At 38.3% G+C, this 43,872-nt stretch carries 33 protein-coding genes and 1 pseudogene; 18 read left to right on the forward strand and 16 right to left on the reverse strand.

Annotated elements, in window-relative coordinates; translation table 11 throughout:
* Positions 1-272: 272 nt before the first annotated feature.
* From fdxA to dnaQ, 3 genes are all read right to left on the reverse strand, one after another.
* A complete protein-coding gene (gene fdxA / locus ACEYX7_RS03375) occupies positions 273-596 on the reverse strand; it encodes a ferredoxin FdxA (RefSeq protein WP_374804799.1) in 324 nt (107 codons plus the stop codon).
* A gap of 248 nt (positions 597-844) precedes the next feature.
* A complete protein-coding gene (locus tag ACEYX7_RS03380) occupies positions 845-2,503 on the reverse strand; it encodes a hypothetical protein (RefSeq protein WP_374804798.1) in 1,659 nt (552 codons plus the stop codon).
* Between the two features lie 143 nt (positions 2,504-2,646).
* Positions 2,647-4,143, reverse strand: a complete 1,497-nt coding sequence (gene dnaQ / locus ACEYX7_RS03385; RefSeq protein WP_374804797.1) for a DNA polymerase III subunit epsilon — start codon at positions 4,141-4,143, stop codon at positions 2,647-2,649.
* A gap of 364 nt (positions 4,144-4,507) precedes the next feature.
* Here dnaQ and ACEYX7_RS10945 point away from each other — a divergent pair.
* The 5 genes and pseudogenes from ACEYX7_RS10945 to ACEYX7_RS03410 all read left to right on the forward strand — a co-directional run.
* Positions 4,508-5,570 (forward strand): annotated as a pseudogene (locus tag ACEYX7_RS10945) (transglycosylase SLT domain-containing protein); the annotation flags it as partial.
* A 1,776-nt stretch (positions 5,571-7,346) separates the two neighbouring features.
* Positions 7,347-9,212, forward strand: a complete 1,866-nt coding sequence (locus tag ACEYX7_RS03395) for an extracellular solute-binding protein (RefSeq protein ID WP_374804795.1) — start codon at positions 7,347-7,349, stop codon at positions 9,210-9,212.
* Between the two features lie 4 nt (positions 9,213-9,216).
* Complete coding sequence (locus tag ACEYX7_RS03400; protein WP_374806870.1) at positions 9,217-10,278, forward strand: ABC transporter permease subunit; 1,062 nt, start codon at positions 9,217-9,219, stop codon at positions 10,276-10,278.
* An 11-nt stretch (positions 10,279-10,289) separates the two neighbouring features.
* Positions 10,290-11,357, forward strand: a complete 1,068-nt coding sequence (locus ACEYX7_RS03405) for an ABC transporter permease (RefSeq protein WP_374804793.1) — start codon at positions 10,290-10,292, stop codon at positions 11,355-11,357.
* A complete protein-coding gene (locus ACEYX7_RS03410) occupies positions 11,357-12,958 on the forward strand; it encodes an ATP-binding cassette domain-containing protein (protein WP_374900203.1) in 1,602 nt (533 codons plus the stop codon). Before ACEYX7_RS03405 ends, ACEYX7_RS03410 begins: the two co-directional genes overlap by 1 nt.
* 13 nt (positions 12,959-12,971) lie before the next feature.
* On the opposite strand, the gene ACEYX7_RS03415 is transcribed toward ACEYX7_RS03410, so the two are convergent.
* The 5 genes from ACEYX7_RS03415 to ACEYX7_RS03435 all read right to left on the reverse strand — a co-directional run bounded on the left by ACEYX7_RS03415 (position 12,972) and on the right by ACEYX7_RS03435 (position 17,500).
* Positions 12,972-14,126: a DUF1615 family protein gene (locus ACEYX7_RS03415; protein WP_374900205.1), complete on the reverse strand. Its 1,155-nt coding sequence runs from the start codon at positions 14,124-14,126 to the stop codon at positions 12,972-12,974.
* Positions 14,127-14,274: 148 nt separating this feature from the next.
* On the reverse strand, positions 14,275-14,931 hold the full coding sequence (locus ACEYX7_RS03420) for a toxin-antitoxin system YwqK family antitoxin (protein ID WP_374804790.1): 657 nt from the start codon (positions 14,929-14,931) through the stop codon (positions 14,275-14,277).
* A 92-nt stretch (positions 14,932-15,023) separates the two neighbouring features.
* The gene (locus tag ACEYX7_RS03425) at positions 15,024-15,659 is read right to left on the reverse strand and encodes a toxin-antitoxin system YwqK family antitoxin (protein WP_374804789.1); all 636 of its coding nucleotides are present in this window, start codon (positions 15,657-15,659) and stop codon (positions 15,024-15,026) included.
* 96 nt (positions 15,660-15,755) lie between these two features.
* Positions 15,756-16,547, reverse strand: a complete 792-nt coding sequence (locus tag ACEYX7_RS03430) for a type III pantothenate kinase (protein WP_374804788.1) — start codon at positions 16,545-16,547, stop codon at positions 15,756-15,758.
* Positions 16,548-16,627: 80 nt separating this feature from the next.
* Positions 16,628-17,500, reverse strand: a complete 873-nt coding sequence (locus ACEYX7_RS03435; protein ID WP_374804787.1) for a biotin--[acetyl-CoA-carboxylase] ligase — start codon at positions 17,498-17,500, stop codon at positions 16,628-16,630.
* A 724-nt stretch (positions 17,501-18,224) separates the two neighbouring features.
* Between ACEYX7_RS03435 and ACEYX7_RS03440 the strand changes: the two genes are divergently transcribed.
* From ACEYX7_RS03440 to ACEYX7_RS03475, 8 genes are all read left to right on the forward strand, one after another.
* Positions 18,225-21,752: a S8 family serine peptidase gene (locus ACEYX7_RS03440; protein WP_374900207.1), complete on the forward strand. Its 3,528-nt coding sequence runs from the start codon at positions 18,225-18,227 to the stop codon at positions 21,750-21,752.
* 168 nt (positions 21,753-21,920) lie between these two features.
* Positions 21,921-22,742, forward strand: coding sequence for a sulfite exporter TauE/SafE family protein (locus ACEYX7_RS03445; protein WP_374803357.1), 822 nt, complete (start codon positions 21,921-21,923; stop codon positions 22,740-22,742).
* A 124-nt stretch (positions 22,743-22,866) separates the two neighbouring features.
* Positions 22,867-24,036 (forward strand): benzoate/H(+) symporter BenE family transporter, encoded by a 1,170-nt coding sequence (locus ACEYX7_RS03450; RefSeq protein WP_374803355.1) that lies wholly within the window; start codon positions 22,867-22,869, stop codon positions 24,034-24,036.
* A 51-nt stretch (positions 24,037-24,087) separates the two neighbouring features.
* Positions 24,088-27,822 (forward strand): chromosome segregation protein SMC, encoded by a 3,735-nt coding sequence (smc, locus tag ACEYX7_RS03455; RefSeq protein WP_374803353.1) that lies wholly within the window; start codon positions 24,088-24,090, stop codon positions 27,820-27,822.
* A 208-nt stretch (positions 27,823-28,030) separates the two neighbouring features.
* Positions 28,031-29,158 carry a cell division protein ZipA C-terminal FtsZ-binding domain-containing protein gene (locus tag ACEYX7_RS03460; protein WP_374807037.1) on the forward strand — a complete coding sequence of 376 codons (1,128 nt, stop codon included), beginning with the start codon at positions 28,031-28,033 and terminating at the stop codon, positions 29,156-29,158.
* 243 nt (positions 29,159-29,401) lie between these two features.
* Positions 29,402-30,025 carry a Fe-S biogenesis protein NfuA gene (gene nfuA, locus ACEYX7_RS03465; protein WP_374803349.1) on the forward strand — a complete coding sequence of 208 codons (624 nt, stop codon included), beginning with the start codon at positions 29,402-29,404 and terminating at the stop codon, positions 30,023-30,025.
* 221 nt (positions 30,026-30,246) lie between these two features.
* Positions 30,247-32,289 carry a UvrD-helicase domain-containing protein gene (locus tag ACEYX7_RS03470; protein WP_374803347.1) on the forward strand — a complete coding sequence of 681 codons (2,043 nt, stop codon included), beginning with the start codon at positions 30,247-30,249 and terminating at the stop codon, positions 32,287-32,289.
* Positions 32,290-32,529: 240 nt separating this feature from the next.
* The gene (locus tag ACEYX7_RS03475; protein ID WP_374803345.1) at positions 32,530-32,736 is read left to right on the forward strand and encodes a hypothetical protein; all 207 of its coding nucleotides are present in this window, start codon (positions 32,530-32,532) and stop codon (positions 32,734-32,736) included.
* Positions 32,737-32,843: 107 nt separating this feature from the next.
* Here the strand turns inward: ACEYX7_RS03475 and ACEYX7_RS03480 are convergent, their stop codons facing one another.
* Positions 32,844-33,023: an FAD-binding domain-containing protein gene (locus ACEYX7_RS03480; protein WP_374900209.1), complete on the reverse strand. Its 180-nt coding sequence runs from the start codon at positions 33,021-33,023 to the stop codon at positions 32,844-32,846.
* A 58-nt stretch (positions 33,024-33,081) separates the two neighbouring features.
* On the opposite strand from ACEYX7_RS03480, the gene ACEYX7_RS03485 reads away from it, so the two are divergent.
* Entirely contained in the window at positions 33,082-34,341 is a 1,260-nt protein-coding gene (locus ACEYX7_RS03485; protein ID WP_374807036.1) for an MFS transporter, read from the forward strand.
* A 13-nt stretch (positions 34,342-34,354) separates the two neighbouring features.
* Here the strand turns inward: ACEYX7_RS03485 and ACEYX7_RS03490 are convergent, their stop codons facing one another.
* Both ACEYX7_RS03490 and ACEYX7_RS03495 read right to left on the reverse strand, forming a co-directional pair.
* Complete coding sequence (locus ACEYX7_RS03490) at positions 34,355-35,170, reverse strand: hydroxypyruvate isomerase family protein (RefSeq protein WP_374803341.1); 816 nt, start codon at positions 35,168-35,170, stop codon at positions 34,355-34,357.
* Positions 35,171-35,173: 3 nt separating this feature from the next.
* On the reverse strand, positions 35,174-36,037 hold the full coding sequence (locus tag ACEYX7_RS03495) for an NAD(P)-dependent oxidoreductase (protein ID WP_374803339.1): 864 nt from the start codon (positions 36,035-36,037) through the stop codon (positions 35,174-35,176).
* Positions 36,038-36,243: 206 nt separating this feature from the next.
* Here ACEYX7_RS03495 and ACEYX7_RS03500 point away from each other — a divergent pair, with 206 nt between their 5' ends.
* Entirely contained in the window at positions 36,244-37,872 is a 1,629-nt protein-coding gene (locus ACEYX7_RS03500; RefSeq protein ID WP_374807035.1) for an inorganic phosphate transporter, read from the forward strand.
* A gap of 148 nt (positions 37,873-38,020) precedes the next feature.
* Positions 38,021-38,530 carry a ribonuclease E activity regulator RraA gene (gene rraA / locus ACEYX7_RS03505; protein WP_374803335.1) on the forward strand — a complete coding sequence of 170 codons (510 nt, stop codon included), beginning with the start codon at positions 38,021-38,023 and terminating at the stop codon, positions 38,528-38,530.
* A gap of 112 nt (positions 38,531-38,642) precedes the next feature.
* On the opposite strand, the gene ACEYX7_RS03510 is transcribed toward rraA, so the two are convergent.
* The 5 genes from ACEYX7_RS03510 to ilvA form a co-directional block, all read right to left on the reverse strand.
* Entirely contained in the window at positions 38,643-39,125 is a 483-nt protein-coding gene (locus tag ACEYX7_RS03510) for a hypothetical protein (protein WP_374807034.1), read from the reverse strand.
* A 44-nt stretch (positions 39,126-39,169) separates the two neighbouring features.
* Complete coding sequence (locus ACEYX7_RS03515; protein WP_374803330.1) at positions 39,170-39,652, reverse strand: hypothetical protein; 483 nt, start codon at positions 39,650-39,652, stop codon at positions 39,170-39,172.
* 24 nt (positions 39,653-39,676) lie between these two features.
* Complete coding sequence (locus ACEYX7_RS03520) at positions 39,677-40,303, reverse strand: hypothetical protein (protein WP_374807033.1); 627 nt, start codon at positions 40,301-40,303, stop codon at positions 39,677-39,679.
* Positions 40,304-40,504: 201 nt separating this feature from the next.
* Entirely contained in the window at positions 40,505-40,885 is a 381-nt protein-coding gene (locus tag ACEYX7_RS03525; protein WP_374803326.1) for a diacylglycerol kinase, read from the reverse strand.
* Between the two features lie 15 nt (positions 40,886-40,900).
* Positions 40,901-42,451, reverse strand: a complete 1,551-nt coding sequence (ilvA, locus tag ACEYX7_RS03530; protein ID WP_374803324.1) for a threonine ammonia-lyase, biosynthetic — start codon at positions 42,449-42,451, stop codon at positions 40,901-40,903.
* Positions 42,452-42,562: 111 nt separating this feature from the next.
* Here ilvA and rpiA point away from each other — a divergent pair, with 111 nt between their 5' ends.
* Both rpiA and ACEYX7_RS03540 read left to right on the forward strand, forming a co-directional pair.
* A complete protein-coding gene (gene rpiA, locus ACEYX7_RS03535) occupies positions 42,563-43,225 on the forward strand; it encodes a ribose-5-phosphate isomerase RpiA (protein ID WP_374803322.1) in 663 nt (220 codons plus the stop codon).
* Positions 43,226-43,431: 206 nt separating this feature from the next.
* Entirely contained in the window at positions 43,432-43,803 is a 372-nt protein-coding gene (locus ACEYX7_RS03540) for a hypothetical protein (protein ID WP_374900208.1), read from the forward strand.
* Positions 43,804-43,872: the final 69 nt, after the last annotated feature.

Consider the following 43,872-nt stretch of genomic DNA (forward strand, 5'->3'; position numbering starts at 1 on the left):
TGGCGTTTAGATTGTATTGATACCCTGTTCTTCTATTTTATGTGGATTTGTGCCATTTATTAATTTCTTTTGCTATAGCAAGCAACCCATCACTAGTAGGGCTAAAGACCTTGGTTTGGCTGCAATGATAAAAGAATGAGGCATCTAAAATCCTTGTGTTTAAGATTGTTCTATTCATCAACAAATTATAAAGACTCATTTGACTTTAGCAAAGCAGTAAAAAAGCCAAAGCTTAAACTTTGGCTTTTGCTATACGATGCTACAAAAATAAATTAACGCTCTAAATATTGTAGCTTATCAGATTTGCCATTCCATTCTTCGCGGTCAGCAGGTTGGTCACCAATTTGCGTGATGTTTGGCCAAATCTGTGCCAATTCAGCATTCAGTTCAATAAAGACTTCTTGACCTTCTGGTAATTCATCTTCTGAAAAAATCGCATTGGCTGGACATTCAGGCTCACACAAAGCACAGTCGATGCATTCGTCTGGGCTGATGACCAAAAAGTTTGGACCTTCGTAGAAGCAGTCTACAGGACAGACTTCAACACAGTCTTGATATTTACATTTAATACAATTTTCAGTAACAACAAAAGTCATGGCAATCGTTATCCAATTTAAGCGGGATTCAAAGTGCTATTTTAAGGAAAAATCTGCAAACAACCAATCTTTTTTATTGATATAAATTATCAAAGCTGCTGTAAATTTGGGCATATCGATGATAATTTAGCTAAAAATGACTGTAAATAGGCAATTTTATATGTTTTTGAAGATTTGCTGATAAATAAAGCCAAAAAAATGCCCCAAGCAGAATCACTTTGGGACATTTTTTTCAAAGACGTTTGCGATTAAGATACAAGGCTCTTTTCAAATTTGACTAAGCTTTCTTGACCTAGACGCACAGTACGTTCAATTTGTGGCTGTTGAGCTTGGACTTGTTCAAAGTATACATCAGCTGTCACGATTGCATTGGCAAGTAAAGCCAGTTGCTCTGCATTCAAGCTTTGTTTTGGTTCGATGACTTTGCTCTCCAAAGTATCGGCGATTTGTTGGATATGGCTAGATAACTTTCTTGCTTCCATAAACAACAATGCACCTGAAACGCTTTGCAATAATTCTGGTACTGGGTACAAATCTTCGATTTCTTGTGTTTGAGCATATCGAACTACGTTGTCATTGACTTGTTGAAGGCTGATACGTGCCTCATTAGCCAAGACGTTTTGTGCTTCTTCCACTTTCGCCAAAGTGATTTTGGTGTTATGGAAATTTGACTTCAAGCGGTTAGGTGTGTAATTACGTTCAAGAATTTGCAAAGAGTTGGTTGCAAACAACAGAGAGTTGATCATTTCATTAGCATGTTTTGCATTTGAAAAATCAAGCTCATTATCTTTGATTTTTTGTGCTTGAGTATACAGTTCTTTTGCAGCATCATTGAGATTGATGACATCCAAGACACGTGCTGTTTCTTCAAGGCGTTCTAAAATAGCTTGACGCTCTTCGTCCGATAAGCCTGATTGAGACAGTTCAAGTTTGTGTTGGATTTCTTGAAGATATTCGCTGAGCAGAGAAACTACAGTCTGAACCGTATTCAAGTCTGGACCAAACAACTGACGGCTTAACACTTCGATTTGACCATCACTCAAAATTTCATCATTGATTGGTAATTGCTTACGAATCGCCAATGCTACATCGTCATCTTGGCTCAAGCAAAGACCTAGCACATCTGCATAGTCTTTTGATGTTGCAGAGAAAAGCTTAGGGTTTTGAAGGAAGCTACTTAATTGACGTTCGAAGTTGGTCAAAACGCGTAAACGTGGTTCAGTCAGGATAATATTGTCAAGATTTTCAAGTGCTAAACATGCAAAGCTCCAGTAAGGATGATTGCTCAAACCTTCTGATTTTTTTGTAGCATATTTTGCACATAAAGCAATCGCTTGGAAATCTAATTCTGTATCTTTGTTTTTTAAGATATTTAATAAACTAAGGCGATATAGACGGCTGACATATTGTGATTCAGGCAAATTCTCAATTTGTGGATGTTGAATACTAGGCAACATCGCTTCTAGGTGAGGTGCTAAAAATTCACCTTCACGGCTCAATGGTAAGCCCAAAGCCATCTCTAGACGATTCATCGCTGGTACTAAAAATTGTGGTGCTGTGGTTTCACCAACTGCCAAGAAATTCACATAACGTTTGATGATAATGGTTGCTTCACTCATCGCTGCAACGTCACTTTCTTTTAAAGTGTTTTGTTGAGAATCATCAATGACTTTATGCATCACTTTGGCAGTTAATTCTGTTAACTTACCAAGGTAGTTTTGTTCGATCAAACGAAAAACGTCAGCGGCTTGTTCTAAAGTAACCAATGCGTCATCAATACCAAAAGGCATAGAACCGTCTTCTACCAGACTAGTGACTGCATTTTCGACATTTTTAATGATATTTTCTATTTCTGGTTTGACAATAAGTAATGATGTCGAATCAAAATGAGTTTTGGATTGAGACATAGGTAAAGACCTTTCCTTTATTGATTGTTGCAAATGAGTGGATAGCCACTAACTTAAGTTACACGTTCGCTATACAATAGCATTATCTAGGTTTAAGATAAAGTAAATTGTATCACAAAAAATACAGAATTATCGCTTTTGATTTAGCTTGGCAAGTCATTTTCATCGGATAAATATTTAGCAAAAAGACTGGCTTTGCCTTGCTTCTTCGCAAATGTATCCAACCATGCTTGATGTGCCGCTAATTCCGCTTGATTCGGTAAAACGATTTTGCTTCTTTTAATCGACTGCGGCGTATTGCGCTGCTGTTGCTGATTTTGTCTTTGGTGATTTTGCTGAAATTGGTCGATATCCAAACTAACTTGACCACCTGTCATCGCCAAATAGACATCTGCTAAAATCTCTGCATCCAGTAATGCACCGTGGAAAGTACGATCTCGTTGTACGATTTCATAGCGTTTTACCAATGCATCTAAGGAGTTTTTTTGTCCTGCATGTTTTTGCTTTGCCATCGCCAAAGTATCGGTCACACGACACAAACTAGATAGTTTTGGCATACCTACACGGTCAAACTCAGCATCCAAGAAGTTCATATCAAAGCTGGCATTGTGTGCCACAATTTCAGCACCTTTAAGATAATCCTGCAAAACTTGTGCAATCTGCTCAAAAGTCGGCTTATCTGCCAAAAATTCATCACTAATACCGTGAATATTTGCGGATTCTCCCACTTCTTTAAGTGGATTGATATAAATATGAATAGAGCTACCAGTCAGTTTACGATTAATCATTTCTATCGCACCCACTTCAATGATGCGATCGTCCTGATTATAATAAAAACCTGTGGTTTCTGTATCCAGTATCAACAGACGTTCACCCTGTAACTGCTGCGTTGCAGGCGTAATATGGATGTGCGATTGCACTTCTTCTGGGCTGAGTACAGTATTTTTGGCTTTGGTTTTCTTACGTGTTTTTTTTGCTTTTTCTGTGACTTCAGTGGCGTCTTGATTGTCATCTGTGATGTGTTGATTTAAGCTGACATTTTCAACATTTTCAACATTTTCAACATTTTCAACATTTTCAACATTTTCAACATTTTCAACATTTTCAACATTTTCATCCAAGCCAAAGGGATCGTTGAGCAGCCAGTCATCCTGATCTTGCAACGAAGTTTTTACTTCAACACGAGTTGGTGTAGGTGATGCAATATGAGAATTTTCAATTTGATCTGCACCTTGATTGGCTAAAGCATCAGCACGCTCATTACCAACATGTCCAGCATGCCCTTTGATCCAATGCCAACTGATTTTTCGACCCTGACAGGCATGATCTAGTGCTTGCCATAAATCTGGATTTTTGACGTCTTTCCAGTTTTTTTTCTTCCAACCATCGATCCATTCTGTGATACCACGCTTGACATAATTGGAGTCGGTATAAACAAGTAGTTCGATGTCTTTTTCGCAGGCAGATATTCCTTTGATGGCTGCGGTCAGCTCCATACGATTATTTGTAGTTAATTTTTCACCACCACATAAATGATTGATTTCTTGCTCTGTATGATCGCAGATTGAGACCCCCCAACCGCCAACGCCAGGATTACCACGACAAGCGCCATCAGTATATAAAATAAGCTGTTTAGCCATCTTTCTCTCAAATTTTTAGCAAGATAATGCCGATATTGTATTACTTTTTTGAAAAATCGGCTATCTATAAACAAGTTTGACAGATCTTTATGTAACAAAATGCAGATCAATGAAGTGGTTTGCAATCATTATTTCTAAACTGTCGCTCTTATGATTTGTCTTTATTTCTTGATATTTTTTATTTTATTTTACTGATAGTTAGCGATTTGGGTTAAGTTAATAAAGTTATACACAATACTAAAATTTGTGTAAATTATGTGCATTGCTTAACAATCCATATCCTGTGTTCAATAAAAAAGATGTTTGTATTTGGTGATAACTGTTTTAAAATACCGCCAATTATTGCGAAAAATTTGGATTCTTTATGCGATCAAATAATTCATTTGCACCAAACTCAAACACAGCTAAAACATTACGCTTTACATTTTTGACTGCATCTTTAGCATCTATGGGTTTATTGGTGGGTTGTAGCTCGACACCAAGTACAGCGAATAAAGCACAGACGAAACGCGTCCCTGTAGCACAAACCACTACTGCTAACACAGATGTAGATATTGATGCTGAGCTACTTGATGCCGATAGCTTTGATGGATTAGAGAGTTTATTGTACGCTACAGATATGCGTGCGGTAGAGAATGATCGCTTACAGATTTTACGCCACGGTGATGTATGGAAACGGATGACCGTTGGTTTTAAAATGGATTTAGACAATACCAATTCACGTATTAGTGCACAGCGTAGTTGGTTTATCAGTCGTCAGCCGTATATTGACCGCTTGAGTGCGCGTGCCAGCCGTTACTTGTTTTATACTGTACGTGAAGCTGAGCGTCGTGGTATTCCAACCGAATTAGCATTGTTACCTGTTATTGAAAGCTCGTACGACCCAGCAGCAACCAGTGGTGCGGCAGCAGCAGGTCTATGGCAATTTATCCCGAGTACTGGACGTATTTACGGCTTACGTCAAAGTGATATGTACGATGGGCGTCGTGACGTGGTGGAATCAACACGTGCGGCATATGAGTTTTTGACTTCTTTATATAATCAATTTGGTTCTTGGGAATTGGCATTGGCTGCATATAATGCTGGTCCTGGTCGTATTCAACAAGCGATTAACCGCAATGCCGCAGCAGGTTTACCAACAGATTATTGGTCATTACGTTTACCAACAGAAACGATGAACTATGTACCACGTTTCTTGGCAGTTGCACAAATTGTTAAAAATCCAAATATGTTCGGTGTGACTTTACCACCGATTGCAAACCGTCAGCATTTCCGTGAAGTGACTGTACCTGGTGCGATTGACCTTGATGAGTTGGCAGGTTTGACTGGTCTAGAGCGTAGTGAATTATATGCTCTAAACCCTGCACATCGTGGTAATTATACTGATCCATTGGCGCCGCCACGTGTACTCATTCCAAACGATGTTGCACTGTCTGTTGATAAAAAGATTGCGAAGATGCGTACAGTATCTGGCACAGGCGGAATGTGGACTGGACAAGCAAGCTTACCTGCCTATACTCCTACAGTTGTACAAAATAATCTACCTACTGTACCATCTACTGTTACAACATCCATTGCAACAGTAACTACACCTGCTGTGAATACGCCACCAGTGAGCGTAGTCAATCCTAGTCGTCCAGTCGTTGCGAATAATGCAACTGTAATCGAAGATCCTTTGGCGACCAAGGTGAGACCAGTAGATATCAGCACTATCCAAACACAAAATATGATGGATGATTTGCTAGAAGGTGGCGAGAAACAAATCACTTATGCTTATCCAAAAGCGGTGGCAGAATCTATCGTAAAAGAAGAAAGTGCTACCGCAAGACAAGCAAGTGCACCTACAACTGCACAGAACAAAAAAGCTGTAGCAGAAAGTAAAAATGATGTCTTTGTTGCTGTGCCTCAAGGTAAACGAGATGTGTATACTGTACAAGCTGGTGATACACTATCTATCTTGGCGACACGCTTTGGTGTCAATATGCAAGACTTGGCACGTTGGAACCAAATCAGTATCAATGGCAACTTGATGGCAGGCACTCGTTTGTATGTATATAATGCCAAATCACCTGTCAATCCAGCCCCGATACGTGGCGATCGCTATGTGGTCAAAGCCGGTGACACATTAAGCTCAATTGCACAACAAGCCAATATCAGTATGGCAAAATTGGCAGAGTGGAACGACATCAGCAATGGCCGTGTACAACGTGGTCAAACGCTTACTTTGGTAGAGCCTAAGCGACCAGCTGCTCCTGCAACAAATAACGCTCCAGCGACACGTACACCAACAGATAGCTATACTGTAAAACGCGGTGAAACTTTGCAAGCGATTGCCAATCGTTTCAGTATGTCTACAGCGGAGTTAGCAGCATTAACACCAAGCATTAATGCAAATACTCGTCTTAATGCAGGTCAAAGAATCAACGTGCCAAAGCAACTGGTTACAGCCAATGCACGCGAAACCAAGACCAAAACAACCTTGACAGGCTATGAACGTTTAACTGACTATAAAGTACAGTCGGGAGAAACATTGCAAAGTTTGGCAAGAAAGTTTGATTTATCAGTACAGACTTTGGCAAGTTTGAATAAGATAAGCACTACTGCACGTCTGCAACGTGGTCAAAGCCTAAAAGTGCCTGTAGTGGCAATTCCAAGTAACCGTGCAAATGCATCTACACCACCACCACCAACAGCTACGACACGTAACAACAGAGCTGAAGCTGATGCAAGAGCCAGTGACACTAGCACCAGCACCGCATCACGCTATCGTGGTGCAACAGAAAGCTACACTGTAAAAGCAGGTGAGTCACTCAACAGTTTGTCATCACGTTATAAGATTTCTGTTAGCCAATTGGCAGACTTAAATAATCTCAAAGCCAACACGGGTCTGCGTGTAGGACAGACTATCCGTGTGCCTAAACTAACGCAAAGCTATACTGTAAAATCAGGCGATAATATGATTCGTGTTGCACGCCAATTTGGCATTAGTGTTGCTCAACTTGCTGAAATGAATGGCTTAAAACCAGACAGTAACCTACAACGTGGTCGTACAATTACTGTACCGAGCAAATAAGCGGTCTATATGCTACAATCGAAAAGGGTTTGTTCGCAAACCCTTTTTATCATTTCTAATCAATAATTTTGTATGGATTAATTATCTTGAAACTTATTCTCTCCAATTTTAAAAATAAAAGGTAATATGTATGTTAAAAAATTCCCAATATATTATCTTATTTTTAACTGTTTTTATTCAGACCAGTTTATTTGCTGAAGTTCAAGATTATCACTATATTGCACTGAATCAACAGCCACTTTATCTCAATCAGACAAGTTTACCCTATGCCAATCCTACTGCACCCAAAGGGGGAGAGATTCGTTTTTCGGTACTTGGTGGCTTTGATAATCTCAACAGTATGAATGGTCAGGGTAGTGCGGGCGAAGGTGTCCAGCATCTTTACGATAGTCTGATGCAAGGCTCTCGTGATGAATCAGGTGTAATGTACCCTTTGCTGGCAGAGAAAATCAGCTACGATCCGAAGCAACCTAAATTTGCAGTATTTTATCTTAACCCGAAGGCAAAATTTAGTGATGGCAGTCCTGTAACGGCGGAAGATGTCGTATATACTTTTCACACTTATCTGAAAGATGGTGCGATGGGATTAAAATTATATTTTGCTGATATTGAAAAAATCACTGCTTTAGATAAAAGTCGTGTACGTTTTGATTTTAAAACTGATAAAAACTTAGATATGCCAAAAATTGTAGCTGGTATTTCTATTTTTTCTAAAAAAGACTTAATCAATCGAGAAAAAAATCATATTCCATTTACTCAATCTAGCCTGATTGCACCAATCGGTAGTGGTGCATATATGCTCGGTCAAGTTAATGCGGGTCGCAGTATTGAATACGTGCGTAATCCAAATTATTGGGCAAAAGATCTGATGCAAAATCGGGGGGCTTATAATTTTGATAAAATTAAATATTTTTATTTTCGAGATGATACGATTGCCTTTGAAGCTTTTAAAGTCAATGATTTTGATGTTCAGCAAGAAAATATTGCCAGACGTTGGGCAACGGCTTATGATTTTCCTTTAATGCAAAATCATCATATTAAAAAACTGAGCTTTACCCGACATTATCCGATTGCGACACAAAGCTATATTTTCAATACACGCCGAACACCTTTGGATGATATTTATTTTCGTCAAGCGTTAAGCTACGCCTACGATTTTGAATGGCAAAATAAGACTTTGTTTTATGGACAATATCAACGTTTACAAAGTTATTTTGATGGTAGTGAATTGGCAGCCACAGGTACACCAAGTGATGAAGAATTAGCTATTTTAAAGCCATTATTTCCTCGACTTGAAGGCCTACAACGTCGTGCAATTTTATTGCCATGGAGATATCCTATTTCTGATGGCAGTGGTTTTCATCGCTATCATTTAATGGTGGCATATTTCTTACTCAAAAATGCAGGCTATCAATATAACTCACAGGAGCAATTATTAGATAAATCAGGGCAACCTATTCAGCTTGAATTTTTAATTGACGATGATAATTTACAACGTGAAATCATGGCTTACGCACGCAATCTAAAACGTTTGGGCATTACATTGCTTATTCGAAAAGTAGATACTGCACAATATAATGAGCGTAAAAAGAATTATGACTATGACTTAATCAATAATATTTTGCCACAAAGTTTAAATCCAAGTAGTGAACAATCACGCTTTTGGACAACAGCCTCTGCATTACAAGCAGGTAATTATAATTATGCTGGAATTCGGTCACCAGAAGTTGATTTAGTTGTACAGCGTTTAATCCAAGCCAAAGATCGTAATGATGTGATTACCACTACCAAAGCATTAGATCGGTTATTGCGTTCGGGTTATTATCAAATTTTGACTTATGGTAATCCAAATACATGGTATGCATATTGGGATAAATTTGATTATCCAGCAGTTGCACCAAAGCTAAGCTTAAGTTTTGATTATTGGTGGTATAATGCTGATAAAGCAAAACAAATTAATCAGAAGCAAAATGATAATGGTCTTTTAATGAGATAATATGATGCAAAATTATATCGTAAAAAGGCTATTATTTATTATACCTACCTTGGTATTGATTTTGGGTTTAAATTTTTTAATTATTCAGCTTGCACCAGGTGGGCCAATAGAGCAAGCAATGCAACGTATTGCTTTATTTCAAAATCAATATGGTGTAGATTATCAAGTCAATCAATCTTTACCAAAAAATAGTGCAATCTCACAAGGAATACCAGTCGAAACACTAGATAAATTAAAACAATATTATGGCTTTGATCAAAGTTTATCACAACGTTTTTATATGATGTTAAAAAATTATTTTAGCTTTAATTTTGGAGAAAGCTTTTTTTTAGGTAAATCAGTAAAAGAGCTCATTTTACAGCGTTTACCGATTAGTTTTGCACTAGGTTTTTTGAGTTTAATTTTTATATATAGTATTGCCATACCACTAGGTATTTACAAAGCCAAATATCATCAAACAAAACGTGATCAATTTTCATCATTATTATTGGCAATGTTATATGCGATTCCAAGTTTTGTGATTGCATTATTGTTACTGATTTTATTTGCCAGTGGACAACATTGGCAATGGTTTCCATTACAAGGCATGATGTCGGAGAGTTTTTCTGAATTAACACTATTAGGTAAAGCAAAAGATATATTATGGCATTTGGTTTTGCCAGTATTTGCAATCGTACTCACAAGTTTTGCCAGTTTAACCTATTTGACAAAATATGCTTTTTTACAGGAATTTTCAAAGTTATATGTCAAAGTTGCATTAGCAAAAGGATTGACTGAACAACAAGTTTTATATAAACACATATTTCGAAATGCGATATTATTAATTATTGCCACTTTACCAGAAACTTTATTGGCATTGTTGTTTGCAGGAAACGTATTTGTAGAGATTGTATTTAATATTCAAGGTTTGGGTTTATTAGGCTTTGAAGCGATTGTACAGCGTGATTATCCAGTCATTTTTGCAACATTATATATTTATACTTTACTGGGATTGGCTTTAAAGTTATGTGGTGATATTTTATATCATCTGATTGACCCGCGTATTGATTTCGATGTAAGGGCATAGGACGTATAAATATGTATAATAATATTCATATCAAGCCACAATCAAGAATAAAAAGATTTTGGATGAATTTTAAAGAAAATCGATTGGCGATATTATGTGCAGCATTATTTGCTTTGATCTGTTTATTGAGTATCTTAGCACCAGTGATTGCAAATGATAAACCAATTATTTTGAAATATCAGCATAGTTATTATTTCCCAATCATCAAAAATTACCCAGAAACCACATTTAATGGTGTGTTTCCTACTATAACCAATTATCAAGATCCCGTGATTCAGCACAATATTTTAAAGCAGGGTTGGATGATATTTCCACCATTACAATATGCTGAAAATACTGCTAATTTGCAGCTCAATCAACCTGTGCCATCGCCACCAAGCTCGCAAAATTTATTGGGTACAGATAATCAAGGGCGAGATGTATTAGCTCGGCTTTTATATGGCGTGCGATTATCATTATTTTTTGCAGTGACTTTGACAATATTATCTACCATAATCGGTATTGTTATTGGTGCATTACAGGGTTATTTTGCAGGTTGGTTGGATTTAATCGGTCAGCGATTGATTGAGATATGGTTAGGTTTGCCATATTTATTTATTATTATGATTATAGTCAGTTTATTCCGCCCGAGTCTTTGGATATTCTTTTTGATTATGCTCAGTTTTAATTGGATGATTGTAGCAAATTTAGTACGTACAGAAGTATTAAGAATTCGAAAATATGATTATATTCGCTCGGCTCAAGTTTTGGGTTTCTCAAATACAAAGATTTTATTCTCACATATTTTACCCAATGCATTAAGCTCGACCTTGTCCCAGCTACCATTTTTATTTACAGCACAGATTACTGCAATCACCGCTTTAGATTTTCTAGGCTATGGTTTACCTGTTGGTTCGGCATCATTAGGGGAGTTACTGCAACAAGCACGTAATCATTTGGATGCACCATGGTTAGTATGGTCATCATGTTTGACCTTATTATTGATTTTAACTTTATTGATTTATTTGGGTGAAGCTTGCCGTGATGCTTTAGATCCACACCAATATAAAACTCAACATCATCATGGGGAGTATAAATAATGAATGATAAAATACTTAGCGTAAAACATTTAAATATTCACTATGCTGATAGACAGATTTTAAAAGATATTGAGTTTGAATTATATCGAAAAAAGTGTTTGGCTATTGTTGGAGAGAGTGGCTCGGGTAAATCAGTATTGGCTTTGGCACTGATAAGATTATTAGACAAATATTTTAAAGTGTCAGGTGAAATGATTTTTTATCCGCATAATATAGCGGAGAATATAGATTCTGTTGCCCATCATCAACCTCAAGAGATGGATTTATTGGCATTGTCAGATGGTGAGTATTATTGTATTCGTGGTGAATCAATTGCGATGATATTTCAAGAGCCAATGACGGCATTAAATCCTGTGCAATCTGTGCAACAAGCGATTATAGAAATATTTAAAAAAAATCATTTACCCAGACACCAATACCAATCCGAATTATTAATCTTATTACAAGATGTAGAATTATGTTCAACGCAAGATAATATTGCAGATATTCAGCATTTATTAACATCTTATCCGCATCATCTTTCAGGTGGACAAAGACAAAGAGTAATGATTGCGATGGCAATTGCTAATCGTCCAAAAATATTGATTGCTGATGAACCAACCACTGCATTGGACACTCAATTACAAATGAATATCTTAAATTTATTAAAAAAACTACAAGATAAATATCAGATGGCAATGATATTAATCAGTCATGATTTGAATTTGGTACGTGATTATGCTGATGATGTTTTAGTGATGCAGCAGGGTAGTGTTGTTGAATATGGCTCTTGTGAAAATATATTTTACCAACCAAAGCATCAATATACGCAACATCTACTGGATATTGATTTTGGAAAGCCGATTTTTAATTCAAAATCTAATGGTCATCTGATTTTAGAAATCAAAAAATTAAATATCCAATATCCAAAACATAAAACTTGGTTTTGGCAAAAAAATCATTTTTATTCTATTCTTAATCAAGCAAGTTTGGTTATTTGTCAAGGTCAAGCAGTAGGTATTATCGGTGCAAGTGCATCAGGTAAAAGTAGTTTAGCTTTGGCATTAATGCGGTTGATAGATAGTCAAGGTGAAATTTTATTTTATTTGGATAAAGAAAAGCATATTGATTTAAATCAGTTAAGCCAAAAGCAATTACGCGTTTTACGCTCACAGATACAATTGGTTTTTCAAGATCCTTATGCCAGTTTAAATCCACGCCATACTATCGCAGAGCTGATTTTGGATGCTTATATTTACCATCAGCCAAATCGAGAGAGTGGGCAAGATTTGGAACAACTATTACAGCATCATCTTGAGCAAGTGGGCTTAAGTTTAGATTTACAGCATCGTTACCCACATCAGCTTTCAGGTGGGCAAAGGCAACGTGTAGCTTTGGCAAGAGTATTGATTCTCAAGCCAAAATTGTTGATTCTAGACGAACCGACCTCGGCATTGGATCGGCATCATCAATCAGAAATTATTCAACTACTTAGACATTTACAACAAACCGAACAGTTGAGTTTATTGGTAATTAGCCATGATAGGGTAGTGATTGATGCTTTATGCGATACCGTTTATCAATTAGAAAAGGGTCAATTATCGCTACAAGCACCGTTTTAGAGAAGCTTATCAATTACAGACGTTTAGCACGGCTCATGCAAGTGGTATAACGCTTATTGACATTTTCTGCATACCAATTGGTCTTTAGATCTCTAGATACTTTCGGACCTGTAATTGCGACTTGTGGCATGATGGCATAAGGTGCATTTTTTTTGAATTTTGCCTCATATTTTAGCCGTATATATTGATATGTTGCAGTATTTTCAAAGTCTTGCGTTTTTTCCGTTTTGAGATCACGGCGGATGGCAATCGGATTTGGTGCATTAGTATCTTGTGAAAAATAGCTCATCAAAACATCTTCAGTAGTGCTTTTTTGTACCAATGGATCACCGCCTTTATCATAAAGCAATAAATCACCATCAAGGTCTAATTTTACCCCAGTTAACTGCGATAACATCTGCTGAAATGATGCATTTCGACTCGAATACATGCCTGCATTATAATCGGCAAAACGGTATAAAGGCTTATCATATTTTGCTTGATAGAGCATTAGACGATGAATGCCATAATATAAACCGCCATTGCGTGTATAAAGGTCATCACGCAATTGATTGACATTCATCATGTTACGCTTATGGGCTTTGGCGTAATCGATATGTACTTGCATTGACCCTAAAGTACTGACTGGATTGAAATTTTCAGCAATATCTTGCCCGACCAATTTGGTGATGTTGGTCAATAAATTCACCTTATAAGTCTTGGTATAATAATCAAACATTTCTCGATAAACCATGTCAAGTTCTTGTTCAGTTTTGACACGGCTGATTTGTTTGAGATAACTATTTTCAGGAGTGGGCTTGGTGTTGAGCATATTTTCAAAATAGCCACCCATGGTGCTACCCAGTTTTTCATCAAGTTGTTTTTTGATTTCTTTGACCGCAGTTTGTCCTAGACCTGATACTGCAGGACTGGCATTAAAGTTAGATTCTTGGTCAATGATAGCAATGATGGTACACATATTTTCAGCATTAACAGGGATTTTAAACTGTTTGCTGATATTGATCATATCACTTGCCCAAGCCTCTTTGTCTTTACGTGCAGGCATAATCTGACTGACTTGTTTGACACTGAGTTCGTTGCTCTCTTCACTAAACACATTGCGATCACAACCTGCTAATAATATAGTCAGGCTAGAGAGCAAAAATACCGAACGCATTGCACTTTTCATTGCACAATATACCTAAAAAAGACAGAGAAAAAAGACCCAGCTAGCTTATGCTAAAACTTAAGCAGCAGCTAGTCTGGGATTGTATGATTTTTTTATAATTATGATGAAATCTAGACGAAAATGAGGCAATAAACTATCATCTACATAATCAATAAAGTATACCGTTAATTTCGCTGGCTACACCTTTACTTTCATCTTCATCGTCGATGGTCGTACCATCTTCATGCCAGCCTTTGACATTTATTTGCTCATCATCACTGTCAAGATCATAGCTGACAGCACGTTTGCCATTTTCATAGAAATAATCATAATGCTTGGCTTTTTGAATAATGGCTAATTTTCCTGATGGATAGTAGGTAAAAGATTGCCCGATCAGCTCACTATTTTCATAAGTAGCACGACGTGACACAGTACCATCTTTGTAATACACAACAACAGCACCGTGCGAACCTAAATTGTTAAAATTACTCAGACCTTCAAAACTTGAAAACCACATAGGGTCAGTTTGCTTGGTATGATTGGCATACATATCTTGTACCAAATAATGTCCTGCAAAATTACGTCCCAAAAGCACGCGATAATAACCGTCTTCGCTCAGTTTGTTTGAGACTTCACCATCTGCATCAAAGTAGTACAAAATAGGTTGCGTTGTACTGGTTTTGTATTGGCTTAAATCTGTCGTGCTTGCTGTTGCTGTAGTATTGGCAAAAACTTGTGTAGTAGAAAAAGCAGTAACGCTTAAGCCTAAAGCTAAAATGATTTTTGCCAAGTGATGGCGGTTGTGAGATAAAAATAAATTTCGCATCATAAATTCCTTGTGTTATTAATGAACAAGACAAAGTTAAACAGTTTATTCATCAGGGTTTTCGCACTACAACTTGTTGTAGTGATATCAGATTAAGAATAGCCTTGCATACTTTTTTCGATATCGTTAACGATCGTATCTATGTCGTCAGTTTTTTGACCTTGTTCGTCCCATGCCTTATAAGATGTAACTTCATTATTTTTGTAATTGACTTCTGCAGCAGGTTTGCCATTACGATAGTAGTAACGATGCTGTTCTGTTGAACCTTTATTTGTGATTCGCATCATCAATTCGCCTGTTGGATAAAACTGCTGTCCTTCACCAACTGCCTTGCCACGATTATAACGCTGAGTTGATTTGACTTGTCCATTATTGTAGTAATTTTTTAGCTCACCATGCACATGATCGCTACCAAACTCAAGCAATCCTTCCGCTGAAAATGACCAAATGGGCTCCATTTGTTTTTGCTGACTTTTCACAAAAAAATCTTGTATCAAATAATGCCCTTGCGAATTGCGTCCAAGCAATAAACGATAGTAACCTGTCTCACTTGGTTGTTGCTCCAGTTCACCTGCTTCATCAAAATAAGCGACAATGGCTTGATTTTTATACACTTCACTGCCAGCGATTTTTTGATTGACAGCCACTTCAGCTGGTGCTGCCATAGCCAAACTTGATAAACCTAACGCCAAAGTCAATACCAGTGTTTTGCGAGTTATTTTTAACATACGATACCTTTAAATCAGTTTCTATCCGTTGTTGTTACTGTGATGTATTATGCAATAGTTTATAAAAAAAGCAAATTATATTAGAACTATTCTGCCCTAATCGCATTGTATTTGCTGTCCTACATAGTGCTTTAATCCTTGTAATAACAAATCTGGGATGATCTTCGGTTGATATTGTTGTAAAAATGGTAAAAATACTTTTGCATCTCCTCCTGTCAAAATCAACTGATAATCTTGATGTGCTTGCATGACGTATTGAATTGCACCAAGCAAATTCAATAAGATGCCATGGTGTACTGCGTCACTTGTATTGCGACCAGTGTTTAGATTATCAAAAGCTTGTGCTGGGATTTTGATACCTTTTGTACCTTGTGTGAGTGCATCACGCTGTAAATATAAACTTGGTAAAATATATCCTCCAAGATGTTGATTGTGATCAAGTAGATCGATGGTAAGAGCTGTACCACAACCAACAATACAATATTTTTTAGGTAGTCGTGTCATCGCGAGTACTTGCAACCAACGGTCAATCCCTAGCTGTTTTGGGTTGTCGTAGCCTGTAATGAGATTGGCATATTGTGCATGCACTTGAGCAAAATAAATCGGTGTATTTAAGATGCTGAGTAATTGTTCTATACGCTGATTGGTTTTTGGATCTAATACGGATGAGATACCGATGCTATGAATATTGAAAGCTTGAAAATGCTTCATCAAGCCAAGTAGTAGATCTACAGGTGATTGGAGATGTAACTCTGCAATATACTCTATGAGCTCATCATTGCTGTTTGTGAGCCAATATTTCAATCGTGTATTACCCAAATCAAGCCAAAGTTGACAAACCGACTGTTGTACGATGGCTTGTTGGGCAAGGGAAATATATTCTGGCATAGCATAGACCTGAGTAATAAAAAATAAAAATCTTCAAACAGCAAATTAAAACAAAAACAGCCTACCATTAAACCAAAAAATTAATCATTTACCAAGCTCAATCGCCCATCATAACAACGTATGACGTCCTGTTCGCTGGTTTTTATACGCATTGCACCCGTGTCATCAATACCTAAAAACTGACCAACGATATGCTGTGTTTGTCGCTGTACTTGAACCTGCTCACCCAAAAATGCGGCAATTTTATTGAATCGCTGTGCTAAGTTAGGACTGTCTTGTTCAAAGTTGATCTTGGCGAGCATAATTGCCTGATAGATTTCTACAATAAAATCATTCAAGTTGTTTATAGATAGACCTAGCTCAGCTAAGCTGGTCACACTTTGTTGAATATCCTGATGGTGTTGGATGGCAAAACGATTCATTCCAATACCAATAATGATAGGTTGAGTGCCCAACTGCTGATTAAATGCCAAAGGCTCAATCAACATTCCTCCCCATTTGCCTAGCGGGCTATATAGGTCGTTTGCCCACTTCAATTGAATATGCTTTTGGTGTTTTAATCTTTCTAGACTGGGCATATCGAATAATTGTAAACCACATTCTAAAGCAAAGCGTCCGTCCAAGCGACATTCTAAAGGCAGTAAGATACTCAAAAATAGATTGCCTTGTTCGGAGTGCCATGTCCGATGCTGTTGTCCACGCCCGTGCGACTGTTGATGACTGACGATTATGGCAGCACTGATGTCCTGATCTTTTGATAGGGATAATGCATCATTATTAGTAGATTGGGTAGATGTTAAATATATTATTTTATCTGGAAAAGGTGAATTATTAATATATCTTTCTTGATATCTAAGAAAAGATTGATATAACTGAGCTTGTGCAATCAGATCTATATTTTTAGCAAAGAGCGTAGATTGTAGGCAAGCGATTTGACTAGTTTGGGAATGCATGAGATTTGGCTATAAAATGATATTGATTATAATATCACTTTTTAAAAAAATTAAAATCACTGAGTAGATATTTTATATTTAGTATAGGTAAAAAAATAATATAATAAATAGACAATTATGTTTAAAAAAATGATACAAATAATGACAAAATTTGTCACTAAAAAACGATGAATAACTTTCTAAATTTCAAAGATGATTGTAATTTAAAATGTATTTATGATTTAAATGTAATTCAAATTTACAATAAGAAAAAAATTGTGTAATTTTTTGCCAATGATTTTTTGACGACAAGATTGTTTTTTGTGCTAAGAATGTAGATTAAATGTGAATTGTATCGCATTTTACAAAAAAAAACTGAAAATCGATTAATTTTTGCATGTATGGTTAAAAAGTGACAAATTTCGCCATTCGTAATGCTAGATGTTTGCATAGTTTTTGTCTAGAATAGCGCGATTCCGAGCCGGTTTGGAATGGGCCATATTGTTTCTGTTGTTTTGATATCAATGTGTGAATTGTTAAGAAATTTATTTCTTAATTTAATTTAGTTGATAGATTAAAATCACATTTTAATTTGGTATCGTTCAATAATAGGATCTTCCAAACAATATGGTATGTGGGTATGATTATTTTCATACTTTGACAATGACTGGGGTCATATTCTAATTGCAAATATTTTTTAGTTTAAAGCATTAGAATAATGATCTAATATGATAAAGGTACTATCATGTCGCAACAACTACTTAGCCAAAAAAGGTTTGCTTTAAGCCCAGTGGCTGTCGCATGTTTGTTGGTGGTAAGTGCACATAGCTACGCAAACACTGCGGACGAAGGCTATACTGCAAATAATACACAAGCAGCAGCAACAACGACAACGACTCGTTATACTTATACTGGTAGCTTCAACCGCTGGTATTCGTACTATTTCAATGATTATCGTAACCGCCCAGACAGAATTGGTGGCGGATATAGAGCACCTAATAGACCTGCACCTGTTGCGCCAGCACCAGTTGCACCAAAACCAACTCCTGTAGCACCAGCACCAGTTGCACCAAAACCAACTCCTGTAGCACCAGCACCAGTTGCACCTAAGCCAACTCCTGTTGCGCCAGTAGCGCCAGCACCAGTTGCGCCTACGCCAGCTCCAGTAGTGCCAGTTGCACCTAAGCCAACTCCTGTTGCGCCAGCACCAGTTGCACCAGTAACAAATGCAAACTATGTTGCACCGGTAAGCCAAGTTACTGCACCTAACTATGATCGTCGCGTAGATCCTAGCTTAGTTGCATATAACCAACAACGCCCAAGTAGTGCAAACACGCGTACTGGTTATAGCGTAATGGATAGTGTGAACAACACTAACCTTACTGAAAAATTCTTCGGTACAAGTGAACAAGGTTATGCTGACCGTTTAGCAACCTTGAAAAACACAATCGATACACGTCAATCAAAAGTTGGTGTAATCGATACTGGTGTTGATCGCAACAACCGTGACATGATCGGCGCTAACGTAAATGGCACACAAATTAAGTGTGTTTCATTAGGCCGTAACGACTGTTATTTACCAAATAACGATGCAGGTATCGTTGAGACGCCAACCACTATCGCAAGTGGTGACCATGGTACTCAAATGGCTGCTGTTATCGCTGGTAACAACGGTATGACCAATGCGCGTATCTACGCAAGTGACAGTATCGACCGTGGTTCAAACGGTGGTAACCAGTTCTTGATGATGCGTAAGTTGAACGAAACCAATGGTGTTAAAATCTTTAACAACTCTTGGGGTTCAAACAATACTGATGGTTGGTATCGTGAAGCACAACAGTTAGATTACGATCGTAACACTGGTGCTGTTTCATCAAGAACTAACAGTTATTCATTGTCAAATGCACAAATCACTTTGCCTGTTATCCACGATCTTATCTTGAATCGTGATGCTTTGATCTTAAAAGCAACTGGTAACGAAAGCAAAAATGACGCATATGATGAAAACTTAGCGCCATTATTAAACCCGAACTTCAAAAAAGGTTTTATCACTGTATCTTCACCTCGTGAAGACTTTAGTGGTGCAAACTTATGTGGTCGTACTGCAACATGGTGTGTATCTGCAACATCAACTACACAAAACTATGCAAACAACGGTAGTTTGAAAACTTACCAAGGTACATCACCAGCAACTGCACGTGTATCAGGTACTGCGGTATTGGTACAAGCTGCTTATCCTTGGATGAAGAACGAAAACATCAGCCAAACTATCTTGGGTACAGCGAAAGATTTCTCTGAAATCGCAGCTGAATCTCCACGATACAAAGGCTTGATGCGTGTAGCAAGTGTGCCACGTGGTTATTACGGTCCAACATATCGTGACAACGAAGGCAATATCTATATCCCAGGTGAAATGGATTGGCAAGCACGTCGCGTAGTTGAAAATCACAACGGTAAAAACATTACTTGGGAAAGTGGTTGGGGTCTATTAGATCCAGAATCAGCAAGTAAAGGTTATGGCGGTTTCTACTGGGATGACGTTGTTTTAGATACTAAAGGTACGCCAGTATCTGTATTCTATAACAACCTAAAAGGTGAGAAAGGCTTTACCAAAGAAGGTGAAGGTAAATTAGTATTCGTTGGTAACAACAGCTATACTGGTGACTCAATCGTTAACCGTGGTACCATGGAAATCAATGGTAAAAACGGTCCATCTCGCTTCGTTGTAAAAGGTGGTGAGTTAACAGGTACTGGTACTGTTGGTAGCATTACGCAAACTGGTGGTTGGGTAAATAACGAAGGTAACCTAAGCGTTAATGGTGATTATGTGGTAAATGTTCCACAAAATAACCAAGATGCTGGTCTTAAAGTACAGTTTGGTAACTTACTTGCAGTCAACGGTAAAGCGAAACTTGGCGGTACTTTGAACCTTACGGGTGAAACGCGTGATGGTATCATCAGTGCACAAGGTAGCCGTAGCACAGTATTACGTGCGAAAGGTGGTATCGAAAATCGCTTTGAACGTTATGGTTCTTCTAACCCATTGTTTGAAGTGGTTAATGTTGAATATACACCTGAAGTTGATAGCAATGGCCGTACTGTAGGTACTTCAAGAACGAATAGCGATGTACAAGTCACAGCACGTCGTAAATCAGCTGGTGCAGTTGCACGTACTGTAAGCTTGAATGACAGTGGTAGCCGTGTTGCAAGCAACTTAGACCGCGTCTTAAACGACTTGGATAAGAAGCAAACAACAACTGCGTTGAGCAGCGAAGAGAAGAAATTAGCAAATGATGTGTTTGCAAGTTTCGGAAACATGGCTGACAGCAGTGCAAACTATACATTAGATACTGTTGTTGCAAACCAAGAGTTGTTTAAATTTGACCCAACAATCTATGCAAACACTGCTGCAAATAACCTTGAAGAAAGTGCAAAACAAACCACTTCTTTCGCGCGTCAATTGGCAAATGTAAGTGCACCTGTTGTTTGGGGTGGCGTAACGCATCAAGCATACGACTACAAATTGAACCATGCTGACAGCAGCCGTTCAACAAACAACCTTACTGTAGGTTTAGGTAGCAAGTTAGACTCTGACATCAGCGTTGCTGCACAGTTAGATGCTGCTAAAGCTGACGTAAACGATACAGTTTATGGCGTAAGCAACAAAACTGAAAGTACATTGGTTGGTGTAACTGCTGGTGTATCAAAAGCAATTGGCGATGCGAACATTGCTGGTTGGTTAAAAGCAGGTACAGCTTCAACGAAGAGTACTCGTACTGGCGGTAACACAAATAAAGGTGACTTCAGCGGTCGCGTATTTGGTGTTGGTGCACACGTAGATCAAACTTTCATGGTTCACCCTCAATTGAGCGTAAAACCATTTGGTTTTGTTAGCCATCAAACTTACAGTGCTAAGGCTGGCTTTGATGACGGCGTAAACGTAATTGATAAATTGACTGCAAGCGACACTCAAGTAGGTGTTGGTGCTGATGTAAATTATCAAGTTGCGCCAAACTGGGACGTTTACGGTGGTATGAAAGTTTCTCAATCTTTAAACCAAGATGCTAAACTTGAAACTCGTCTAAAAAGCAAGCTTGACACTAAGTTAGATGCTTATGACAACTGGAACACTGGCAAGAGCAAGTGGTCTGCGTCTGTAGGTTCTGCTTATAAATTTACACCAAATAGCCAAATTGGTGTGAACTACGAATACACTGGTGGTAAAAACACAAGTGCATCTCGTGTAAGTGCGAGCTTAACAACGAAGTTCTAATCAGTACTTTGTGTTAAAAACGGGGGCAATATGGTGCAATACCATATTGCCCTTTTATATTGGTTATTTTCAGTGTGTTCTGTGCTTTCACTATTGCTTTCTGTTATAATTTTTATTCTATTTTCTCATTTATCTTTATCATAATCTTTTGTAATTCAGGCAAATAACATGGATATTCTTATATATTTACTGATCGGTAGCGTATCAGGTTTTGTGGCGGGCTTATTTGGTATTGGTGGTGGTTTGGTTATCATTCCCTGCCTATACGTGGCTTTTCGCTATTTCGGTATTCCTTATGAAGTCATTATGCATTTGGCTGTCGGCACTGCAATGGCAAGCATCATTGTCTCTTCATTAAGTTCTGCCTTGGCACAACATAAGAAAAAAGCGATTTTGTGGAATTTGGTGAGCTATCTAGTACCGACCATGATGATCGGTTCTTTGCTTGGGGCATGGATTGCTGATATGTTACCTAGTCATTATATGCAACTCTTGATTGGTTTATTTGCGTGTTGGACAGCATATAAAATGTTTGTCGGTGCCAAAGCCAATAGTCAAAATCAAGACGAAAAGCCACAGATATCGGTATTACAGCATCGTATTGTTGGTGGTTTGATTGGTATGGCATCCTCTATTTTCGGGATTGCTGGTGGTAGCATTATCGTACCTTATCTCAATCGTTGTGGGATTGTCATGCAGAATGCAGTAGCCACTTCCTCAGCGTGCGGTGTACCGATTGCTTTGATGGGGGCGATTGGTTATTTGTGGTTTGGCTCAAGGCAAAATATTGATGTAGCACACACCATCGGTTATATACATGTCTATGCCTTTTTGGGGATTAGTATTGCCAGTTTTATCACCGCAAAACTCGGGGTAAAGATTGCTCATGCCATTTCTGCGGCACGCTTGAAAAAATATTTTGCCATCGAATTGTTATTGGTGGGATTGTATTTTACCTACCAATTTGGCAAAGCATGGTTTGTGGCTTGATGTAGTGGTTTTGCTGGGCTTAATTTTTTGTCATTTGGTTTTGCTGAATAACCGATGACTAAAGATATTTTTAGATAGTTTGGTTCGCTGATTTTTTAGGGAAAACAAAAGGATAGAATAGTATATGCAAACACCAGTCAAATTTAGTGGATCGCATTTTTCTGCGGCTTTAGCCACGATTTTGGTGGCTTATGGCAGTAGTGCGGTGATTCTCTATAAAGCGGCAGTGGCATTTGGTGCAACGCCAGTGCAAATCAATTCATGGTTTACCATCATGGCGATTTGTTGTGGTGTGCTGACTTTAGTTGCTAGTTTACGCTACAAAATGCCAATCATGTATGCATGGTGTACACCGGGGGCAGCCTTGATGGTTGGGGTGACGGGTGTGTCACTACCGCAGGCGATTTCAGCATTTATGTTTGCATCGTTATTGATGCTATTGGTCAGTAGTTTGGGCTTGTTTAGCCGTTTGGTAAAAATGGTACCAAGTACCTTGGCATCGGCGATGTTGGCAGGGGTATTGTTGAATTTTGGGATTGGGGTATTCCATGCCATGCAACAACAATTACTTTTAGTTTTGTCTATGTTGTTTGCCTATTTTATCAGCAAGCTTTTTGTGCCTAAATTTAGCATTTTATTTATGCTTTGTGTTAGCGTGTTGATGGCGGTTTGGCTGGATTTATTTTCTTTACAGCAATTACATTGGGTCAATCCAAGTATTGTTTGGGTGACACCAGAATGGCATTTTGCCAGTATGATTAGTGTGGGGATTCCCTTATTTATCGCTACCTTAGCTACACAAAACGTACCTGGTATGGCGGTACTCAAATCCTATGGCTATCAACCGCCAACCACGACTTTGGTGAATGGCAGTGCTTTGACCACAATTTTTGGGGCACCGCTTGGGGTATTTACCATCAATTTGGCAGCCATTTCAGCAGCGATTTGTATGGAAAAATCCGTTGATCCTGATGCCAATAAACGCTATCTTGCCACAGTGATTTTGGCAGGTTTTTATTTCTTGATGGCGTGTTTTGGTGGTATGGTGGTGGCATTATTTACCGCTTTGCCGATGGAATTATTATTGGCATTTGCGGGGATTGCGATTTTTAGCACTTTACAATCTAATATCGTGGCAACATGGCATGATGAAATTACCCGTGAAGCATCATTGATGACCTTATTGATTACCGCATCAGGAATGACCTTGTGGGGCGTGGGAAGTGCATTTTGGGGCTTGTTATTTGGGTTGTTGGTTTATCATTTCAATCATTATACATCGAAAAAAGCCTAAAAAAATGTTATGATTATCACCTTTTTTAACATCGCTTAAATTTAGCTTGCTATGCGTCTAACCAGTCTAAAATTGGTAGGGTTTAAATCCTTTGCCGAAAGTACCACTTTACAATTTAAAAAAAATCGTACGGCGATTGTCGGACCGAATGGTTGTGGCAAATCCAATGTGATTGATGCGATTCGCTGGGTGATGGGGGAGTCCAGTGCCAAGCAATTGCGTGGTGGCAATATGCAAGATGTGATTTTTGCAGGCACATCACAGCGTAAGGCGGTGGGCGTGGCAAGTGTTGAGCTACGTTTTGATAATACTTATGGTAAGCTTGGCGGTGCGTACAATGCCTATCAAGAATTGAGCGTCAAACGCCAAGTCAATCGAGATGGCAAATCGGAATATTTTTTGAATGGCACACGTTGTCGCCGTAAAGATATTACCGATATTTTCTTAGGCACAGGGCTTGGACCACGTTCTTATGCGGTGATTGAGCAGGGCATGATTAACCGTTTGGTCGATGCCAAACCCGATGAAATGCGTGTATTTATCGAAGAAGCGGCAGGCATTTCCCGTTATCAAGCACGCCGTAAAGACACGCTACAACATCTAGAACATACCCAAGACAATCTTTCTCGTTTGCATGATATTCGGCTAGAATTACAACAACAAAGTAAAACTTTAAGCCGTCAAGCTAGTCAGGCGGAAAAATATCAACTTTTAAAACAGCAAATTTATCAAACTAAATTGCAATTGTTGGCGGTGGATTTTGTACAGCATAGCCAAGCCATGCAACACAGTACCACACAATTGACTGAGCTGTCGGAACAACATCAAGCCCAACATCAACACGTGGAACAGCTTGATATTGAAAGCATTTTGCTACAAAAAAATCTACAAGAACAAGTGGCACAATCCGAGCCTTTACAACAAGCTTGGCATCAAGCACGCCAATTACACGAAAAAATCTTGTGGCAATTGCAACAGCAAAACCAACAGCAACAAGACATACAAGAAAAAATCGCCTTGCAACAGCTCAAGCAACAACAATTGCTTGATGAACAGCACAATGATGCCACGACACAACGCCAATTGCAGCAACAAATCCAAGACTTGCAACAACAATTGGCAGAGTTACAGCCCGAGCAAGTACAAGATTTGACCGCATGGCAACAGCAACTCAAACAGCAACAGCAAGAGCTAAATACTGAAAAAGAACAATTGGCAAAATTGCAACAGCAAGCGACGCAATGGCAATTGCAACAAGAACATTTGCAAAAAAATCTACAGCGTTTGCAGCAACAACAACAGCAATTGCAACAACAACAGCAACAGGCAAACAATGACGAGCTACAATTGCAACTGGATGATTTGCAATTGGATTTAGCCAGTACCACGCTCAAAATTGAACAGCAACAACAGCAATGCGACCGCTTGCAACAGGCTTTAAACGATAACGAACAGCAATATCAACACTTGCAACAACAACAGCAAGAATGGCAATTATTACAAAAAAATCTTCAGCGTGATGAACAGCAAACCCAAAAAATTTTGCAACAATTACAGCAAAAAACAGGGCAGGCACAACGACCATTATTGCAACAATTACAATTGACCGATGCAGGCAAACAACATAGCCAATGGTTAGAAAAAATCTTGGCAAAATGGTTGCTTGCCGAAACTTATGCAACTGAAAATACTGATTTTAAAGATGGTTTTAGCCAAGATGTACAAGCAAAAAATCATGCACGACAATTATTATTAAATCATCAACATTTGCCAAACCTGCCTTTGACCGCCGAACAACAGGCGAAATTTGCCGATTTAAAAACGCTAAGTGAATGGATTCGCCAACCGAAACATTCGCTATGGCAAAATATTTATCTAATTGAAAATCAACAACAAGCTCTCGCATTACAACCATTTTTAGCACCGCATTGCAGTATGGTTAGCCTTGATGGTTTTTGGTTGGGTGTGGATTGGCTAATTAATCTACAGTTGGATCATGGCGATGGCATGGATGGGCAATTGCATTATCAAAATCATTTGGCGGATATTGTGCAACAATTGCAACAATTGGATAGCCAAATCAAACAGTTACAGCCACAATTGCAAGCCATAGGCGAGCAGCGTGACGAGCAAAAGCAACAAGCAAGCCAAACGCAACAGCAATTAAAAAATCTCAATCAGCAATTGCAACAACAACAGCAACAACAGACCAAATGGCAAGTCCAGCTAGATGCACAGGCGAGCCAAGCTCAACAATATCAACAGCAATTACAACAGCTCAGCCAACAGTATGAAGATGACATGGGCGAGTTAGATGAAATTCAGCTGGATTTGGCACAAGTACAACTCAAAATCGAACAACGTCAGCCTAATGTATTGCAACAACAACAGCAATTAAACCAAGCGGAACAGCAATTTGAACAAGTGCAACAGCAACAACAGCAAGCCGATTTTGAGAAAAAACAGCTTGAACAGATGTTGCAAAAATTAACCGCACAACAGCAATTATTACAGCAAAGTGAACAATTTAAACAGCAACAGTTAGAACAAATTGATGAGCAAAATATCGAGCTTCAACAACAGCTTGAGATAATCAACGCCCAACAGCAAGATGATGAAGCACTGCAATACGCTAAGCAACAAGCTGAACAACACGAGCAAGCTTGGCTATCTTGGCAGAAGCAATTAGATGCCTTGCAACAGCAACAACATGATCTAAATCAACAACGTAGCATCCAGCAACAGCAAGAAAATGATTTGCGAGATGCCTTGGAAAACACTCGTTTGCAATGGCAACAGCACAAAAGCAATGCTAGTCATGCCGCACAGCAATTGTTACAAGTGCAACATCAGTATCAGCGTGAACAGCAACAACCGAGTGAAAATCATACTACAAAGTTGCAGATGCAGTTAATTGATAATGCTTTAGGGAAAGATGAATTACTGGAAAATCAACAGGATGATAATTCACAAGCGATTGAAAATACATATGATTTAAATCTTGAAAGTGCAGACGAAGAGTTGCTTGACGATAAAATTAGCCTTGCTGAATTTGATTTAAATCAGTTTAATTTTGAACAGTTTCAACAGCAACATTTAACTGAAATTGACCTAAATTGTACAGCGATTACATTGGCAAAACAGCAGCAACAATTACAACAAGCAGAACAACAACTGGCTAAAATCGGTGCGGTAAATTTGGTGGCGTATCAAGAATTGCAACAAGTGGATAGCCGTTTGCAGCAATTAAGCCATCAAATTGATGACCTTGAACAAACGGTGGAACAGCTGAAAACTGCCATGCACAGCATCGACCAAGAAACCAAGCAATTGTTTATGAAGACTTTTGATGCCATAAATCAACAATTGACCGAATTATTTCCAAAGATTTTTACAGGTGGTGAAGCCAGTCTGATTTTGGAGAGTGATTGGCAATCTGGGGTAAAATTGATGGCTCGTCCCCCAGGCAAACGCAACAGCACTTTGGCTTTGCTATCGGGTGGGGAAAAAGCCTTGACCGCTTTGGCTTTGGTGTTTGCGATTTTCCGTCTCAATCCTGCACCCTTTTGCGTACTGGATGAAGTCGATGCACCGCTCGATGATGCCAATGTACAGCGTTTTTGCCATCTAGTGACAGAATTGTCTGAGCAAGTGCAGTTTATTTATATTACGCACAACAAACTGGCAATGACCATGGCAACGGATTTATTGGGCGTGACCATGCCTGATGCAGGCAGCTCAAAGCTCGTACAAGTGAGTTTGAGCGAAGCGGAAAGTTATTTATAAGCTGAAAAATCGCTGAGTTTCGATGGTATTTTGAGAGTAAAAATATATCTTGATTTTGAATGCGTGTTTTTCTTGATATAAAGCGTAAATAAATCTAGTCAATGGTGGATAAAAACTGTTAAAATTGACGCTTTTAAAGTATTCAAATAATTGTGATCAAATCTATGATTTGGTGATAATTTCAACATAATTTAGGTCAGGTTTTCGCGTGGATATTCGTTGGTATATTGGTATTATTGTTGCAGTTTTGATGATTTTATGGGCTTTGAGACTATTATTACGTCGTCCTTATTTTACAGAGCATTTGCAAAAAGCACAGGTTGAAACGGATGAAAGTACAGGACAACCGATTTTACCACGCCATTTACGTGAACAATTGAATACAGAAAGCACGCCAAAAGCTGAGGCACAAAGTGCTGAGGCAGCGAAGTCTGAACAGAGTACAGACATATCAACACAACTAAGTGCTGAAGCTGACCCTGCTTTAAATAATGCATCAGACGCGTCAACACCTAAAGATACCGTTGTTGCACACCAAGATGCGAACAATAATGCAGTAGCCAAACAAAACGATGCCAAGTCTGATCATGAGTTGAATGCATTGGCAATACAAGTTGAAGTGAATAAGGCAAAAATCACTGAACAGAATGAAAAGGTTTTTGATGCTGCATTAGATGCACTCAGCAATATTGACCATGCAGCTCAACAAACGCAATTACACACTGCTGAGACATCAAATCATGACACAACAAAAGATTTGGATCAGACCCAACAGCATGATGTAGAAAAACTACCAACCGTTGCTGTAAATGAGTTAGGGCGTGCTGATGATATGGCATATGATGAAGATGATATTGATATCTTATCTCAGCATTTGATTGAGCAAGAGCGTAAAGATCAGCAAAGTGCATTACAAAATGCACAAGATACCATTGCTTTGTACATTTACCCAAATCATCAAAATCTTACCCATGCACAAACGCTAAAAATTCTTAAGAATTATGGTTTACGCTTCGGTGAAATGTCTTGTTTTCATCGTTATGAATACCATGAAAATGCCGAACCTGTCTTGATCTATAGTGCTTTAAAATTGCAGCAAGATGGCTCTCCAACGGGTTTTGATTTGGATGCTAATCCAAATTCCTCAGTTACAGGTTTGGCTTTTTTCTTGACTTTACCACATGTAGAAGCGGCAAAAAGCTTTGATATCATGGCAACCACAGCGGTGATGATTGCGAAAGACATCGAAGGCACAGTATTTGATGATAATTTAAGTGAATTAACGATCGAATTACGTAGCCAGTGGCATGATTATGTTGCTGCTTATCAAGCTTAAATGATAACAGCAATATATTTTAAAAAAACTTAGTCTATATTCTGTGACGTGATGACCTGATGTGATCACGTCATTTTTTTACGACAAATTTACATGCGAAATTAGCATTGGTTTCATGATCAGAATCTGTTACAATTCGTTTATACCCTACTAATTTAGTCATCTATTATCGCCAAAAGCCCTTGAAAAAAGTGCCTTTAGCCTTATTGATAACAAATCAAGTCTTTTTATGGAGTTGTCAAAATGTCAACGCAAGAACAGCAAGAGCAAGTACCAAATTTGGTCATCACTACCGCCGCACAAGAATACTTAAAAGAACTGTTGGCAAAGCAAGAGATCGAAGGTATCGGCGTACGTATTTTTGTTGAGAGTGCTGGTACGGCACGTGCGGAATGTTGTATGGCATATTCAGCACCTGAAGATGTGGTACCTACAGATTATCGCCAAGATTATGCTGATTTCCCTGCATTTATTGACACACCATCGATTCCTTATCTCAAAGATGCCGTCATCGACTATAACAAAGACCGTTTTGGTGGTCAGTTAACTTTTAAAGCACCGAATTCAAAAGTGCCTCGTGTTGGTCCTGATGCATCAATTGAAGAGCGTATTGCTTATGTATTGCAAGCAGAAATCAATCCTGGTTTGGCAGGGCATGGCGGTAGTTGTAGCTTGCTTGAAGTGATTGATGATAGTGAACATGGCTTGACAGCGGTATTGCAATTTGGTGGTGGATGTCAAGGTTGTTCAGCGATTGACGTGACTTTAAAACAAGGTGTGGAAACCACTTTACAAGCTCATATCCCAGAGCTAAAACGTGTCATCGATAAAACTGACCACACACAAAATGATAAAGCTTATATGTAATTTTATTTTTTGTGCTAAGAATCGTGTTAAATGTTAGATTTAGCACGATTTTTTTTGCTTATTTTAGTTAAGTTGTAAAAACAATCATCAGCAAAATATAACGCAATAATCATTGATAAAAAACAGAATAACATTGCCATATTTTGCATAAAAATACTGATTGAAAGCATAAGGTAAAATCGGTATATTGTCAGCCCACAACACAAATATGGCGAAAGATGATGTCGATAGGCGCTCACTTAAATCCCGAACAACAAGAAGCAATGCGTTATACGCAAGGCCCACTTTTGGTGTTGGCAGGGGCAGGTTCGGGTAAGACATCGGTAATCACACAAAAGATTGCTCATTTGGTGATAAATTGTGGTGTGCCTGCACATCGTATCACTGCAGTGACCTTTACTAATAAAGCCGCACGTGAAATGAAAGAACGTGTACAAAAAGTCTTACCAAAAGAACAAGGCAAAGGATTAAATGTATCGACTTTCCATACCTTTGGTCTAAATCTTTTACGCTTAGAATTAAAACATACGCCACTCAAAAATAATTTTTCTATTTTAGATGCGGATGACTGCAAACGCATTTTGATGGATTTGATGCATCGTGATAATTTGGCGAATGCCGACAGCAAAGAGTTGATTGCCAAAGCGATGAAAAAAATTTCCGATTGGAAAAATGATTTGATCTTACCTGAACAAGCTCATGCTACGTGTGTAGATAAGGATGATGTACAAATTGCGCATCTTTACCAACTCTATGAGCGTAATTTACGTGCTTATAATGCGGTAGATTTTGATGATTTGATTGTCATGCCAACACGTCTGCTACAAGACAATGAAGAAGTACGTGAAAAGTGGCAACGTCGTGTGCGTTATCTTTTGGTGGATGAGTATCAAGATACCAATACTGCACAATATATGCTGGTCAAACTATTGGTCGGTGTAATGGGGCAGTTTACTGCGGTGGGTGACGATGACCAGTCAATCTATGCATGGCGTGGGGCAAAACCTGAAAATATGGCATTGTTGGCACAAGATTTCCCACAGCTCAAAGTGATTAAACTGGAACAAAATTATCGTTCTACCAGTGTGATTTTAGGGGCTGCCAATGCGGTGATTACCAATAATCCGCATATTTTCGAAAAGCAATTATGGAGCGATAAAGGGCGTGGCGAGCGTATCCGAGTGATTACCTGTCGTAATGATGATGACGAAGCTGAACGTGTGGTCAAAGACTTAATTACTCATAAACTGATGCATGGCTTGAATTGGCAAGATTATGCAGTGCTTTACCGTGGTAATTTCCAAGCTCGTGTGATTGAAACTCAGTTACGTTTATTGCAAATTCCTTATAAATTATCGGGTGGTCAATCTTTCTTTGCAAAAGCTGAAATTAAAGATGTGATGAGTTATTTGCGTTTAATTATCAATCCTGAGGATGACAGTGCCTTTTTGCGTATTATCAATACACCAAAGCGTGCCATTGGTCCAGCGACCTTAGAAAAATTGGGTTTATTTGCACAAGAAAATCATTTGTCATTGTTATCCGCAGCAGGTGATCAACGTCTAAGTATGGTATTACCTAAAAAAGCGGTAAGCCAACTACACGAATTTGCTGAATTTATGCAGAATTATACCCGTGAATTGACCGATGATGATGAGCCAGTACCACTTGTTCGCCAAATGATGAATGAACTGGGTTATATTGATTATGTACGAGAAACAGCGGCAACACCTGCACAAGAAAAGACCAAGCTAGACAACATTGAAAGTCTTTACAATAGCATTCAAAGCTTAATCAATAAAGCTGATGATGTCGATGAACGTAATATCGAAAGTGCTATTCGTAAGCTGGTGCTCATCGATATGCTAGAACAACAACAAGAAGAGCAAGACACTGATAAAGTCAATTTGATGACTTTGCATGCGGCAAAAGGTTTGGAATTTCCATACGTCTATATGACGGGTTTGGAAGAAGAGATGCTACCGCATCGCAATTCTATTGCTGCCGATACCATCGAAGAAGAACGCCGTTTGATGTATGTGGGTATCACTCGTGCCAAGCAAGGCTTGACTTTGACCCTTGCTGAACAGCGTAAAGCGGGTGGGCAAATGAAGCAGATGACGCCAAGTCGCTTTTTGGATGAATTGCCAGCCGATGAAATCGAATGGCTCGGACGTAAAAAGCCTGCCAGTAGCTTACAGCTTGACCCGATGCAACAAGCACAACAAGCATTGGAGCGGTTACGAGCGTTAAGAAATCGCTAGATTATCTAGACTATAAAAATAGCTTAATTCAAATGACTTAAGCTATTTTTACTTCTCATCTCTTTATACGATAAAAATAAAAAATCTGCTTTAAATCAGTGTGGTTTTATCTTGAGAATGTACAAAAAATATTTTTTGGAAATAGTTGACAAAATGCCTATTCAGTCGCAATATAAAGATGAGTTCACAAGGACTCCAATCATTTTTAAAGATGATTGTCTTACACAGGAGCAAAAAAAAATGAAAAAATCAATTTTAGTCATGTCAGCAGTATTGGCATCGTTCGTGGGCATGAGTACAGTTTCAACTGCGTCAGTAGCTACACCTGATACATCTGGATTTTGTACTCGCGAGTATGACCCAGTAGTCTATAAGACAAAGAAAGGCAAACGCATTATTGCACCAAATCCATGTATTGCAGAACTTTGGAAAAAACAAGGTCTTTAATGATTTCTGCTGAGTAAAGCAATGGTGCTTAATTTGAGCACCATTGTTCAGCATTATCCAATTAATAATATCTATAACTTAAAATATTACTTTTTTAAAAATGAACTTCACTGCCATGTTTCGACAAATTGACCATCAAGGTCATACTGTTGGCTTTGCTTTTGTAAATTAAATTGCCTCAAACCACGTGGATCCGCGCCAACACCGCCTAGATATTGCCAATTTCCCCAATTACTTGCTACATCATAATTGAGTAATTGTTTTTGAAAATAGATATAACAAAGTATGTTCCGATTTAGCTACTTAATGCTATACTCTTTTTCTTATCGTTAAGAGTAGTTAAAAATGGCTGCAAGTCAACAAGATAACACGGACAGTATTTTTCAAAGAGAACGCTTGAAACGCTTTAATCAGACTGTTTGGGCGATTTTAGTCGGTACATTTTTTATGCGTTTTAGTTATTTTATGTCATGGCCATTTTTGATTATTTTATTGAATAGTATCCATATTTCCCCTTTAAAAGTGGGTATTATGCTCGGTGCATCAGCAGGCATTAGTTCTTTGTCTGGCTTTTATATCGGTTATTTATCAGACCGTTTTGGGCGTCGGAATATTATGGTTACAGGTTGCGGTTTGGCAGTGCTGAGTTATTGGGCATTGATTATCGCAACGCAATTTTGGCAATTTTTCTTAATCATGTTGGTTTTAGGGCTAGTTCGTCCAATGGTTGAAATGGTTGCCAAAGCGGTATTATCCGACCATTTACCCGATAGCAAAGACCGAGAGTTGGCATTTAATTTACGTTATTTTGCGATTAATATTGCAGGCGGTATTGGGGCTTTAGTCGGTTTATATTTGGCATTAAAAAACCCGAATGCCTTATTTATTTCAACCAGTTTAGCATATTTGGCTTATGGATTTTGGCTTTATCGACTTTTACCGCCGCAATCCAATGATAAAACGTTATCATCTCAAAATCAGTCAATGCAACCACATAGCACGCCAAGTATAATTGATGCGTTTAAAGCCATTCGTCATGATACATTATTTTTATTATTAATTTTTGCGATTCTACTGATGTTAATTGTGTATTCACAGGTGAATGTGACTTTACCGCAGATATTAATCCAAATTAATGCAACGACTGTTGCACATTTTATTGTGATGATTACCGTAGTAAACTGTTTAACTGTGGTATTTTTTCAATTTCCGTTATTGAAAATTATGGAAAATATTACCGTCGGTATACGTACACAAATCGGTTTTATTATGGTGTTATTCTCGCAAATGGCTTTTTTATTTATAGATATGCATTCGCTATGGGCATGGAGTACGGTGATTTTTATATTAAGTTTAGGCGAGTGTATTGCTTTTCCAAATATCAGCGTCACTATTGACAGTATGGCAAAACCAGAGTTACGCGGTAGTTATTTTGGTGCAGCAATGCTAGGAGATTTTGGTTCGGCACTTGGACCGATTTTTGGTGGTATGATTATTGGTCAATTCAGCCACCAAAGTTATTTTGTCTTTAGTACGATATTATCTGTACTTACTGTACTGATTTATCATCAGATTGTGCGGTCGCAACGTACTGCACAATCTTAACTTTTAAGTCAACTTAGAAAAACTGTTTAAATTTTTCTTTCCAATTAAAGCTTTGTAACGACTCACCTTGCGGGCGGTATTCAGCACAAACCTTGCCTTGATAATCGCTCTCGGCAATGGCTTGGAAAATCTCGGCAAAATTAAGCTCGCCTGTACTTGGTTGATGGCGAGTAGGACTATCAGCAAATTGAATATGTCCAATGTGTGGCATATATTTGTGCAAGCTATCCGCTACATTTTCACCAATGCGTGCGATATGATAACAGTCAAATTGTAAGGCTAAATTGTCATGTTGGACTTGCTGTAAAACTTGTTCGACTTGGTTTAAATTTTGTACCAAAAAATGCGGCATATCAATACCATTAATCAATTCAAAAACTACTTTAATACCATGTTTCTGGGCATATTCAGCAGTAAATTTTAAATTTTCAATCAACACTTGCCAGCATTCATTGCAGTCAAAACTTTGCTCACCTGTTGCAGTTTGATTGCGTCCTGCCAAAACATTAATCATCGGTACATTTAAGACTGTGGCATATTCCACTGCTTGTTTTACCGCCTGTTGAAATTCTGTTTGTTTATTCGGCACACAAGCTAAGCCCAAACCACCTTGTAGTAAATCCGCAGCAGGCACATTAATTAAACAAAGCTCAAGTTGATATCGTTGCAATTGTTGTTGAATAGCATCGATAGATAATTCATAAGGAAATTGTACTTCGACCGTATCAAATCCTGCCTGACGAGCCAAAGCAAAACGCTCAATCAACGGCACTTCAGTAAAAATCATCGATAAATTGACGCCCAAATTGATTTTATTGCTTTTATTCATGGTTTATTCCTCTGGCTGTCCAGTGACTTGGTAAATAATGGTGGCTAGGTCTTGTTCGGCATAGCCATGCTGTTGATGTTGTTGTAATTGTTGTAAAGCACGTTCGGCAACGGGAATATTTAAATCAAACTGCTCGGCAAGCTTGACCGCATTGTTTAAATCTTTGCTTAAAGTTTGTACTTTCCATTGTACAGGCTGAAAAACTTGGCTTGCCATGCGTGGGCTTAGAATTTGAAAAGGCTTAGAGTCGGCAAAACCATTGGCAAGCGCAGGGGCGAGTAACTCGGCATTCACACCCGCTTTTTGAGCCAAAGCCACTGCTTCGGCAATCACGGCACTGCTACTGGCGACAATCAATTGATTACAAATTTTGGTGGCTTGTCCTGCACCGACATCGCCCATGATGGTGACACGCTGTGATAGCACTTGATAAATCGGTTGTAATTGTTGAATGGTATCTGTATTTCCCCCAGCAAAAATCACCAAGCTACCTTGTTCTGCACCTTGCGTGCCGCCCGATACAGGTGAATCAATCCAAGTACATTGTTTTTCAGCAACTTTTTCCGCTAAGATTTTGGTTTGTTGTACGGAAAGACTGGAAAAATCGACAATAATTTGTCCTGTTGTCAAAAAAGGATAAATTTTTTCTACTGTTTCTGTCACGGCATAGTCATCTGCTAAACAGATTAAAATCACTGCATAATCGGCAATTTTTTCTAAGTCTAAAACTGATGCTCCTTGTTGTAATAATGGCTCACAAGCACTCAGCGTGCGATTCCACACCGCCACAGAAAAATCAGCTTCAAGTAAACGGCTTGCCATACGGCTACCCATCAAGCCCATACCCAAAAATGCAATCTTTGACATATAAGTATTCCTCTCTTATTTACGTATTAATCAAAAAATTATTTTATCATACCTAAGCGGACTGTTTTTGTGTTTATTTTTACGACTTAAGTGATAAATATCACTAAGATTTTTAATAAATAAGGTCAAAAAATATACCAATTGTCATACAAGTGTCATAAAAAAAGTTCACACTAACGCCAAATTACATCGACACGGTTTTAATTATGTCTGATAGCGATAAAGATATTCTTTCTCACTTAAGTCAAGATGCTGCACAATCAACAAATGTGCATCAAAAATTGCCAAAATACTTTTTACCCGTATTTTTATCAGTAATCATCGGTACATTAATCTATATTGGTGTGCAGTTGTCTGCCGATTTATCGCATGTACCACCATTGCATCTATATTCAGTAATTTTGCTTGGGGTAGCATTATTTATTGCCTTAGGCTTTGAATTTGTGAATGGTTTCCATGATACCGCCAATGCAGTGGCAACGGTGATTTATACCAACGCCTTACCTGCACCAACAGCAGTGATGTGGGCTGGTTTTTGTAACTTCTTAGGGGTTATGGTCGCCAGTGGTGCGGTAGCGTATAGCATTATCGCTTTGCTTCCTGTTGAAATGATTATGAATGTGGGTAGTGGTGCGGGCTTTGCGATGGTCTTTGCACTGTTATTAGCGGCCATCATCTGGAACTTGGGAACATGGTTCTTTGGTATCCCTGCATCGAGTTCGCATACCTTGATTGGTTCAATCATCGGTGTGGGTTTGATGAATCAGCTTTTGAATGCTGGTAGTGGAACCAGTGGTGTCGATGTTGATCAAATTATCAAAGTAGGTAAGGCATTATTATTCTCGCCTTTGATTGGTTTCTTCTTTGCGATGGTCGTTTTTACATTGGTAAAAGTGATCTTTAAAAAGCAAATGGAATTATTCCAACCACCTGTGGGCAATCGTCCACCACCACCGCTTATTCGTGGTATTTTGATTTTTACTTGTACTGGGGTAAGCTTTGCTCACGGTTCAAATGATGGTCAAAAAGGCATGGGCTTGATCATGTTAATCTTGATTGGCTTAGTCCCGCTTGCGTATTCGTTAAACAAAACATTGGATGAAAAGCATTTGCAATCTTTCCAAAGTCTGTCACAACAAACAGCGGTGATTTTGCATGACAAAAATCCGAATGTGAATATTTCTTACGAACAAGCACGTAAAGATGTCACCACTTATATTCAGACCAAAGAATTGACTGCAACGACTGTGCCAGCATTGGCAAGCTTAACAGCACACTTGGGTCAGGACATGGGCGGACGTAATAATTTACACGGTTTGGATGAACAAAAAACCAATCAAATCCGTAATGATATGTATATCAGCATGACTGCTCTAAAAGCTTTGGAAAAGAAAAACGCTTTACCTGAAATGACTGCTGAACAAGAAAAAGTAGTCAAAGACTATCGTAAAAATATGGATTCATTCTTACAATATATTCCGACTTGGGTAAAAGTAGCTGTCGCTTTGGCTTTAGGTTTGGGAACAATGGTAGGCTGGAAACGTATCGTAGTGACAGTTGGTGAACGTATTGGTAAAAACCACATGACTTATGGGCAGGGTATGTCAACGGAATTGGTAGCGATGACTACGATTGCGGCAGCGGATGGCTTTGGTATGCCAGTATCAACCACACACGTTTTGAACAGTGCGGTAGCGGGTACGATGGTCGCCAATAAATCAGGCTTGCAGGCATCCACGATCAAGACCATTCTGTCGGCTTGGGTATTGACTTTACCAGTAACGATTGCATTGTCTGGTGGTTTGTTCTGGTTGTTCTTACAATTTGTAAAATAAACAGCACGACATCGCCTAAAACGCTTACCTTCGGATGGGCGTTTTTTATTTATCATTAAAAATGATGTTGTGTATTTTGTTATCAGTACTAGGATAATCTGCTTGAATTTTGTTATATTGTTGGCAATTAATTTCTCATTAAATATGGATGATAACGATGCAAAATTTTGTGACTTGTGATCTATTAGATGATCATGAAGACTTGGCAATCCAAGTTCTTAGCCCTGTAATCAATGGTTTAAAATTTCAAAGTTATGGTGGTCATACACGATTTGCAGGACAAGCGGTAACGGTGAAATGTTTTGAGGATAACTCTCGGGTCAAAGAGTTATTGGCAACCGATGGTACAGGCAAAGTGCTGATAGTTGATGGGGTAGCATCACTAAACTGTGCATTGATGGGCGATATGATTGCAGAAAGTGCGGTAAAGTTTGGTTGGCAAGGCGTGATTATTATTGGTTGCGTACGTGATGTCGAGCAGTTGGCAACGATGGATTTGGGCGTGTATGCCTTGGCAAGTACGCCACGAAAAAGCGTGCGTAAAGGCGTAGGCGAAACCAATATTCGCCTAAATATTGCCAATGTTATCGTTGAGCCTAATGACTATATTTATGCCGATGCCAATGGTATTATTATTGCAAAGCAGGCGTTGCTTTAAGAGCGTATAGAAACGTTCAAACAGCAGTTAGATACAATTATTATGAATCAGAAATGATTGGTCAGAAAAAAACCGCTGATACCATGTAATCATCAACGGTTTAATCATAATATTAGCTTACGCTTTGTAAAGATGAAATGTATTGAGGGCATTGCCATATTATACTATGTTCTTTGAATAATACTTCACCAAACTCGTTGCGGAACTGCATTTCGGCACTAATATTTTCTTCTTTAACAAGTTTTAAGAAAATTTTTCCATCACTTTTGTTCTCCAAAAATTGTGGTATAGCACTGCTATAAAATGACTCGCAGATAAAGCCACGATTTTCATTAAACATCGCTTCAGCTTCTGGCGGTAAAGTCTTTTCTCGATAGCCTTTGACATCACCATAAAAAGTGACATTAGGATAAGCAACGATAACATCCGGTTTGATAGGTAAATTCTTTGGCATCTCTGCTTTTAATTTTTCTGGCATCTCTTCAAAAGCTTTACGAAACTTTTGTTTCGCTACTTTTTCTTGATGTGCATTATAAAAATAATACCCAATGATAGCTGCGAGTACCGCTAGGATAATTATAAAGACTTTTTTCATTACGTTAATTCCGTTCCATAAGATAAATTTTGACCTAATACTTATTAAGAATTCGCTTTTTTGTCGTACCAACCCTTGCAATCTTTGATTACTGCATGAGTCTGATAACGAGTTTGTGCATATTTATTACGATAGATATAATCTACTTCGACATTTTCGTCCTTTAACACTTGCAAGATTTGTGGTTTACCGCGATCATTGGCATGCATGGCACGAAATAAGTCATAAACAAAATCACATTTACGCTCGTCAAAATATTGTTTTTCATCATCACTTACGTTAATGTCTTCACGATATTTATCATCAACATAAATCGTTATCTTGGGAAAACTTACTAAGATATCTTGTCCAATTTCAGGTGAAGTGGCAAAATCGTTTTTGATTTTGTCACCTTTCAAATATGATAAAACCTTTTCTTGTGTTTTTTCTTCACTGGCATGTCTCATATACTTACTAAAAATAAATATAAATACACCAATGAAAACCACTGCCATAATACGTAAATGTCGATTATTTTCAGATGCCATATTATTCTTTCCTGCTAAATCTGATTAGTTTTTACGGTCTTGGGCTTTTGCTTCTTCTTCCGCAAAAGGTGAGTGTGGACGATAGGCTTCATCTGGAATTTCTTTTGGTTTTACATAAGTTTTTAATGGTTCAAACTGTGGGCAATTCGCAATACGATTATCTTGTTCTAAGAAAACTTGTCCCAATTCATTACGTACAGTGTATTTAAAATGGACATTATCTTTTTCTAAGACATTAAGATTGGCTAATCTCGCATGTTGATCATAATCTCTTAATTTTTCTAAATTATCACAGGTGTACTTTACTAAAAAGCGACCGATTTGCTCATGCTCAAAACGTTCTTTGGTAAAACCAGGCAAAGTAATATATATCAAGTAGTTAGGATATTGATTAAGAACTTCACCCTTGAGTTTGATTAAAAATCTTTCATTGTCGCCACTTAAATAGCTAAGTTGGCTTGGATCGAGTTTTGCGTAGCTTTCATAGTCTGGTGCATCAACACTTAGATAGCGAGTTTCAAATTTTGGCTTAACAATTTTGTTCGCAGCACGCAATTGTTGCTCAATATTATATACTTTATACGCGTGATATCCATGATATCCCCCGACCACTAATCCAGCCGATAATCCTAAAATAATCAAATTACGCACTTATTGTTTCCAAAGTGTAAATATAATGTGCAATTTTAAATATAATCTTATTTTTTTTACAATACAAATTATACATAGATATATAAAATATACTTGATTATTTTTAACGAATGTGATTCTTGTCACATTTATTTTGAATTGAAATAAAAATGCCATGCAAAAATAGAAATCTGCATGGCAAGATGATGATGTGGTGGTGATTTAGTTTATAAACTTATGCCCTAAAATAATCACCCATGTGAAGAACACGATAAGTAAAGCAATAAACTGTGCGGCACTGCCCATGTCTTTGGCACGTTTGGACAGTTCATGACGCTCTAAAGAGATACGATCTACCACATTTTCAATGGCAGAATTAAGTAACTCAACCACTACCGAAAATAGACAGACGAAAATCATCATCGCTTGTTCAACTGGTGATACCGGCAAAAAAAACGTCACAGGAATTAAAACAATACTCATCCACGTTACTTGGCGAAAAGCGGCTTCATTTTGGTAGGCAGCTTTAAATCCTGCTAAAGAATAGCCCCACGCATTAAAAATACGTTTTAGACCTGTTTTACCTTTATCTGGTGAATACATAATTTAACCTTTAACTTAACGTAAGAAACGACGATAACCGATGTTGTCAGTAACTTCTTCGAATGGATAGCCAATTTCTTTTAAGCGTTGTAACAATGCATCATTATCAGCATTTACTGTAGCAGTGTCTGTGGACTGTAAGCCAATTAAAACATTAGATACGGCTGCATTATGATTGCGATAATGGAATAGGCTGATATTATATTCAGTGCCTAACTTCTCCAAGAAATTCAGTAAAGAATTTGGACGCTCTAAAAACTCCACGCTAAATAAACGTTCATCGGTCAAATGGGCATAACCACCAATCATATGACGGATATGTAATTTTGAAATCTTATCATCAGATAAATCTACCGTGTCATAAGCTTGGCTGAGTTTTTCAAAAATCTCGCTACGCTCTTTCTCAGCACGTTTTAAGCTTACGCCTACATAGACTTGTGCCAAATCATCAGCACTAAAACGATAATTAAATTCAGTAATGTTTTTACCTGCTAAAGTACGACAGAATGCCAAAAATGCACCTTTTTGTTCAGGCAAATTGACCGCAAACACCGCTTCTTTGGCTTCACCCAATTCGATACGTTCGGTAATATAGTGCAAACGTTCAAAATTCATATTGGCACCGCAGACAATCGACACGATATTTTTGTCTTGAATACCATGTTGTGCCACATATTTTTTGATACCTGCCAATGCTAATGCCCCAGATGGCTCGACAATACTACGGTTATCATTATAAGTATCTTTGACTGCAACACAGATTTCATCGGTATTGACCGTGACCACTTCAGGTTCGATTAGCATACTCGCTGAACCGTCCGATTTTGGCATACGCAATACATCAAATGGCAATGCACCAATTTGAGCCACAGCCGTACCATCGGCAAATAATCCTACACTCGGTAAAATTACCCGTTCGCCTGTTTCCATCGCAGCTTTTAGACACGCAGATTCTTCATATTCTACTGCCACGACTTTGACATGCGGTGCGACTTCACCAAAATAAGCTGCCACGCCTGCGATTAAACCACCACCACCAACAGCCACAAAGACATATTCTACATCACGCCATTGACGTAAAATTTCGTTGGCAATCGTCCCTTGTCCTGCGATGACATCCGCATCATCATAAGGTGGAATAAAGGTCATGCCTTCATCTTCAGCATGTTGACGGGCATAACGATTGGATTCATCAAAACTTTCACCAACCAAAACCACTGTGCCACCCAAACGACGTACTGCTTCGACTTTAATGTCTGGTGTAGTGGTTGGCATGACGATAATCGTTGGTACATTCAGTTTTTGACCAGATAATGCCACACCTTGAGCATGGTTGCCTGCTGATGCACAGATTACACCACGTTGGCGTTGACTTTCGGGTAATTGACTAATGCGGTTATATGCACCACGTAACTTAAAAGAAAAAACTGGCTGTAAATCTTCACGTTTAAAACGAATATGGTTACCCAATTGGCGACTGATTTTTGGTGCTGGCTCTAGTGGCGTCTCAACCGCAACATCATAGACCTTTGCCAGTAATATTTTTTTGACCCAATAAGATAACATAAACTGTCCTGTGACGATAAAATTTTAAAAAGATTCTTATTTTAGCAAAAAAATATGGCATAATTAATGCTGTTTTGTCATTGTTTACATAAATTTTTTTAAGGTGATTTTATGAGTTCTGCTGATGCCAAAAAACAAGCCGCTGCCCAAGCTGCACTGCAACATTTGCCAAAAGGTGGCATTTTGGGGGTAGGTACAGGCAGTACCGTAAATTTTTTGATTGAACTATTACCTGAGTTGCAACTCGAAGCAGCAGTAGCCAGCTCAAAAGCCACTGAAGAACGTTTGAAAAAATTGGGCATTGAAGTGATTGATCTCAATCAAGTAGGTAGTCTTGATGCCTATGTGGATGGTGCTGATGAAATTGATTGCAATATGCACATGATTAAAGGTGGCGGTGCAGCCTTAACACGTGAAAAAATCGTAGCGAGTGTAGCGGAAAAGTTTGTCTGTATCGTAGATGATAGCAAATGGGTAGAGCAGTTGGGGCGTGCTTTTCCAGTGCCTGTAGAAGTGATTCCGATGGCACGTTCAGCCGTAGCTCGCAAAATTGTCGCTTTGGGCGGTGATCCTGCTTATCGTGAAGGCGTAATTACCGATAATGGTAATGTGATTTTGGATGTACACAATTTTAATATCTTAAGTGCCACTGAACTTGAGCAAAAGCTGAATAATATTGCAGGTGTCGTGACCAATGGTATCTTTGCACAGCGTCCTGCCGATGTCGCAATCGTTGCAACAAGCAATGGTATCGATATCAGAACCGCTGTCTGATTTAAAATAAGATCTTAAATAAAAATAGGCAGCCTGTGCTCATTAGGCTGTCTATTTTTATAGATTGAATGTATGTCCTGAATGCAAAGTCAAAAAGCAGAAATATCATAAATCAGGTCAGATTAAGTAGCTAAAATTATCACATCAGCCTACGCTTAAGGAAACTCTATGAATGTGCATAATTTTGTAATAAGGAATATCGCTAGGTGATGCAACATTTTTATAAATATTTAGATTTGCTACCTTTGGAAAATAAAAGTCATATTGAAGGCTATTCTGAAGTTGAGCTTTTAAAAATTGAGAAATTGTATGATATAAAAATTCAAGGCGAATTTAGAGATTTTATGTTGAAATTAGGGCGATGTGATGGTGGTCTGATCGGTGATGATCCTATCATTTTATATAGGGATTTTTGGAGTGTCAGGGGGCAAGTCTTATTTCAGCTAGATCTTTATGAAGGGTTGCAGAATATTAAGGCTTATGATTTATTAAAAAACAAACCTTTTATATTTGCATGGGAGTCTGAAACGGTGATGGTTTTTATATTAACGTATAGCGATAATAATGCTATATATTAGACCTCTTTCGAAAATGTAAATTTAGCGATTAACTTGCCAATTTATAAATCCTGCCACTAATTTCATTCT

This window comes from Hubeiibacter jixunmingi, from assembly GCF_041928215.1.
Classification (GTDB): domain Bacteria; phylum Pseudomonadota; class Gammaproteobacteria; order Pseudomonadales; family Moraxellaceae; genus Acinetobacter.

Coding starts and splice junctions, on each gene's coding strand:
- fdxA (WP_374804799.1), bottom strand. CDS start 596: ATGACTTTTGTTGTTACTGAAAATTGTATTAAATGTAAATATCAAGAC.
- ACEYX7_RS03380 (WP_374804798.1), bottom strand. CDS start 2,503: ATGTCTCAATCCAAAACTCATTTTGATTCGACATCATTACTTATTGTC.
- dnaQ (WP_374804797.1), bottom strand. CDS start 4,143: ATGGCTAAACAGCTTATTTTATATACTGATGGCGCTTGTCGTGGTAAT.
- ACEYX7_RS03395 (WP_374804795.1), top strand. CDS start 7,347: ATGTTAAAAAATTCCCAATATATTATCTTATTTTTAACTGTTTTTATT.
- ACEYX7_RS03400 (WP_374806870.1), top strand. CDS start 9,217: ATGCAAAATTATATCGTAAAAAGGCTATTATTTATTATACCTACCTTG.
- ACEYX7_RS03405 (WP_374804793.1), top strand. CDS start 10,290: ATGTATAATAATATTCATATCAAGCCACAATCAAGAATAAAAAGATTT.
- ACEYX7_RS03410 (WP_374900203.1), top strand. CDS start 11,357: ATGAATGATAAAATACTTAGCGTAAAACATTTAAATATTCACTATGCT.
- ACEYX7_RS03415 (WP_374900205.1), bottom strand. CDS start 14,126: ATGAAAAGTGCAATGCGTTCGGTATTTTTGCTCTCTAGCCTGACTATA.
- ACEYX7_RS03420 (WP_374804790.1), bottom strand. CDS start 14,931: ATGCGAAATTTATTTTTATCTCACAACCGCCATCACTTGGCAAAAATC.
- ACEYX7_RS03425 (WP_374804789.1), bottom strand. CDS start 15,659: ATGTTAAAAATAACTCGCAAAACACTGGTATTGACTTTGGCGTTAGGT.
- ACEYX7_RS03430 (WP_374804788.1), bottom strand. CDS start 16,547: ATGCCAGAATATATTTCCCTTGCCCAACAAGCCATCGTACAACAGTCG.
- ACEYX7_RS03435 (WP_374804787.1), bottom strand. CDS start 17,500: ATGCATTCCCAAACTAGTCAAATCGCTTGCCTACAATCTACGCTCTTT.
- ACEYX7_RS03440 (WP_374900207.1), top strand. CDS start 18,225: ATGTCGCAACAACTACTTAGCCAAAAAAGGTTTGCTTTAAGCCCAGTG.
- ACEYX7_RS03445 (WP_374803357.1), top strand. CDS start 21,921: ATGGATATTCTTATATATTTACTGATCGGTAGCGTATCAGGTTTTGTG.
- ACEYX7_RS03450 (WP_374803355.1), top strand. CDS start 22,867: ATGCAAACACCAGTCAAATTTAGTGGATCGCATTTTTCTGCGGCTTTA.
- smc (WP_374803353.1), top strand. CDS start 24,088: ATGCGTCTAACCAGTCTAAAATTGGTAGGGTTTAAATCCTTTGCCGAA.
- nfuA (WP_374803349.1), top strand. CDS start 29,402: ATGTCAACGCAAGAACAGCAAGAGCAAGTACCAAATTTGGTCATCACT.
- ACEYX7_RS03470 (WP_374803347.1), top strand. CDS start 30,247: ATGTCGATAGGCGCTCACTTAAATCCCGAACAACAAGAAGCAATGCGT.
- ACEYX7_RS03475 (WP_374803345.1), top strand. CDS start 32,530: ATGAAAAAATCAATTTTAGTCATGTCAGCAGTATTGGCATCGTTCGTG.
- ACEYX7_RS03485 (WP_374807036.1), top strand. CDS start 33,082: ATGGCTGCAAGTCAACAAGATAACACGGACAGTATTTTTCAAAGAGAA.
- ACEYX7_RS03490 (WP_374803341.1), bottom strand. CDS start 35,170: ATGAATAAAAGCAATAAAATCAATTTGGGCGTCAATTTATCGATGATT.
- ACEYX7_RS03495 (WP_374803339.1), bottom strand. CDS start 36,037: ATGTCAAAGATTGCATTTTTGGGTATGGGCTTGATGGGTAGCCGTATG.
- ACEYX7_RS03500 (WP_374807035.1), top strand. CDS start 36,244: ATGTCTGATAGCGATAAAGATATTCTTTCTCACTTAAGTCAAGATGCT.
- rraA (WP_374803335.1), top strand. CDS start 38,021: ATGATAACGATGCAAAATTTTGTGACTTGTGATCTATTAGATGATCAT.
- ACEYX7_RS03510 (WP_374807034.1), bottom strand. CDS start 39,125: ATGAAAAAAGTCTTTATAATTATCCTAGCGGTACTCGCAGCTATCATT.
- ACEYX7_RS03515 (WP_374803330.1), bottom strand. CDS start 39,652: ATGGCATCTGAAAATAATCGACATTTACGTATTATGGCAGTGGTTTTC.
- ACEYX7_RS03525 (WP_374803326.1), bottom strand. CDS start 40,885: ATGTATTCACCAGATAAAGGTAAAACAGGTCTAAAACGTATTTTTAAT.
- ilvA (WP_374803324.1), bottom strand. CDS start 42,451: ATGTTATCTTATTGGGTCAAAAAAATATTACTGGCAAAGGTCTATGAT.
- rpiA (WP_374803322.1), top strand. CDS start 42,563: ATGAGTTCTGCTGATGCCAAAAAACAAGCCGCTGCCCAAGCTGCACTG.